Raw genomic sequence first — 57297 nt, forward strand, 5'->3', positions numbered from 1 at the left:
CGGATGCCGGGGGCCTTCTGCATTTTCACCATGTTCGCGTGCGCACGCACGACCTCACGGCCCTCGTGCAGGCGACCTCACGCTTGTGAAGGCATGCACAAGCGTGAGGTGAATGCCGGTTTCCACGCCCGTAACTGCGCGAAACACAGCCGTCACGAAAGTCCAGTGAAGCGGTGAGATTTTATTGACGCAGGGCCGTCCGGCGCGCGCGGCCCACCGCAATGTCCGCTTCCTACGTTTCTCCCAACCCGGTGGACAGCACCGGAGACCCACCCCCGGAAGAGCCGCAGCGCCAGAGCTGCCGCAGCGGATCCCGGCAAAGCGTCTGGAGCACGACGTGAGCACTACCGAATACACGGCCCCAGCGGCCGCCGTGACCGCCAAGGGCGGCACCTGGATCGAGGACTGGCGTCCCGAGGACGACGCGTTCTGGGAGAACGGTGGCAAGGCCATCGCCAAGCGGAACCTGCTGTGGTCCATCTTCGCCGAGCACCTCGGCTTCTCGGTCTGGCTTCTCTGGTCGGTCTCGGCCGCGCTCATGGTGGCGCAGCGCCCGGAGTTCCTGGACACCTTCAACGTCGACCCCACGGGCAAGTCGGTCAAGCTCTTCTACCTGATCGCCCTGCCCAACCTGGTCGGCTCCCTGGTCCGCATCCCCTACACGTTCGCGGTGCCGAAGTTCGGTGGCCGTAACTGGACGGTCATCAGCGCGCTGCTGCTGCTGATCCCGACCGTGCTCTTCACCGTCGCGGTGCAGAACGCGGGCACGCCGTACTGGGCGTTCATGGTGATCGCCGCGACCGCCGGCTTCGGTGGTGGCAACTTCGCCTCCTCGATGGCGAACATCAACTTCTTCTACCCGGCCAAGGCCAAGGGTGCTGCGCTCGGCCTCAACGCCGCCGGCGGCAACCTGGGTGTCGCGCTCATCCAGTTCTTCCTGCCGATCATCGTCGGTGCGGGCGGTGCCTTCGGCCTCGTCGTCGCCGCGAAGAAGACGAACGCGATGGGCAAGCTCGTCCCGGACGTCCACCTCGAGTACGTCGGCTACCTGTACGCCGGTCTCGCGATCGTCGCCGCGCTCGGTGCCTTCTTCTTCATGAACAACCTGCGTGAGGCGAAGTCCTCGCCGAAGGAGCAGCTCGCTGTCCTGAAGCAGAAGCACACCTGGGTGATGTCGTTCCTCTACATCGGCACCTTCGGGTCCTTCATCGGCTACTCGGCCGCGATGCCGCTGCTGCTCAAGATCAACTTCTTCCGCGCCCCGGTCCCGACCGCCCCGATCGGCATCAACTTCGTCTGGTACGCGTTCCTCGGTGCGCTCGTCGGCTCCATCGCCCGTCCCTTCGGCGGCTGGCTCGCTGACAAGTACGGCGGCGCCAAGGTCACCGTCGTCGCCTTCACCGGCATGATCCTCGGCACCCTCGGTGTCTGGTACACGCTCACCCAGATGAAGTCCGTCGCCCCGCCGGACCCGGAGAAGCTGAAGGCCTGGAAGGCCGACCCGACCACCTTCCCGGGCTGGGACGCGAACCCCTTCCTCATCGGTGTCCACGACGCCGTCACCTGGAACGCCAACCACATCTTCCCGGTGTTCCTGACGCTCTTCCTCCTGGTCTTCGCCTTCACCGGCATCGGTAACGGCTCGACCTACCGGATGATCCCGCTGATCCAGAAGCACAAGGCCACCGAGGCGACCGAGGAGGGCACGCAGGAGCGTCACCAGGCGCTGCTGGCCGCCACCAAGGAGTCGTCGGCAGTCATCGGCTTCGCCGGCTCCATCGGCGCCCTGGGCGGCTTCCTGATCCCGATCGTCTTCACCGCCCCGTGGGTGGCGAACCCGGTCGACTCGATCAAGTCGGCGTTCCTGATCTTCACCGCCTTCTACGTGATCTGCCTCGGCGTGACCTACTGGTTCTTCCTCAAGAAGTCCGGCAAGTCCCTCGGCCACGTCAAGATCTGACGGACGCCACCACGAACACGCCGTACGTCGCCGGGTCCAGCTCCCCGGCGGCGTACGGCGTCGTGTGCGTGGAGAAGAGGTTGTCACCTCCGCGAAACAAACGGGAACGGGCGCGAAATCCTCGGCACCTACCTTGGCGATGTATTCCGACTCGAGGAGCTGGCTCGATGACCCCCACCCTTGCTGCGCCGCCGCAGATCCCCTCCACGGCCCCTGCCGGTGGCACCTGGATCGACGAGTGGCACCCGGAGGATGACGGCTACTGGGAGGCCGTGGGCCGTGAGGTCGCCCGCCGCAACCTGGCCTGCTCGATCTTCGCCGAGCACGTCGGCTTCTCGGTCTGGCTGCTCTTCTCGGTCCTGGCGGCCTACCTGCCGTTCCAGGGCTTCGACTTCTCGGTCTCGCAGCTCTTCCTGCTGGTCGCGCTGCCGAACCTCGTCGGCGCGCTGCTCCGCCTGCCCTACACCTTCCTGCTGGGTCGGCTGGGTGGGCGCAACTGGGCGACGATCAAGACGTCGTTGCTGCTCCTGCCGACGCTCTCGTTCGCCTACTTCGTGCAGCACCCGGGCACGCCGTACGCCGTCTTCGTCGGCATCGCGCTGCTGGTCGGCCTCGGTGGCGGTGGCTTCGCCTCGTCGATGGCGAACATCAACTTCTTCTTCCCGGCGAGCGCCAAGGGCATCGCGCTGGGTCTCAACGCGGCCGGCGGCAACCTCGGCGGCGCCGTCATGCAGTTCGTCGTGCCGATGGTCGTCGGTGCCGGCGGCTGCTTCGGCTTGGTCAAGGGCGGCGTGCTGCACCTGCAGGTGGCGGCGTACCTCTACGCCGGCCTCGCGGCGGTCGCGGCGTTCCTGGCCTTCCGGAACATGAACAACCTGCGCGACGCGAAGTCCAGCCCCAAGGCGGTGCTGGCTCTCTTCGGCCACAAGCACACCTGGGTGATGTCGCTGCTCTACATCGGTACCTTCGGCTCCTTCATCGGGTACGCCGCTGCGATGCCGCTCCTGATCCGCCTCAACTTCGCGGTCATCGACCCGCAGACCGCGCAGATCACCGGCATCCACTTCGCCTGGTACGCCTTCATCGGCGCTCTCGTCGGTGCGCTCTTCCGTCCTGTCGGCGGCTGGCTGGCGGACCGTTTCGGCGGCGCGCGCGTCACGCTCTGGGCCTTCGTGGCGATGATCCTCGGCACGCTCGGCGTCCTCGCCACGCTCGCGCAGGTCACGCCGAACCCGGCCAAGGACCCGGCGATCGCGCTCGGCAACCAGCACCTGTTCGTCTGGTTCCTGCTCAGCTTCACGTTCATCTTCGCCGCGACCGGCGTGGGCAACGGGTCGACGTACCGGATGATCCCGCTGATCTGGCGTCACAAGCACACCGCTGACGCGGAGACCTCCGCGGAGCACGAGGCGGGCGTCGTCCGGGCGACCAAGGAGGCCTCCGCGGTCATCGGCATCGCCGGCGCGGTGGGTGCCCTCGGTGGCTTCCTGATCCCGATGGCCTTCGGTGCGCCGTGGGTGTCCGACCCGTTCGCCGCGGTCCGCACGGCGTTCATCGTCTTCGCGGGCTACTACGTCTTCTGCCTGGTGCTGACCTGGTTCGAGTTCACCCGCAAGCACCTCTTCACCGACCGCATCCCGAGCCTGGCGCACGCCCGCATCTGACCGGAGCAGACGGGTCCGTCCCGTCGGCTGCCAGACTCGCCCCACGATCCCGCCACCGCGAGGAGACCCCATGAGCACCACCACCCACTGCCCCTACTGCTCCCTGCAGTGCGGCATGCGGCTCTCGCGCCCTGAGGGGTCGCGCACTGTCGAGGTGTCGGAGTGGGCGGAGTTCCCGGTCAACAAGGGTGCGATGTGCCGCAAGGGCTTCACCTCCGCCCAGCTCCTCCGCAACCCCGAGCGCCTCACCACGCCGCTGATCAAGGACGAGGTCACGGGGGAGTACCGCGGTGTGTCGTGGGACGAGGCGCTTGACTTCGTCGGTGCCCGCCTCGCCGACATCCGCGAGGAGCACGGCGCGGACGCGATTGGCATCTTCGGTGGCGGTGGCCTGACCAACGAGAAGTCCTACCAGCTCGGCAAGTTCGCCCGGGTCGCCGTCGGCACGTCCCAGATCGACTACAACGGCCGCTGGTGCATGAGCTCGGCGGCCAACGCCGGCATCCGCGCCTTCGGCGTGGACCGTGGCCTGCCGTTCCCGCTCGCGGACATCGAGGAGACCGACGTCCTCGTGCTCGTCGGCTCGAACATGGCCGAGACGATGCCGCCGGCAGCGCGTCACCTCTCTGCGCTGCGGGAGAAGGGCGGCAAGGTCATCGTGATCGACCCGCGCAAGACCTCGACGGCCACCAACGCCGACGTCGTCCTGCAGCCGGTGCCGGGCTCGGACCTCGCCCTCGCCCAGTCTCTGCTCCACCTGATCATCGGCAACTGCCACGTCGACGAGGCCTACGTGGCCGAGCGGACGACGGGCTGGGACGCCGTGAAGGCCTCCGTCATGGCCTGGTGGCCGGAGCGCGGCGAGCGCGTCACCGGCATCACCGCGCCGGAGCTCCGTGAGGTCGCCGAGATCCTCGGCACCGCGGAGAAGGTCACCATCCTGACGGCCCGCGGTGCGGAGCAGCAGGCCCAGGGCGCCGACACCGTCGTGGCCTGGATCAACATCGCTCTCGCGCTCGGCATGCCCGGCAAGCAGTACGCCGGCTACGGCTGCCTCACCGGCCAGGGCAACGGCCAGGGCGGTCGCGAGCACGGCCAGAAGGCCGACCAGCTGCCCGGCTACCGGATGATCGACGACCCGGCCGCGCGCGAGCACGTCGCCGGCGTCTGGGGCATCGACCCGGCCACGATCCCGGGCAAGGGCCGGTCGGCGTACGAGCTGCTGGATGCGCTCGGCCAGGAGAACGGCCCCAAGGCCCTGCTGGTCTTCGGGTCCAACATCATCGTCAGCGCTCCCAACGCCAACCACGTGGGCTCGCGCCTGGATGCGCTCGACCTGCTCGTCGTCTGCGACATGGTGATGAGCGAGACCGCCGCGCGGGCCGACGTGATCCTGCCGATCACGCAGTGGGCGGAGGAGAGCGGCACGATGACCAACCTCGAGGGCCGGGTCATCCTGCGCCAGCGCGCGATCACGCCGCCTGCAGGCGTACGCAGCGACCTCGAGATCATCAGCGGCCTCGCGGAGCGGCTGAAGTCGCCGATCGCGTTCTCGACCGATGCCGAGGAGATCTTCGGTGAGCTCGGGCGGGCCAGTGCGGGTGGCAAGGCCGACTACTCCGGCATCACGTGGGACCTCGTCGCCGAGCAGAAGGGCGTCTTCTGGCCCGCGCCTGCTGGCCAGGTCAACGCCGACGGGACGGTCGGCACCGAGCGCCTCTTCGCGGACCGCTTCTTCACCCCCGACGGCCGCGCGAACTTCATCGCCGTGGAGCACGGCGGCCCGGCGGAGGAGCCGGATGCGGAGTTCCCGCTCTACCTGACGACGGGCCGCGTGCTCGCGCAGTACCAGTCCGGTGCCCAGACCCGACGCATCAAGGACCTGCCCGACGAGGGCGCCTTCGTCGAGCTGCACCCGATGCTCGCCCGGCGAATCGGCGTCGTTGACGGAATGTCGGTCACGCTCGAGACTCGGCGCGGTGCGATGGTTGCTCCCGTCAGGGTCACGGCGACCATCCGGCAGGACACGGTCTTCGTGCCGTTCCACTGGGTCGGCGCCAACAAGCTGACCAACGACGCGCTCGACCCGTACTCCCGGATGCCGGAGTTCAAGGTCTGCGCGGCGCGGATCTCGACGGCGGAGGGTGCGGCATGAGTGCAGACAAGATCGACCAGCGGAAGCGGCGCGAGCGGCTGGTCATCGTCGGCAACGGCATGGCGACGACCCGGCTCGTCGAGGAGCTCGTCGCGCGCCAGTACGACGGCGACATCATCGTGCTCGGCGACGAGGACCACCCGGCGTACAACCGGATCCTGCTGTCGGCGGTGCTCGAGGGCACCCACCCGATCGACGCGCTGACGCTGCGCCAGCCCGAGTGGTACGCCGGCCAGGGCGTCGACCTGCGCACGGGCGCCCGCGTGCTCGAGGTCGAGCGCGAGCTGCGCGACGTGATGCTGGTCGACGGCACCAAGATCGAGTTCGACAAGCTGGTGCTCGCCACCGGCGCGATCCCGACGCTGCCCCCGATCCGCGGCCTCGTGCAGCTCGACGGATCGCTGCACCCGAAGGTCCACGCCTTCCGGAGCCTGGCGGACTGCGAGCGCCTGATCGAAGCCGTCGAGGCGCTGCCGGAGGGTTCGCGGGCCGTCGTCGTCGGCGGCGGACTGCTCGGCCTCCAGGTGGCCCGTGCGCTCAGCGTCCGCGGCGTCGCGACCGAGGTCGTCGAGGGCACCGAGCACCTGCTGTCGCAGCAGGTCGACCGCCGTGGCGGCACGGTCCTCAAGCGTCACCTCAAGAAGCTCGGCACCGAGGTCTACACCGGTGCCCGCGCGGTGCGGCTGACCGATGAGGGTCTCAAGCTCGACAACGGCTTCTCGCTCGAGACCGACCTCGTCGTGCTCACCGCCGGCGGTCGTCCCTCGACCGCGCTGGCCCGCCGTGCCGGCCTGACCGTACGCCGCGGCGTCGTGGTCGGTGACCAGCTGCAGTCGATCGACGATGACGCGATCTTCGCGATCGGTGACTGCGCTGAGCACGACGGCAAGGTGACCGGCTTCGTGCCGCCGGCGTGGGAGCAGGCGTCCCTGCTCGCCGCCCACCTGACCGGCGAGGACGTGAAGTACGCGGGGTCCCGTGCCGTGGCCCGGCTGCGCGCCACCGGCCTGGACGTCGCCGTGCTCGGCGACCCGGAGCACACCGAGGGCGACGTCGTCGAGGTGACCAACCCGATCGTCGGCACGCACCGCAAGCTCGTCGTCGACGGCAACATCATCGTCGCGGGCACGCTGATCGGTGACCTGTCGCGCATCGGCCTGATCACCCAGCTCTTCGACCGCCGCACGATCCTCGCCGACTCCGAGCCGGGTGAGCTGCTGATGGCGGAGCGCCTCGAGGCCGACAGCTCGATCCTGCTGCCCGACGAGGCCGAGGTCTGCGCCTGTGCTGGCGTCAGCGCCGGCCGGATCCGCGCCTGCCGCACGTTCGAGGAGGCGCGCGAGAAGACGCGTGCCACCACGGGCTGTGGGGGATGCGCATCGGTCGTCAAGGAGCTCATTGAGTCGGCCAAGGCGCCGGTCTGAGCCCCGCCGCCGTGTGCGTGACGTCGGTCACGCCACGCGGGGGCGTGCGCGCAGATGCAACATTCGGGTCTGTGGGTGCGTGATCTGTTTCCTGCCCGAAACATTCGGAAACTCACCGGGCACACTGCGTCTTTAGCGTTGGGGACGAGCTGAAAGGCAGGTCCCCATGAGCACTCGCAAGACCCTGGTAGTCGCCGGTCACGGCATGGTCGGTCACCGTTTTGTCCAGGCCGCCATCGAGCGTGGCCTCACCGAGCGGTATGACGTCATCGTCTACGGCGAGGAGCCCCGCGAGGCGTACGACCGCGTCGCCCTCACCTCGTACTACGAGGTCGGCGCCGACGCGCTGTCGTTCCTGCCGGGCGGCAAGTACGAGGACCCGCGTGCGGTCGTCACCCTCAACACCGAGGTGACCGCCATCGACCGCGAGGCCAAGACGGTCGCGCTCTCCGACGGCACCACGCAGGCGTACGACGTCCTCGTGCTCGCCACGGGTGCTGCGCCGTTCGTGCCGCCGGTGCCGGGCAAGGACCTGAAGAACGTCTTCGTGTACCGCACGATCGAGGACCTGCAGGCGATCGAGGAGGCGGCCAAGACCGCCAAGGCCGGCGTCGTCATCGGTGGTGGTCTCCTCGGTCTCGAGGCGGCCAACGCACTGCACAAGCTCGAGGTCGAGACGCACGTCGTCGAGCTCGCCCCGCGCCTCATGGCCGTCCAGGTGGACGACGCCGGCGGCGCGACCCTGAAGCGCCACATCGAGAAGCTGGGCCTCACGGTCCACACCGGTGTGATGACCGAGTTCATCGACGCGGACAAGGACGGCGTCGAGGACGGCAAGGTCTCCGGCCTCAAGTTCAAGGACGTCGACGAGGTCCTCCCGGCCGACATCGTCATCTTCTCGGCCGGCATCCGCCCCCGCGACCAGCTGGCCCGCGACTGCGGCCTCGAGGTCGCCGAGCGTGGCGGCATCCTGGTCTCCCCGAACATGCAGACCTCCGACGAGTCGATCTACGCGATCGGCGAGTGCGCCGCCCCCGGTGGCCGGATGTACGGCCTGGTCGCCCCCGGCTACACGATGGCCGAGGTCGCGGTCGACGCGCTGCTCGAGGGCCCGGGCGAGTTCCTGGGCGCCGACATGTCCACCAAGCTCAAGCTCATGGGCGTCGACGTCGCGTCCTTCGGTGACGCGTTCGCGACGACCGAGGGTGCGCTCGAGCTCGTCTACTCGGACGCCGTCGCCGGTGTCTACAAGAAGCTCGTGATCTCCGAGGACTGCACCAAGCTCCTCGGCGGCATCCTGGTCGGCGACGCGTCGTCGTACGGCATCCTGCGGCCGATGGTCTCCAGCGGCATCGCGCTGCCGGAGAACCCCGAGGACCTGATCCTTCCGGCGTCGCGCGGCACCGCCCAGATCGGCATGCCCGACGAGGCGCAGGTCTGCTCCTGCATGAACGTCACCAAGGGCGAGATCTGCAAGGCGATCCACGACGAGGAGCTCACCGACGTTCCTGCGATCAAGCAGTGCACGAAGGCCGGCACCGTCTGCGGCTCCTGCACCAACATCCTGAAGAACCTCCTCACCGAGGAGATGGAGAAGTCCGGCAAGGCCGTCGACAAGTCCATCTGTGAGCACTTCGCCTACTCGCGCCAGGAGCTCTTCGACCTCATCAAGATCGGTCAGCTGAAGAGCTTCGACGCGGTCGTCGAGGCCCACGGCACGGGTCGCGGCTGCGACATCTGCAAGCCCGCGATCGCCTCGATCCTGGCCTCGCAGTTCAACGGCCACGTCCTCGACAACAAGACGACGGGTGCCCTCCAGGACACCAACGACGCCTACCTGGCCAACCTCCAGATCAACGGCACCTACTCGGTCGTCCCGCGCATCCCCGGTGGCGAGATCACCCCGGAGAAGCTGATCGTCATCGGTGAGGTCGCCCGCGACTTCAACCTGTACACGAAGATCACCGGTGGCCAGCGCATCGACATGTTCGGTGCCCGCATGGAGCAGCTCCCGGAGATCTGGAAGCGCCTCGTCGACGCCGGCTTCGAGTCGGGCCACGCCTACGGCAAGTCGCTGCGTACCGTGAAGTCCTGCGTCGGCTCCGAGTGGTGCCGCTACGGCGTCCAGGAGTCCGTCGCCATGGCGATCGAGCTCGAGCTGCGCTACCGCGGCCTGCGCTCGCCGCACAAGCTCAAGGGTGGAGTCTCCGGCTGCGCCCGTGAGTGCGCGGAGGCCCGCGGCAAGGACTTCGGCGTCATCGCGACGGAGAAGGGCTGGAACCTGTACGTCGGCGGCAACGGCGGCGCCGTTCCCGCGCACGCGCAGCTCCTGGCCGGCGACCTGTCCAAGGAAGACCTGCTCAAGTACCTCGACCGGTTCCTCATGTACTACGTGCGGACCGCCGACCGCCTGCAGCGCACGTCGACCTGGATCGACCAGCTCGACGGCGGCCTCGACCGGGTCAAGGAGATCGTGCTCCACGACTCCCTCGGCCTCGGCGAGGAGCTGGAGAACGAGATGGCCCGCCACGTCGACACCTACTTCGACGAGTGGAAGGCCACGATCGAGGACCCGGAGAAGGTCGCTCGCTTCGTCTCCTTCATCAATGCGCCCGGCACCCCGGACCCGAACATCTCGTTCACCGAGGACCGCGGTCAGATCCGCCCTGTCACGTTCGACGAGCCCGTCTCCCTCGGTTCGTCCATCCCGGTTGGAGCGCCCCAGTGACGAAGACTGCTGACTTCATCTCCATCTGCCGTCTCGAGCAGCTCGAGCGGGAGCGGGGAGCCACCGCGCTCGTCGCCGGTCACGCCGTCGCCATCTTCCGGACGTACGACGACCAGGTCTTCGCGCTGGGCAACTACGACCCGTTCTCGAAGTCGAGCGTGATCGCGCGCGGCATCGTGGGTACCCGTGGCGACATCCCGTTCGTCGCCTCGCCGGTCTACAAGCAGGCCTTCGACCTTCGCACCGGTGCGTGCCTCGACGACGCGGGCGTCAGTGTCCCGGCGTACGAGGTCCGGGTGGAGGATGGTCTCGTGCTGGTGGGTCCGAGGAAGCGATGAGCAGCCAGGTCGCCGAGGCGACCCTCGACGAGGGCGTGCGCGCGCTCGAGGGGTATCGCATCGGCGTCACCGCTGCGCGCAAGGTCGACGAGCAGGTCGCGCTGCTCGAACGCCGTGGCGCGGTTGTCGAGACAGCCCCGGTGCTCTCGATCGAGCCGTACCAGATCGACGAGGACGCGTTGCGTCAGCAGACGCTCGAGGTGCTCGGCGGTCCGGTGGACCTCTTCGTGGCCACCACCGGCATCGGCCTGCGGTCGTGGTTCACCGCTGCGGAGTCGTGGGGCCTGCTGGACCTGCTGCTCTCCGCACTCGGCTCCGCCGAGATCCTGGCGCGCGGTCCGAAGTCGGTGGGTGCGCTGCGTTCCCACGGGCTGCGCGAGCTGTGGTCGCCGCAGTCGGAGACGTTCGAGGACGTGCTGGCCCACCTGCGCGGCCGTGACCTGACCGGCAAGCGGATCGTCGTGCAGGAGCACGGCCAGTCGCTCAACAACGTCGCGCACGCGCTGCGTCGCCAGGGAGCCAACGTCCACGTCGTCACGATCTACCGGATCGAGGGCGTCGGGGACCCGGAGCCCGTCTTCCGCATGGTCGAGCACGTCGCGGACCGCAAGCTCGACGCGGTCACCTTCACCTCGGCCCCGGCCGTTGCCACCTTCATGGAGATGGCCGGCGTCGTCGGTCGCCGCGAGGACGTCGTCGCGGCCTTCCAGGCGGACGTCGTCGCGACCTGCGTCGGCCCGGTGACCGCTGCGGCGTTCGAGATGTGGGGCGTGCCGACGGTGCAGCCCGAGCGCAACCGCCTCGCCGCCATGGTCAAGCTGCTCGAGACCGAACTGCCGTCGCGCCGCGAGGGCACCGCCCTCGAGGTCGCGGGACACACCCTGCTCATGCACGGTGACGTGATCCTGGTCGACGGCGTCGAGGTGCGGCTCTCGCCCGCGCCGCTGTCGGTCCTCCACGCCCTCGTCGTGAACCCCGGTCACGTCGTCTCCCGCCGCGACCTCCTCGGCTGCCTGCCCACGGGCCAGGCGTCGTCGGAGCACGCGGTCGAGATGGCCGTCGCGCGTCTGCGCGCCGCGATCGGCACGCGCCTCGTGCAGACGGTCGTCAAGCGCGGCTATCGCCTGGTGGTCGAGTCATGAGCCGCCTTGTCACGGTCGCGCACGGCACCCGCGTGGTGGCGGGCAACCGGATCGCTGCCTCGCTGACGGCACAGGCAGCCGAGCTGCTCGGCGTCGAGGCCACCACGTCGTACGTCGAGCTGTGCGAGCCGCTCGTCGCCGACGTGCTGGCGTCGTCGGTGGCGCCGACTGTCGTCGTGCCGCTGCTGCTGTCGACCGGCTTCCACGTGAAGGTCGACATCCCTGCTGCCGTGCGAGGCTCGCGCGGACCGGCAGCGCTGACCCGACCGCTCGGGCCTGACCCGGTGCTCGCCGCTGTGCAGCGCGCCCGGCTGGTCGAGGCCGGCGCGAAGCCGGGCCAGCCGGTCGTCCTCGTCGCGGCCGGCTCCAACGACCCCGACGCCGTGCCGGACCTCGTGGCCGCCGCGCGTTACCTCGCCCGGGTCTGGGGCGGCCCGGTGCTCACCGCGACCGTCTCCGGCGCCGGTCGTTCGATCGAGAGCGCTGTGGCCGAGGCGTCGCTGTACGGCGACGTCGCCGTGTCGACGTACCTGCTCTCTCCGGGGTTCTTCTCCCGCAAGGTCGCGACGCTGGCGACCGAGGCCGGTGCTGCTGTCGTTGCCGACGTGCTCGGTGCCGACGCGGCGATCGCCGGTCTGATCGCGGACCGTTACCGCGAGGCGCTCGCAGCTCTCAGCATCGCCGCCTGACCCTCCCCGTCGCCGAGACGGGGCGTGTGCCGCGCTGAGACGAGGCGTGTGCCGCGCCGAGACGGGGCGTGTGCCGCGCCGAGACGAGGCCCGTGCCGGTGCGCCTGTGGAGAAGTGCCGCACAGGGCCCGTCTCGGCGCGGCACGAGCCCCGTCTCAGGGCAGGAAGACCAGCGCGGTGGCGATCGCGGCGATGCCTTCGCCCCGACCGGTGAGACCGAGTCCATCGGTCGTGGTCGCGGAGACCGACACGGGCGCGCCGACGACCTGGCTCAGCACCTGCTCGGCCTCGGCCTTGCGGGCGGCCATCCGCGGCCGGTTGCCGATGACCTGCACGGCGACGTTGCCGACCTCGAAGCCGGCGGCGCGCACGCGGCGTACGGTCTCGGCCAGAAGTGCGGTTCCAGCGGCTCCTGCCCACTCGGGCTCGGCCGTGCCGAAGTTGCTGCCGAGGTCGCCGAGACCCGCCGCGGACAGCAGCGCGTCGCACGCCGCGTGGCAGGCGACGTCCGCGTCGGAATGGCCCTCGAGGCCCGCTGGCTCGTCGGGCCAGTGCAGGCCCGCGAGGTACATCGGAACGCCGTCGGCGAAGCGGTGGACGTCGGTGCCGATGCCGATGCGGGGGATGCTCACCGGACGATCATGACGGATGGGAGCATGGGGGTGTGAGCAGAGTCCGTCTCTCCTGGGGCGCGGCCGGGCTGGTGGCCGGTCTCGCCGGCTTCGGTGTCTCCTACGGCGCGACGCAGTACCTCGGCCGGCGGCTGTCGCCGTTCGACGCTGTCGCCGAGCTGGTCATCTCGCTCACTCCGGGTCCCGTGTCGCACTGGTTCATCCAGCGCGTCGGCACCCACGACAAGGCGATCCTGGGCGTGATCATCGCGCTGGTCACGATCGTGGTGCTGCTCTCGGCCGGCCGACTCGCGGCTCGTGCGTGGTGGGCGCCGCTGCCGGCGTTCGGCTTCCTCGGCGCCGTCGCTGCGGTTGCCGCGCTCACCCGCGAGGACAGCAAGATCGACGACGCGCTGCCGGTGGCGCTGGGCGTGGTCACCTGGGTGCTGGCCCTGTCCTGGCTCACCGAGCCGATGCACAGGGAGCGTGCTGCGGAGCGCGCTCCGGAGCCGTCGGATGGACCTGCCGACGGCCCGTCGCGGGCGGCGCTCGTCGACGCCTCACGTCGTACGGTCCTGATCCGTGCCGGTGTGATCACGGTGATCGGCGCCGGCACGGCGCTGCTCGGTCCGATCGTCGGCCACGGGCGACGTCGTGTGGAGCAGGCCCGCCGCCTCCTCAACCTGCCGGTCAGTCGCCCCGTGGTGCCGAAGCGCGTGAGCGTCCACGTCCCGGGCGTGACGCGCTGGCAGACGCCGAACTCCGACTTCTACCTGATCGACACGGCGTTCACGAAGCCCGCGATCGACCCGGATACATGGCGGCTACGCATCCACGGGATGGTCGAGCGCGAGGTCGTGCTGACCTATCAGGACTTGCTCGACCGCGAGATCACCGAGGACTGGATCACGCTCAACTGCGTCTCGAACCCGGTCGGCGGTGACCTGATCGGCAACGCCTGGTGGAGCGGCGTACGGATCGCGCCGTTGCTGAAGGAGGCCGGGGTCAAGGCCGGGGCCGACGCGGTCCTGCAGACCTCGGAGGACGGCTGGACCTGCGGTACGCCGCTCGAGGCGCTTACCGACGACCGTCAGGCGATGATCGCCTTCGCGATGAACGGCGACCCGCTGCCGATCGAGCACGGCTTCCCGGCGCGGGTGATCGTCCCGGGTCTTTACGGCTACGTCTCCGCGTGCAAGTGGGTCGTGGACATCGAGGTGACCCGCTTCGACCGGATCTCGGCGTACTGGGTCGACCTCGGCTGGGCCGAGCGGGCGCCGCTGCAGATGAGCTCGCGCATCGACGTGCCTCGTGACGGCGCGGACCTGCCTCGCGGGCCGGTCCGGATCGGCGGGGTCGCGTGGGCGCAGCACACCGGCATCTCCCGTGTGGAGTACGCCGTCGACGGCGGCCCGTGGCTGCCGGCAGAGACCGGCGGGGCCGCGGTGCGCCCCGACGGCTCGCCCAACCGCGACACCTGGGTGCAGTGGTCGGCCACGGAGCACCTCGCCGACGGCGATCACGTCGTCCGGGTGCGCGCGATCGACGTGGACGGCACGGTGCAGACAGGCGTGGAACGCGATGTGGCCCCGGCCGGTGCGACCGGCTGGCACGCGCGGCGATTCACCGTCGGCTGAGGCCTGCGGCTCGATAAAGTCGAGGCGTGCAGCTGCGACGCCTGATCCTCGACCCGCGACTCGACGGTCTCCGGCTGCGCTTCGCCGTGGCGGTGACCGTGCTGATGGCCCTGCTCGCTTACGTCGCGCTGCTCGACAGTTCCGCCTCGCGGCAGGCTGCGGAGCGCGCGAAGGGCCCTGCCGTCGCGAGCAGTCCCCGGGCGCAGGCCGAGCTGGCGGCGTCGACCCCGGCGCGCAACAGCTACCGCGAGGTCACCAGCCAGCCCGACTGGGCGGCTGGCACCGCGCGCGGCACGGTCGCTGCGAGTGGCTCTGTCCGGCTGGCGCAGCGCGCCGGCAGCGTGACCGTCGGCGGCCGTTCCTTCGACTGGGCGGCATGGCAGTCGCCGTGGGTGACGCCGGGCCACGGCTTCACTGAGCTCGTTCCGTCGTGGCGTGCGACGACACCGACGGGCACGTTCGTCGCGCTCCAGGTCCGCGCGAAGACCGCCGCGGGCAAGACGACCAGTTGGCAGAGCTTCGGTCGCTGGAGCAGCGGCACCGACGAGGACCTGCGACGCAGCCTCGACGCGCAGGCCGACGGGCTCTCCACGGTCGCCACCGACACTCTCCGCGCCGACAGCGGCGTCGCGTTCACGGCGTACACGCTCAAGGTGCAGCTCTACCGCGCCACCGGCAGCACCGCGACGCCCGCGGTTCACTCGATCGGCGCCGTCGCGTCACAGCTCGCCTCGTCGGTGCCTCCGGTGTCCGCCCCGCTGCTGGGCGCCCGCGCGCTGGCCGTGCCGGCGTACTCGCAGATGATCCACCGCGGCCAGTACCCGAACTACGGCGGTGGCGGACAGGCGTGGTGCTCGCCGACCTCGCTCTCCATGGTCCTCGGCTACTACGGGGTCAAGCCGACGGCCAGCGAGTACGCCTGGGTCAACTCCTCGTACGCCGACCCGTGGGTCGACGAGGTCGCCCGTCGCGTCTTCGACTTCCAGTACGACGGCGCCGGCAACTGGCCCTTCAACACCGCCTACGCCGGCACCCGACTGACACACACGGCCGTCACCCGCTTCGCGTCGCTGCGCGATGTCGAGAAGTTCATCGCGGCGGGCATCCCGGTCGAGCTGTCGATCTCGTTCTCGTCCGGCCAGCTGTCGGGCGCGCCGATCAGCAGCACCGCCGGCCACCTCGTCGTCGTCACCGGTTTCACCTCGTCGGGCGACGTGCTGGTCAACGACCCGGCCGCATCCAGTGACGCAGCCGTGAAGCGGACCTACGACCGCGGTCAGTTCGAGGCAGCCTGGCTGCGGAAGTCCCACGGCGTCGCCTACGTCATGCGCGACGCCCAGCACGCCTTCCCGACCGGCTACGGGCTCAGCTGACGGGCGCCCGGAGCCCTTCCTCCAGGAAGGGGACCCCGGCCTACCATCCGGCCGCTCGTTCCTCGCGGCCTCCCGCCAGACCCAGCCACGGCTCGGGGTTCCCCTTCCTTACGGAAGGGCCCCGGGCGGACGGGTCAGGCGCGGAACTGAGCCACGGCGTACAGGACGACCGAGGCGGCGACACCCGCGTTGAGCGACTCGACCGAGTTGACCATCGGGATGGAGATGATCCGGTCGCAGTTCTCGGCGACCAGGCGCGACAGCCCGTCGCCCTCGGAGCCGACGACGACCACGAGCGGGCCGTCGGCCACCTCGTGGATGTCGGCGGTCGTGAGGTCGCCGTCCATGTCGAGGCCGATGACGGTGCAGCCGGCCTCCTGGTACTCCTTGATCTGACGGTTCAGGTTGACCGTCTGCGCGACCTTGAGGCGTGCGGCGGCACCGGCGGAGGTCTTCCAGGCAGCGGCGGTCATGCTGGCCGAGCGACGCTCCGGGATGACCACACCGTGGGCGCCGAACGCCGCGGCCGAGCGCACGATCGCGCCGAGGTTCCGCGGGTCGGTGATGTGGTCGAGGATGACGATGAGGGCGGGCTCCTGCGCGTCCTTCGCCACGTCGAGCAGGTCGTCCGGGTGCGCGTACTGGTACGCCGGCACGCGGGCCGCGAGGCCCTGGTTGCCGCCGAAGCCGCACATGCGGTCGAGCTCGGGCTTGGTGACCTCGAGCAGCGGGATACCCAGCTCGGCGGACAGCTGGAACGCCTCGCGGAGGCGGCCGTCGCGCTCGGCGCCCTCGGCGACGTACAGCGCGTTGACCGGGACGCCCTCGCGCAGTGCCTCGACGACGGGGTTGCGGCCGATGATCCACTCGGCGTCACCGGCAGCGCGCTTGCGGGGGCCCGGTCGGCGGGCCTCCGCCTTCTCCTTGGCCGCCTTGATCTTGTACTGCTTGTGGTACTCGCGGTCGGAGGCCTTCGGGGTCGGTCCCTTCGCCTCGAGGCCACGGCGCACGCGCCCGCCGGAGCCGGCGGTCGGGTTGCCCTTGCCGCTCTTCTTGATCGCGCCCTTGCGCTGTGAGTTGCCGGCCATCAGAGGCTCCACTTCGTGCCAGTAGGGGTGTCCTCGAGGACGATGCCGGCGGCCTTGATCCGGTCGCGGATCGCGTCGGCAGCGGCGAAGTCCTTCGCCGCACGGGCAGCGTTGCGCTGCTCGAGGAGGCCGGCGACGAGGGCGTCGACGGCCAGGGTGAGCTTGTCGTTGTCGCCGGAGGACGAGGTGCCCCAGGCAGGGTCGAGCGGGTCGAGACCGAGCACGTCGAGCATCGCCCGTACGTCGGAGGCGACGTCCGCCGCACCGGTGGTGTCGCCATCACCGAGCAGCTTGTTGCCGTCGCGCACCGCGTCGTAGATCGCGGCGACGGCGGAGGGGGTGCCGAGGTCGTCGTCCATCGCGTCGACGAACGCGGCCCGGAGCTCCGTCGAGGCGTCCGGCATCCCGGCGCGCTCGAGGAAGCCCTCGATCCGCTGGAAGCCGACGGCGGCCTCGTCGAGCGCCTCGAAGCTGAACTCGACGTTGGAGCGGTAGTGAGCGGCGACCATGTAGAACCGCAGCTCGATCGGCCGCACGCGCTCGAGGACCGACGGGACGACGAGCGAGTTGCCGAGCGACTTGCTCATCTTCTCGCCGGCGGTGGTGATCCAGGCGTTGTGCATCCAGTACGTCGCGAAGCCGTGACCGGCAGCGCGGGACTGGGCCTGCTCGTTCTCGTGGTGGGGGAAGCGCAGGTCGACGCCGCCGCCGTGGATGTCGAAGGCCTCGCCGAGGTACTTGCCGGCCATCGCCGAGCACTCGATGTGCCAGCCCGGGCGCCCGCGGCCCCACGGAGACGGCCAGGACGCCGTCTCCGGCTCGGACTCCTTGCGGCCCTTCCACAGGGCGAAGTCGCGCGGGTCGCGCTTGCCCCGCGGATCTGCATCCGCGGCGGCCTCCATGTCGTCGATCTTCTGGTGCGTCAGCGACCCGTAGTCCGCAAGGGAGCGGACGTCGAAGTAGACGTCACCGGAGCCGTCGGCCGCGGGGTAGGCGTGGCCGCGCTCGATGAGCAGCGCGATCATCTCGATCATCTCCGGCACGTGGCCGGTCGCCGCGGGCTCGTACGTCGGCGGCGCGACGTTGAGCGCGGCGTACGCCTTGGTGAGCTCGCGGTGCATGTCGTAGGCGAGGTTGAACCACGGACGGCCCTGCTCGGCGGCCTTGGTGAGGATCTTGTCGTCGATGTCGGTGGTGTTGCGGATGAACGTGACGTCGTAGCCCGAGGCGGCCAGCCAGCGGCGCAGGACATCGAAGTTGACGCCCGAACGGATGTGGCCGACGTGGGGCTCCGACTGGACGGTCAGGCCGCAGACGTAGATGCCGGCGCGACCCTCGACGAGGGGCACGAAGTCGACGACGTCTCGTCGGGCGGTGTCATAGATCCTGAGGGCCACCGGAGGAGTCTACGGGCGCAGGCGGTCTGGACCGGAAACGCGACGGTCGTGCGGGAGGGGGCCGGTCCGCTTACGCTTCGGCCCATGCTCCGATTGGTCCGTTTTGTGACGGCAACTGCCGCCGTCGTGGCAATTGCCGGTTTTGCGACACCTGCTGACGGTGCGATCGCGAACGACACCGACCAGACCAGCGACATGGTGCAGTGCGACGCGAACGGCGCCAACTGCGTCGCGGACAACGGAGCGCAGGGCGACATCTCCGCCATCACGATCAACGCCGGCGCCACGACGGTCACGGTGACGACGACCTTCCGTGGGCTCACCTCGTTCGACGACGGCATGCAGGGCGAGGCCGTGCGGATCCAGACGAAGGCCGGTGTGAACCGCACCGTGCGCCTGGTCCGTTCGGGTGGCCAGCTCCTCTTCGACCTCGTCGACGCCTCGGGTGGCGCGCTCACCTGTGCCGGGATGAGCCAGTCGATCGACTTCGGGGCGAAGACGATGCAGGTCTCCGTGCCGACGTCCTGCCTCGACAACACCACCCAGCTCTCGGTCGGCATCGCCTCGGTCTGGAGCAACGACCCCGAGGGCAGCGTCGTGCACGTCGACGACGCCTACGCCAACCGCACCACCTCGCTGCCGGCGACGCCCTCGCTCAGCCACAAGATCAACGTCGGCTGATCCGAGCCCGACGTCGAAGGGCCCGCGCACCGTCCGGTGCGCGGGCCCTTCGCATTGCATGATGGGCGGATGAAGACACGGGGAATCAGGGCCGCGCTGGCGACCTGGCTGGTGGCAGCGCTGACAGCGGGGCTGCTCGCCGGCTGCGGCGGCGCCGATGCCGCGGACAGGTTCCGGGACCTGCCCGGCGTGCGCGCCGCCAGTGTCGAGCGTCGCGCGCTCGACACCGACTACTACGCCTGGGACGCCGTGGTCGACATGCGCGGGGATGCGACGGCGGAACAGGTCGCCGCTGTGCTCGACCGGCTTGCCGCGTGGCGTGGCGCCGATGCCGGCGAGGAGCGCACCACCGCGGTCTACCTCGACGCCCACACCACGCGGTACGACGACGGGTGGCTGCCCGAGGGCGCCTCGATGGCCCGCTCCCGACGCTCGCATGCGGCCAACCTTGCGAATGCCCGCCTGCTCCTGGCTGCCCATGCTGCGCTCGGCGGGCGCGTGACGATCTTCGGCGACGACCTCATGAAGCAGTGGCGGGTGCAGTCCCCGGACATGCGGGCGACGCTGCGCGCGATCCGGGCGGACCCGGTGCTGTCCGCGGCGCCCCGGCTGGTGATCGAGGCGCCGCATGCGCGTCTGGGCACGCTGGGGCCGCTGACCGCCGACTGGGTCGCGGCGTACGAGCGCTCGGTCACGACGTTGCCGAAACCGAAGGGCGTGCGGACCTCGGTTGCCTACTTCGGCACCCCCATGGACGGTGAGGACTTCAACCCGGGTGCCCGGCCCGGGCAGCTCGAGATCCTGATGGCGCTCCAGATGAGGGAACGGCGCGCCCGGCAGCTGGTCAATGCCGATGCCGCAGCGGACCCGCGGTGGCCGGCGGTCCGCTCGCAGCTCGACGTGCTCGCGGGGCGACCTGCCGGGTCGAAGATGATCGTCTGGCTGCAGTACGACGCGATCGGCAGCGAGTACCGCCGGATCCACGACCTGGTCGACCTGACCCTCGGGCGGCCCGTGCAGGCAGGCAAGCAGCCCAGCTGGAACGACGAGGCCGCGGCGTACCTGACCGACTGACGGCCGATTTCGGCGAACCCCTTGCCACGCTGCTGGCGGACGGCCAACGATGCGGCATGGACCAGACGCGAACCGTCCCGGCGCTCGACGCCGCAAGCCTCTGTGAAGCCTTCCAGGTGACGGTTCGTCACCGTCCCGACCAGGTTGCGCTGCGCATCCCCGGCGGGGCTGTCGAGATCACGTGGTTCGAGTACGGCGAGCGGGTGCGCCGCCTCGCTGCGGGCCTCGCTGCGTGCGGTGTCCGGGCCGGCGACACCGTCGGGATCATGATGGTGAACCGGCCGGAGGCGGCCATGATCGATACCGCAGCCTTGCATCTGGGAGCGATCCCGTTCTCCGTCTACAACACCTCCTCGCCGGAGCAGCTGGCCTATCTGCTGGGCGACGCGGGCTGCAGGGTGGTGGCCACGCAGCAGGGGTTCCTCGCGGGAGTGCGGGGCTCCGGGGTCGATCTCTCGACGGTCATCAGCGTCGACGGCGGCGACGGGACGCTCTCGTTCGCCGACCTGGAGGCGAAGGGTGACGTCGACTTCGACTTCGAGGCGTCGTGGCGCGCGGTTGGCCCCGAGGACGTCCTCACGCTGATCTACACCTCGGGCACCACGGGTCCGCCCAAGGGTGTGGAGCTGACGCACGGCGGCATGCTGGCCCAGCTCCGCGGTGTTCAGCAGATCCTCCCGGCGACCCCGGACGACCGGGCGGCGTCGTACTTGCCGTTCGCGCACGTCGCGGACCGCTGGGCCTCGCAGTACAACCACCTCGTCTTCGGCATCCAGGTGACCTACGTCGACGACCCGAAGGCGATCGTGGGGGCGCTCGCCGACGCGAGGCCGACCTTGTGGGGCGCCGTTCCGCGGGTCTGGGAGAAGATCAAGGCGGCGCTCGAGGCCAAGGGGATCACCGACCCGGCGGCCCTGTCGGCCGAGATGCGCGCCGGTGTCCTGCAGCTGCTCGGTCTCGACCAGGTGACGTGGTCGGTCTCCGGTGCGGCGCCCATCGCGCCCGAGGTGCTGCAGTTCTTCCTCGACCTCGGCCTGCCCATCTGCGAGCTCTGGGGCATGTCCGAGATCTCCTGCGTCGGCACGGTCAACCGCACCGACGACATCCGGATCGGCACCGTCGGCCAGGTCCTGCCCGGCTGCGAGGTGACGCTCGCCGACGACGGCGAGCTGCTCTTCCGCGGGCCCACGCTGATGCATGGCTACCGCGGGCTGCCGGAGAAGACCGCCGAGGCCATCGACGCGGACGGCTGGCTGCACACGGGCGACATCGCGACCATCGACGACGAGGGCTTCGTGACCATCGTCGACCGCAAGAAGGAGCTGATCATCAGCGCAGGCGGCAAGAACATGTCGCCGGCCAACATCGAGCAGGTCATGAAGGCTGCCCACCCGCTGATCGGTCAGGCGGTGGTGATCGGTGACCGTCGGCCGTACAACGTTGCGCTGCTCGTGCTCGACCCCGACGCGTGCGCCGCGTACGCCGCGCAGGCGGGCCTCGCCGACGCCTCCGCCGCGGCCCTGTATGCCGATCCGGGCGTGGTGGCAGCCGTCGCCATGGCCGTCGAGGAGGCCAACGGCCGGCTCTCGCGGGTCGAGCAGATCAAGAGGTACCGGATCCTCGACGTCGACTGGCTGCCCGGCGGCGACGAGCTCACCCCGACGATGAAGCTGAAGCGCAAGCCGATCGACGCCAAGTACGCCGACGTGATCGAGGCGCTGTACGCCGACTGAGCGAGCGGCAGGTCGCTTGGCTACGATGGCGTGCGCTGTCCTCAGGGCAGCGCACGCCGCGTTAACTCAGTTGGTCAGAGTGCTGCTCTTGTAAAGCAGATGCCGTCGGTTCGATTCCGACACGCGGCTCCGATTTGGTTCGCCTGTGGCGCATCCATTGCGCCGTGGATGCACCGCAACGAAACCCCCGGCTCCTCAGGCGACCTGGAAGCTCCGCTTCGACAGGCCCACGTGGAAGCCGTCGATCCGCTGGTCCGGCGCAGCGGTCGGGTCGGTCGCTGCGCCGAGGGTCAGGAAGAGCGGCGTGTAGTGCTCGACGGTGGGGTGCGCGTAGGGCATGCCCGGGGCCTTCGACTGGTACGCCGCGAGCTCGTCGATGTCGCCGCGCTCCAGGGCCTCCTTGGCCCAAAGGTCGAAGTCGGAGGACCAGCCGGGGGCCGCGGCGTCGATCGACCAGTCCCGCAGGAACGGCAGGCCGTGGGTCATGAAGCCCGACCCGATGATCAGCACGCCCTCCTCGCGCAGCTCCCGCAGGCGCTGGCCGAGGCCGAGCAGCTGGTAGGGGTCGCGGGTCGGCATCGACATCTGCAGCACGGGGATGTCGGCGGCCGGGTACATGATCTTGAGCGGCACCCAGGCGCCGTGGTCGAGTCCGCGGGTGCGGTGCTGGTGCACTTCCATGCCGTCGGGCATCGCCTTGGTGATGCGCTGCGCGAGCCACGTGGAGTCCGGGGTCTCGTAGGTCATCCGGTAGTACTTCGGGTCGAAGCCGCCGAAGTCGTAGACGAGGGGCGCCTGGTTCGCGGTGAGCGACAGCGGCGCCTTCTCCCAGTGGGCGGAGATGATCAGGATCGCCTTCGGCCGCGGCAGGTCCTGCGCCCAGGACGTGAGCTGTGCCGACCACAGCGGGTCCTCGAACAGCATCGGGGAGCCGTGGCCGATGTACAGGGCTGGCATCGTCGTCATGTCCACTCCAATGGTTGACACTTCAACTTTATTCCACGGGTGGCACGAGCACCTAGGCCGGGAGCGACCAGTCGACAGCCGCGGCCCCCTGAGCGACCAGCAGGTCGTTGACCTGGCTGAACGGCTTCGACCCGAAGAACCCGCGGTACGCCGACAGCGGTGACGGGTGCGCGGACTCGATGGCCGGGACGTCGCCGAGCCACGGCCGCAGCCGCCGCGCGTCGTTGCCCCAGAGGATCGCCACGAGTGGTCCACCACGCTGCGCGAGGGCCCTGATGGCGTGCTCGGTCACGGCCTCCCACCCCTTGCCCTTGTGGCTGTTGGAGTTGCCGGGCTCGACCGTCAGCACCCGGTTGAGGAGCATGACGCCCCGATCTGCCCACGCCGACAGGTCGCCGTGAGTGGCAGGGGCGACACCGAGGTCGGTCTCCAGCTCGGCGTAGATGTTGGCCAGGCTCGGCGGCAGCGGCGCCACCTCACGCGGCACCGAGAACGACAACCCGACGGGATGGTCCGGGTTGGGATACGGGTCCTGCCCGACGACCAGCACGCGGACGTCGGCCAGAGGGCGCTGGAACGCCCGCAGCACGCGGTCGCCCGAGGGCTGGTAGCGACGCCCGGCAGCCAGCTCTGCCCGCAAGAAGTCGCCCATCGCGGCGATCTGCCCCTCCACCGGAGCGAGCGCCTCGGCCCAGTCACGAGCGACCAGCCCCTTCTCCACGAGTACGTCGAGTGTCACGCGCGCCAACCTAGGCGATCGGCGCGCAGTCGTCACGGAGCGGCGATGACCTCCGCTGCCGCCCGCTGCCCGGCCCGGACAGCGCCGTCCATGTAGCCGGTCCAGTACGTCGAGGTCTCGGTGCCGGCCCAGTGCACGCGGCCGTGCGGCGTACGGATCGAGGAGCCGACGGTCGACATCGTGCCCGGCCCCATGACCGCCACGGGTGCGCCCCGCGTCCAGCGCTCGTGGGTCCAGTCGTGCTCGGTGTAGTCGATCGGCGAGAGCGCCTGCTTGCCGAACATCTTCGCGAAGCCCGCGAGCACGGCCGCGCGACGGGCGTCGAGCGAGAGCGTGCCGAACTGCGCCCAGGTCGTGCCCCCGACGAACGCCAGCAGGATGCCGTGCCCCGTGGAGGGAACGCCGTTGTCGAACGCCACGCGCACCGCGCCGTTGTCGCTGACACCCATGCCGGACAGCCCCGCCTCGCGCCAGAACGGCGTCTCGTAGACCGCGTCGCACTTCATCAGGCGGCCCATCTTCATCTGCTGCAACAGCGTGCGTCGCGCGGCGGGGAGGCCGGGGTTCCAGACGATGTCGAGGACGAGCGGCGGGGGACAGGCCACGATCACGCGGCGGCACGCCACGGTGCCCCGTGCGGTGTGCACGACCGCCCCGCCGGCGACCTGGTCGACCTGCCGCACGGCCGCGTTGAGCGCCACGGTGTCACCGAGCTGGCTGGCCAACGCGAGCGGCAGGCGCTGCGATCCGCCGACGAAGCGCCGCTCCTGCGCGCCGCCTGCGGTGTCGGCGTTCAGGTTGAAGGTGCCCTTCGTCGTCTCGTTGCCGGAGCAGGCGATGTAGTGGATGACGAAGAGCAGGGAGAGCTGGTCCGGGTCGGCGCCGAAGCCCGGCTGCGTCCACGACTTCAGCAGGTTGATGATGCCGGCGCCGTTGACCGAGTGCCCACGGACGTACGCCGCGAGCGTCGTCGCGTCCCACTGCTTCGCCTTCGGGTGCGCCCACGGTGCGGCGACGTCGATCTCGGCGGCCCAGCCGTCGAGCTGCTTCAGCAGCAGCAGGGCGTCGAGCAGGATGGTCGGGTCCGGCGGGACGGTGCCGGAGTAGGTCTGCCGGCCGAGCAGCTTCGAGACGTAGACGTTCTTGCCGTCGACGTACTCGGGGAAGGTCGCGACGCCGAGCTCGGCGGCCAGCGCGGCGACGTGGTCCTGGGTGGGGCCGATGAACGCCCCGCCCGCCTCGATGGTGCCGCCGGTCGTGAGCCGATGGTTGAGCAGTCGGCCACCGACGCGTGACCGTGCCTCGACGACGAGGACCGATCGCCCGGACCGCGCGACCTCACGGGCTGCGACGAGTCCGGAGAGCCCGCCGCCGACGACCACCGTGTCGACGCGAGCGGGCAGGGAGCCCTGCAGCGTCGCGGCGGTGGCCTGCGTGCCGAGCCCGTCCATGGCCAGTACGCCGAGGGCGGCTGCCGTGCTGCCGAGGAGGTGCCGGCGGTTCAGGTCGAGAGACATTCCCCGATGCAACACCGGGCGCGCCGCCGCGGTCCACGGAATCGACCAACCGGATCTGTGTGAATCCGGTCCGGAAACCGGTGAGTCAGGCGGTGACCGCGTCGCGCGCGGAGACACAGAACGCTGCGAACCACACCGCGACGACCAGCGTTGCCGCCCGGAGCACGTCGACGACGGACCCCGTCCAGGACGGTCCGCTGCCCGAGGTCTCGAGAGCCAGCGCGAGCCCGAGGAGAGGGACGACCACGAACGCCGAGCGGGCGATGCGGACGGCGGCGGCGGAGCGCCACGCGTCGGCCAGCGCGGCGTGCAGACCGGTTGATCCGCTCCGGATGACGAGGAGCAGCGCGACCACCGCGAGCGAGCCGACGACGGTGGACGAACCGACACGGGCGAGGGCCATCGCACTGCCAGCCGCCCCGAGGAGCGCGCCCACGCGGGCCACGTTGAACGCGTCCGCCGCGACCACGCCGTCGGAGGTACGCCGACCGTCGGTGTCGCGGGCCAGGACCGTGCTGGCCACCACGCAGAGGGCTGCACCCGCGAGCGCGGTGGCCGGGACGGCGTACAGACCGGAGGCGGCGCCCAGCAGGGCGCCGACCGCGAGCAGGACGAGGGCGTTGCGCGCGTTCACGACTTCAGCTTCGACGTGAGGGCCCGCGAGCCGGCGGACGAGTGGCGGCGCCTGGGGTTCGCGCCGATGCCCATGCGGGAGGTGCCGGCCGAGGCCCACTGGTCGAGCCAGGCGTCGATCAGCGGCCAGGTCTTCGTCCGGGCTGCACGGCCGGTGACCATGCCGAGGTGGCCGCCCGGGACGGCCTCCCAGCGGACGGCTGGGGCTCCCTTCAGCATCGCGACGATCGGGCGTACGGCGCCAAGCGGGGCGATGCCGTCGGTCTCGCCACCCATGACCATCACCGGCACCTTCACGTCGCGGACATCGATGGTGCGCTCACCGAGCTCCAGGCGCCCGGTGCGCAGCTCGTTGTTGCGGATCACCCGGTGGTAGAGCTGCCCGAAGGTGCGGCCCGGGTAGGCCATCATGTCGCGCCCGAACGCCGAGACGGCCTCGAGCTGGGCGAGGTAGTCGGTGTCGTCGAGGTGCTGGACCGTGACCAGTGGCTTGGTGACCAGCTTGTCCACGGCCGAGAGCTGGAAGCCCCACCGGACCAGCGTGCTCGGTGCGCCCCCGAGGACCTGGTAGCCCTTGGTGATGACCCGGAGCGGCTCGGGCAGGTTCGCGTTGAGCAGCGGCCGGATCGGTGCGAGGAGCGGCACCTTCGCGATGTCCCACGGCGAGCCCATCGTGGTCAGCGAGGCGACCGGCAGGTCCTGGTGCGCGGCCAGCGTGAGGACCGAGAAGATCCCGCCCAGGCTCCACGCCACGAGGTGGACCGGACGACGACCGGTGTCACGGTGGACGGCGTCGATCGCCGAGGGCAGCACCTCGTCGATCCAGTGCTCGAACCCGAGCGCCCGGTCCTTGAACGCCACCTCGCCGTACTCCACGAGGTACGTCGGCCGGCCGGCGTTGACGAAGTGCTCGACCAGGGAGCAGGTGCGCCGCAGGTCGTAACAGCTCGACGGCGCCGCCAGCGGCATGACCAGCAGGACGGGGTCGCCGAACACGTCGACGCCCTCCGCGCGGTCGTAGCGGAAGACGAAGCGCAGCGGGCCCTCGTCGATGAGGGTGCGGGGCATCGGTCGCAGGTCGGCCACGCCGCCGTGGAGGACTTTGCTGGCAACGTTGCTCGCCGCGGAAGCAACCTGATCGGGCTTGGGGATCAGATCCATGTCCGAAACCTATCCGCAATCCCTCGACACGGGGCAGGTGTACCGCTAGACACGGTGCATGAACTGGAAAGCACTGGTAGCAGCCGGCGCAGCCGGAGTCGGAGTGGTCGCCGTCAAGGACCTGACCCAGAAGTCGCATGCCCTCCAGCGCAACTTCCCGGTGCTCGCGCATGCGCGCTACTGGATCGAGTCCATCGGTCCCGAGCTGCGCCAGTACATCATCAGCGGCGACGACGAGGAGCGCCCCTTCAGCCGCGACCAGCGCCGCTGGGTCTACTCCTCGGCCAAGTTGCAGAACAACTACTTCGGCTTCGGCACCGGCAACGACGTCGAGAACACCAACGGCTACACGATCATCAAGCACCGCACCTTCTCCCACGTCGCGCCGAGCACGGCGATCCACGCGGGAGAGGAGGTCCCGATCCCGTCGGCGAAGGTGCTCGGCGGTCCGCGCGACCGCAAGCACGCCTTCAGGCCCAACTCGATCGTCAACATCTCCGCCATGAGCTTCGGGTCGCTGTCGGGCGCCGCCATCGAAGCGCTCAACAAGGGTGCGAAGATCGCCGGCGTCCTGCACAACACCGGCGAGGGCGCGCTCTCGCCGCACCACCGCCAGGGCGGCGACATCACCTTCCAGATCGGTACGTCGTACTTCGGCTGCCGTGACGAGAAGGGGCGCTTCGACATCGAACGCCTCAAGGAGGTCATCCAGACCGCGCCGGTCAAGGCGATCGAGATCAAACTCAGCCAGGGTGCCAAGCCGGGCCTGGGCGGCATGCTGCCGGCCGCCAAGATCAGCGAGGAGATCTCGCAGATCCGCGGCATCCCGATGGGCCAGGACTGTTCGAGCCCGTCGCGCCACACGGCGTTCTCCGACGTCGACTCGATGCTCGACTTCGTCGAGATGGTCGCGCAGGAGACCGGCCTGCCGGTCGGCATCAAGTCGGCCGTCGGGCACATGGACTTCTGGCACCACCTGCTCGACAAGTCGGGCCCGGACCGCAACGTCGACTTCATCACGATCGACGGCGGCGAGGGCGGCACCGGCGCGGCGCCGCTCGTCTTCACCGACTCGGTCTCCCTGCCCTACCGGCTGGGCTTCACCAACGTCTACAAGCTGTACGCCGAGGCCGGCCGCACCGACGAGGTGACGTTCATCGGCTCGGCGAAGCTCGGCATCCCGGAGAACGCGATCGTCGCGTTCGCCCTCGGCGCCGACATGGTCAACACCGCCCGCGGCGCAATGCTCGCGCTCGGCTGCATCCAGGCCCAGAAGTGCCACACCGACCACTGCCCGACCGGTGTCGCGACGCAGAACCCGTGGCTGACCCGCGGCCTCGACCCGACAGACAAGTCGGTGCGCGTGGCCAACTACCTCAAGACGATGCGTCGCGACCTGCTGAAGGTCTCCGAGGCCTGCGGTGTCGCCCACCCCGGCCTGCTGAGCGTGCACGACATCGACATCGTCGACGGCGTCCACACCAAGCGTCCGCTCGATGACGTCTACGGCTACCAGCCGGGCTGGGGCGTCCCGTCGGAGATGATCCGCAACGAGATCACGGAGATCATGAAGCCGCGGCTGCCCGCGGCCACCTGACCGTCAGGCCGAGGGCCGGCGCACCCGGCGCCGGCCGGACGGCCGGACGGCATCGAGCTCGTCGAGGAAACCGGTCGCCCAGCGGTCGACGTCGTGCTCGGCCACGGTCTTGCGCATCGCCTTCATCCGCCGGGTCAGCTCCTTCGGGTCGGCGTTGGCGGCCTCGACGATGGCGGCCTTCATGCCGTTGATGTCATAGGGGTTGACCAGCCACGCCTGGCTGAGCTCGTGTGCGGCGCCGGCGAACTCCGACAGCACCAGGGCGCCGTCGTTGTCGTAGCGGCAGGCGACGTACTCCTTGCAGACGAGGTTCATGCCGTCGCGGTACGGCGTGACGACCATGATGTCGGCGGCCCGGTAGAGCGCCGCCATCTCCTCGCGCGGGTAGGAGGAGTGCAGGTAGGAGATCGCCGGACGCCCGATCTGCCCGAGGTCGCCGTTGACCCGGCCCACGAGCATGTCGATCTCGTCGCGCATCTTGCGGTACTCGTCGACGCGCTCGCGCGAGGGCGTGGCGACCTGGACGAAGACGGTGTCCTCGACGTCGAAGGTGCCGTCGGCGACCAGCTCGGCGTACGCGCGAAGGCGGGGGTAGATGCCCTTGGTGTAGTCGAGGCGGTCGACGCCCAGCAGGACCCGCTTGGGGTTGCCGAGCGCCGCGCGGATCGCTTCCGCACGGCGGGTGACGTCGGGGGAGCGGGCCAGGTCCTCGAAGTCGGCGGCGTCGATCGAGATCGGGTACGCCGCGGCGCGTACCTGGCGGCCGTCGGGCAGGGTCACGAGGTCGCGGTGTGTCTTGTGGCCGACGCGCTGGCGGACGAGGCGCACGAAGTTCTGCGCGCCGCCGGGGAGGTGGAAGCCGACGATGTCGGCGCCGAGCAGGCCCTCGAGCACCGCCCGCCGCCACGGCAGCTGGGAGAAGAGCTCGGCCGGCGGGAACGGGATGTGCAGGAAGAAGCCGATCCGCAGGTCCGGCCGGAGCTCGCGGAGCAGCTGCGGCACGAGCTGGAGCTGGTAGTCGTGGACCCAGACCATGGCGCCGGGCGCGGCCACCTCGGCGGCGCGCTCGGCGAAGCGCTGGTTGACCCGCTTGTAGGACTCCCACCACTCACGCTTGAACAGCGGCTTGGCCACGACGTCGTGGTAGAGCGGCCAGAGCGTGGCGTTGGAGAAGCCTTCGTAGAACTCCTCGACCTCCCGCGCGCTGAGCGGCACCGGTACGAGCTGCATGCCGTCCTCGACGAACGGAGCGAGGTCGTCGCTCTCCTCGGAGGTGCCGCCGGTCCAGCCGATCCAGGCACCGTCGTGGACCCGCATGACGGGCTCGAGCGCAGAGACGAGGCCTCCGGGCGAACGACGCCAGCTGGACGTCCCGTCGGGCTCGACGACACGGTCGACAGGGAGCCGGTTGGCGACGATGACCAGGTCGGCGGATCCGGAGGCGGTCATGTCCACGACCCTAGGCCATGCTCAGTCCGGGGAACGGCGGGCCGGCATCGGCCGCACCACCCAGGCCTCCAGCCGGCTGTAGCCGCGCACGGACTCCGGCGGGATGCGGCGCACGGTCCACCGGTCGCCGATGACCTCGGCGAGCGCGGCGTTCGCGAGGACGGTCCCCGGCCTGGCCAGCGAGGTCAGGCGGGAGGCGATGTTGACGGTCTCGCCGAAGACGTCGCCCATGCGCGGCAGCACCGGCCCCCAGGTGATCCCCGCGCGGACCTGGGGGAACGTCGGGTCCTCCACGTGCAGCTGGGCGAGCGTCGTGGCGATCTCGGCCGTTGCGTGCGGGTCGTCGGCGACGAAGAGGATCTCGTCGCCGATCGTCTTGACGACCTGGCCGCCGCACGCGGCGACGAGCGCGCTGGCCTGGCTGTCGAAGCGTTCGAGCAGAGCGGCGAGCTGGCCCATCGAGAGCTCGCGGCTGGTGCGGGTGAAGGCGACCATGTCGACGAAGCCGACACCGCGCTCCACCTCGCCGGGCTCGCGCACGAGGACGGCACGGCCGGCCGCCCGTGCGAGGTGGCGGCGCCACACGTAGTCCTGCAGCTGCTGCAGGACCGGCAGGATCTCGGTCACCGCCCCGCCGAGCTCGTCCTGGGGGACGTCGGCCAGGGCACGGGTCATCAGCCGCACCTCCCAGTCGGCGAGCCGGCTGAACGTGCGCCCCATCGAGCGGGCCGCGGTGAGCTCCTCACCCTCCTCGAGGCCCATGGGGGCGAGGAAGTGGGGCAGCAGCTCCAGGACGGCGATGTCGGCATCGGTGAACATCGCGGTGTCGTCATCGGCGGACGGAAAACCGAGCGCGCGCCACAGGCTGGTCAGGCGCTCCAGCTCGATGCCGGTCGCCGCGGCCACGTCGGAGCGCGTGTAGCGCGCGTCCTCGCCGAGGATCGCCCGCACGACGTCGTCGTACGGACTGCTGGAAAGGGCGGAGGCCGGGGACCCCTGGTCCCCGGCCTCCTCGAGCTCTTCGTCCAAGGGTCAGCTGTCCCCGAGGCGCTCGGAGGTCGTGGTCTCGAGCGCGGTCTTGAACGTCGACGACTTCGCCATGAGGTCGGCGACGGCCTCGTTGGTGAAGTGGAGGACCTCGAGGTCCGTCACGGAGACGACGCTCGCCGTGCGGAGGCGGTGGCCGACGATTGCGGACTCGCCGACCGTGTCACCCGGGCCCAGGCGCGCGATCTCGTCGCGACCCTTCCGGACCGAGACCTCGCCGGACAGGATGATGTACGCCTTGTCCGCGGGGGTCTTCTCCCAGATCAGGCCCCAGTGGGCGGGGATGTGGACGGCGGTGCCGTGGTCGGCGATGAGCTTGAGCTCAGCGTCGGTCAGGCCGGAGAAACGGTCGAGTGCGCGCAGGGCAGCAACCGTGTTCATGTCGGTCACGGGCAGGGTCCTCTCAGAAATGTGACGTACCTCCCAGCAGGATCTTCGCTTGGATGACCGGTCCTGTCCAGCGATCGCGCCTCATTGGTCACAACTGTTCACAGGCGTTTCCCGGCGTCTCCAGGCACGCCGTCGGGGCGAATGACATGCCTGTGATTACGTGTCAGGATGGGTCCGTCCGGTCAGTCGGACGCAGTTCTGGGTTCAGCGCGAAGGGGTCGAAACGCATGGACGCCGCCGAGACGGTCAACCAGGGTGAGGGCGCCGATGGTGCCTCGCTCACCGAGCGCGATCGCGCCATCCTCGAGTTCGAGCGCCAGTGGTGGAAGTTCGCCGGCGCCAAGGAGCAGGCGGTCCGCGAGAAGTTCGACATGTCCTCGACGCGCTACTACCAGGTGCTCAACGCGCTGATCGACAAGCCCGAGGCCCTCGAGGCCGACCCGCTGCTGGTCCGCCGCCTCCGTCGCCTCCGCGCCGCGCGTCAGCGCCAGCGCTCCGCGCGCCGACTCGGTTTCGAGCTGTGAGCACCGCTCGTCGTCGCCGCGACGAGCAGGGCGCTGCGGCCCCGTCGTTCGTCGTTGTCCTGAGCGTCGTTGCCGTCGCCATGGCCGGCATCGCCCTGATCGCCAAGCACGACTCCGGCGACGGCCTCGAGCCGGTCGCGCAGCCGACGTCGACGACCACTGTCGTCGACTCGGGCAGCCCGTCGGTCGCGCCCACCTCGTCCGTTGCCCCGAAGCCGGTCAAGCGCAACGAGGTCAACGTCGAGGTCTACAACACCTCCAGCATCAAGAAGCTCGCCGCGCGCACCGCGGAGCGGGCCTCGACGCTGGGCTGGCAGGTCCTCGGCACCGACAACTGGCCGGGCAGCGTGCCCGCGCCGACGGTCTACTACGGACCCCGCCTCGAGGCAGCCGCCAAGCTCCTCGGCCAGGACCTCGGCATCCGCCGGATCCGCCCGTCGGTCGACCCGATGAAGCCGGACCGGATCACCGTCATCCTCGACCGCACGTACACCGAGTAGGTCCCGCGGCCGGCCGCGGCGGCGAGGCCCCGTGGTTGAGTAGAGGCATGCGCTTCACCTCACCCGACGCCATGCAGCGCTACGCCGCGCTGGCCCGGGTTGCTGCGCAGTCGGTCGTCGGGCTGGACTTCGACGGCACGCTCGCGCCGATCGTGGACGACCCCGAGAAGGCCCGGATCCATCCGCGCGGCCCGGGCGTCCTGCTCGACCTTGCCGCCCAGGTGCGGGGGATCGCGATCGTCACCGGCAGGCCGGCACGTCAGGTGGTCGCGCTCGGAGCACTGGACGACCTCGGCACGTCCTTCTCGGACCAGGGGCGCGAGCTCCAGGTCTTCGGCCAGTACGGCAACGAACGATGGAGCTCGGCGGACCGACGGGTCCTCGGGCCGCGTCCGCCGCACGGCCTGGCGTCGTTCCTCGGCGACCTGCCGCGGATCCTTCGGCGCTGCGACGCCGCCGACGCGTACGTCGAGGACAAGGGTCTCGCGGTGGCCGTCCACACCCGACGCCTCGCGGCGCCCGACGCGGCGTTCCAGCGGCTGCTGCCGGAGCTGGCCATCGCCGCCGAACGACACGGCATGAAGGTCGAGCCGGGTCGCCAGGTGATCGAGGTCCGCGCGCCCGGTGCCGACAAGGGCGACGTCGTCCAGAAGCTCGCACACGACCTCGGTGCGACGGGCTTCTGCTTCGTGGGCGACGACCTCGGCGACCTGGATGCCTTCCACGCCGTCGCGGAGCTGCGGGAGGACGGTCTGGCGACGCTGCTGGTCTGCTCGGCCTCCGACGAGGAGAGCGCCCTCGTGCCGCTCAGCGACGTCGTGGTGGCCGGCCCGGGCGGCGTACTGGACTTCCTGTCGCGGCTCGCGACCGATGCTGCCGCGAGTGCCTGATCCGCCGCGTCGATCCGCAGCCTCGATCCGCAGAGTGAAACGAATTCGCGCGAGCCTTCGCGGTGCCCGTAGTCTGGAGCCTGCTCATCGAGAGGGACTGAGGGAACGGCCCGACGAAGTCCCGGCAACCGCCACGAACCCCCTGCTTCGGCAGTCGTGGAAACGGTGCTAATTCCGGCCCGCGGCGAAAGACGGCGTGGGGAAGATGAGAGGGAGGTTCCTCATGAGCGTTGTAGAGACTGCCGGTCAGGTCCTGCGAGACGGCGCGTTCGGTCACGCCACCGCCCTGTCCTGCCGTGAGTGCGGCCACCAGGTCGCCCTCGGCCCGTTCTACGCCTGTCCGGAGTGCTTCGGTCCGCTGGAGATCTCGTACGACTTCCCCGCGGTCACGCGCGAGGAGATCGAGGCCGGTCCGGCCAACATCTGGCGCTACAAGGCGCTGCTCCCGGTGCCCTCCGACATCGAGCTGAGCCCCAACATGGAGCCCGGCTTCACCCGTCTGCTGAAGGCGCACAACCTCGGTCGTGAGCTCGGCATCGACAACCTCTGGGTGAAGGACGACTCGACCAACCCCACCAACTCCTTCAAGGACCGCGTCGTCGCCTGCGCCCTCTCGGCCGCGACGGAGCTGCACGCGAAGGTCTTCGCCTGCCCCTCGACGGGCAACCTGGCGAACGCCGTCGCTGCCGCCGGCGCCCGCGCGGGCATCAAGACGATGGTCTTCATCCCGGCCAACCTGGAGAAGCCCAAGCAGGTCAACTCCGCGATCTACACGGACTCGCTGGTGGCCGTCAACGGCAACTACGACGACGTCAACAAGCTGGCTTCCGAGATCGCGGGCGAGGAGGAGGGCTGGGCGTTCGTCAACGTCAACGTCCGTCCCTACTACGCCGAGGGATCCAAGACGCTCGGCTACGAGATCGCCGAGCAGCTCGGCTGGCGCCTGCCCGACCAGGTCGTCATCCCGGTGGCGTCCGGCTCGCAGCTGACCAAGGTCCACAAGGCGTTCCAGGAGCTGATCAAGCTCGGCCTCGTCGAGGACAAGAAGTACAAGATCTACGGTGCCCAGGCCACGGGCTGCGGCCCGGTCGCCACGGCGTTCAAGGCCGGCGTCGACGCGATCCGCCCGGTCAAGCCGGACACGATTGCCAAGTCGCTTGCCATCGGCAACCCCGCCGACGGCATCTACGTCCTCGACATCTGCCGCGAGACCGGCGGTGCGGTCGAGGAGGTCACGGACGACGAGATCCGTGACGGCATCGTCCTGCTGGCGCGCACCGAGGGCATCTTCACGGAGACGGCCGGTGGCACCACCACCGCCGTCCTGAAGAAGCTCGTCGAGACCGGCCAGCTCGACACCTCGCTCGAGACCGTCTTCATCAACACCGGTCACGGCCTCAAGACCCTCGACGCCATTGCCGACAAGGTGGGCGCCGCGGCGACCATCGACCCGTCGTACGACGCCTTCAAGGCCTCCGGCCTCATCTGATCCAGTCTGATCCAGGAGCAACTGCTGTGAGCGTTTCCGTCCGTATCCCCACCATCCTGCGCACCTACACGGGCGGCGCGTCCGAGGTCACGGCCGAGGGTGCGACCCTCGCCGAGGTGCTCGACAACCTCGAGGCCCAGTACACCGGCATCAAGGACCGCATCCTCGACAGCGCGGGCGAGCTGCGTCGCTTCGTCAACGTGTACGTCGGCAACGAGGACGTCCGCTTCCTCGAGAGCCTGGCCACGGCCACCCCGGCCGGCACCCAGATCTCGGTCATCCCTGCCGTCGCCGGCGGCTGCTGAACCCGTTCCACTGCTCCGCGTCACGCGGAGAAACCCAGGCCCGTTGTCCGCGGCATAGTCATGCCCCGGCCGACGGGCCTCGGTGTTTTCGCACGCTGTCGGTGATCGGCTGATCAGCAGATGCGATCGGACGGTGCTCCTTGTCATAGTGCCTCCCGAGCGCCTGCTGCGTAGCCTCGGGGTCGTGGCTCTCGACGCTCTCTCCTCTGTCCTGCACGACGCGATCGCCGCGACGGGTGACGCCCCGTCGGGCCTCCTCCCGGCGCGTGACCAGATGGCGCTGTCGCTGGGATCCCACATCGTGCTCGCCTGCTTCGGCGTCGCGTTCCCGTCGATGATCTTCGTCGTCCACATCCTCGGCCTGCGGGGCAACGCGACCGCGTTGACGCTGGCCAAGCGGTGGTCGAAGGCGTCGGCGGTGCTCTTCGCGATCGGGGCCGTCTCCGGCACGGTGCTCAGCTTCGAGATGGGCCTGCTCTGGCCCGGCCTCATGGGCAAATATGGCGATGTGCTCGGCCTGCCGTTCGCCTTCGAGGGCATGTCGTTCTTCATCGAGGCGATCTTCCTGGGCATCTACCTGTACGGCTGGGGGCGCATGTCGCCCAAGGTGCACCCGTTCATGCTGCTGCCGATGGCCGCTGCCGGCATCTTCGGCACCTTCTGCGTCCTGTCGGTCAATGCGTGGATGAACTGGCCCACCGGCTTCCGGCTGGTCAATGGCGAGGTGACCGACGTTCACCCCTGGCGGGCGATGTTCAACGAGCGGGTCTGGCTGCAGTTCGCCCACATGTGGGTCGGTGCGTTCATGGTCGTCGGCTTCACGGTGGCCGGGGTGTACGCCGTCGGCATGCTCAAGGGGCGTCGCGACGCACACCACCGGCTCGGGTTCCTCGTGCCCTTCGTCTTTGCCAGCTGTGCGGCGCTGGTGCAGCCCGTGATCGGCCACGTGCTCGGGTTCGGCATGGACGCCCACCAGCCCTCGAAGCTGGCGGCGTTCGAGTTCGCCGAGACGACGACCGACGGTGCCTCGCCGCTGCGGATCGGGGGCGTCTGGATCGACGGCAAGCCGCGCGGCACCATCGACATCCCCAAGGTCGGCTCGCTGGTCGCGGAGAACTCCTTCACCAAGCCGGTCACCGGCATGGACACGATCCCGGCTGCCGACCGTCCCGACGATTCCGCGATCAACATCGCTCACTGGACCTTCCAGTCGATGATCGGCCTCGGGAGTGCGCTGGCCGGCGGCGTCGTGCTGTTCTGGTTCGCGCGCTGGCGCAGACGCGACCTGCTCGCCAACCGCTGGTTCCTGCGGGGCGTCGCCCTCGCCGGGCCGGCGGCCATCCTCGCTCTCGAGTTCGGCTGGACGGCGACCGAGGTCGGCCGGCAACCCTGGGTGGTCTACGGCTACCTCCGCACCGCGGATGCGGCGACGGACAACCCCTGGCTGTGGTGGTCGCTCGGCGGCGTGACCGTCCTGTACGTCGCCATGGGCATCGCCGGCGCTGTGGTGCTGCGTTCGATGTCGCGCCGCTGGCGTGAGGGCGTGGCCGACCTGCCGTCGCCGTACGGCCCGGCCCGCATCCAGGAGACCGCCGACAAGGGAGCCCACGCATGAGCGCCGAGCTGATCGTTGCCGCCGCCCTCTTCACCGGTGTCCTCGCCTACGCGATCTTCGGTGGCGCCGACTTCGGATCCGGCTTCTTCGATGCCACGGCCGGCGGTGCCCGCCGCGGCGCAGAGCTGCGCACGCTGATCGACCACAGCATCGGCCCCGTCTGGGAGGCCAACCACGTCTGGCTGGTCTACATCCTGGTGACCTGGTGGACGGCGTTCCCCACGGCGTTCGCCGCGGCCATGACGACCCTGTGGCTGCCGCTCATGCTGGCCCTGCTCGGGATCGTGCTCCGCGGCGCCAGCTTCGCCTTCCGCAAGTACTCAGAGACGCTCGGCGAGGCGCGGCTCTTCGGCGGCATCTTCGCTCTCTCGTCGCTGATCACGCCGTTCTTCCTCGGCTGCACGGCCGGTGCGATCGCCTCGGGCCGCGTCCCGGCAGGGGGCCACGGTGACCTGATCACCTCCTGGCTCAACCCGACCGGTGTTGTCGGAGGACTGGTCGCCGGCGGCACGTGTGCGTTCCTGGCCGGGTCGTTCCTCGTCGCCGATGCGGCACGCGCGGGCCACGAACACCTCGCTGACCAGTTGCGGATCCGCATGCTCGGCGTGGGCGTGGCCACCGGCCTCGTGGTCTTCGCCGGTCTCTTCCTGCTGCGCTCGGATGCGCCGACGCTCTTTGACGGGCTGTCGGGACGTGCGCTCCCGCTCGTCCTGCTCTCGGCCGGGGCCGGCCTGGCCACCCTCGTGCTCGTCGCGCGGCGCCGCTATGCGGTGGCCCGGTTCACGGCGGTCGGTGCGGTCGGCACCGTCGTGCTCGGCTGGGGTGTCGCCCAGTACCCGTGGTTGCTCGTCGACCAGGTGAAGTTCGCCGATGCCGCCGGTGCTCCGGCGACGCTTCACGCCTTGATCTTCGCGACCGTGCTCGCCGCGGTGCTGGTGGTCCCGGCGCTGGCCTACCTCTACTACCTGACCCAGACGGAGCGCTGGACCAAGCACTGACCGACCCTTCTGCCTGCGTCCATGGCGGGTTGGGGATCGGTTCACGCGGGTGTGGTTCAACAGGACCCATGAGGCGGGAGAACTGGATCGGGGCCGGTGTGGCCCTGGGGGCGGTCGGTGCGGCCATCGGCGGTCTGACGTACGGCGGCCGGGAGCTGTTGCACCGGCAGGCCGACATCGCCCGGGGCATCATCGGCAAGCCGCTGGGGGAGAAGGCGCCGAAGGCCGACAAGGTCTATCGCAAGCGCTTCGGTGATCCGGTCGACCTGGTCATGCTCGGCGACTCGCTCGCGGCAGGGCTGGGTGCGGATCTCCCGGGGGAGACCCTCGGTGCCCGGCTCTCGAAGGGTGCGGCCAAGCGGATCCGGCGTTCCGTCCGGCTGCGGACCGTCGCCCGCGTCGGCAACCACACCAGTGAGCTGATGGAGCAGATCGGCCGGTTCCCGGCTGGTTACCGGCCTGCGGTCGCGGTCATCGTGGTCGGCGGCAACGACATCACGCACCGGCACCCGACGGCGGAGAGCATCGCGCACCTCGAGGAGGCGATCCGCACGCTCCAGGGGCTCGGCGCCGAGGTCGTGGTCGGCACCTGTCCCGACCTCGGCATGCTGCGTGCTGTGCCGCAGCCGCTGCGTACCCTCGGGTCGCTCGCGTCGCGCCAGCTCGCCTCCGCCCAGCGGGAGGCGGCGCTCGGGCTGGGCGCTCGCGTGGTCGATCTCGCCCAGGTCGCCGGCCCGTTCTTCATCAGCAACCCCGACGAGATGTTCAGCGTCGACCGGTTCCATCCGTCGTCGCTCGGCTATCGGCGTACGGCGAAGGCCATGCTGCCGAGCGTCGTGGCGGCGTTCGGGGGAGAGGTCGAGGTGCCGTTCGGGCACCACGTGCCGCTGGTGCACTGACCGGTCCGATTGTTTGCACTCGCTTGGGTCGAGTGCTAAACATGAGGCTGGCACTCTCGTCAGGAGAGTGACAACGCAGACCTGGCGCCAGCTGAGGTTCGCGAGGCCGTCGGGAAGGGTCCGGCTGCCTCGGGGATCGTCCGTCGCGGGCAGCCCGTCCAGGTCCCCACACACCAACTCATGGCGAAGGAATCGCAGAGTCATGGCGAAGCTGATTGCTTTCAACGAGGAGGCCCGCCGGGGCCTCGAGCGGGGTATGAACACCCTCGCCGACGCGGTCAAGGTCACCCTCGGTCCCAAGGGCCGCAATGTCGTCCTGGAGAAGAAGTGGGGCGCCCCCACGATCACCAACGACGGTGTCTCGATCGCCAAGGAGATCGAGCTCGAGGACCCGTACGAGAAGATCGGTGCCGAGCTCGTCAAGGAGGTCGCGAAGAAGACCGACGACGTCGCCGGTGACGGCACGACGACGGCCACCGTCCTCGCCCAGGCGCTCGTTCGCGAGGGTCTCCGCAACGTCGCCGCTGGCGCGAACCCGATGGGTCTCAAGCGCGGCATCGAGGCGGCTGTCGCCGCCATCACCGAGCAGCTGCTCGCCCAGGCCAAGGAGGTTGAGTCGCGCGAGCAGATCGCCGCGACCGCGACCATCTCCGCCGGTGGCGACGCCACTGTCGGTGAGGCCATCGCCGAGGCGATGGACAAGGTCGGCAAGGAGGGCGTCATCACGGTCGAGGAGTCGAACACGTTCGGCATCGACCTGGAGCTCACCGAGGGCATGCGCTTCGACAAGGGCTACATCTCGGCGTACTTCGTGACCGACCCGGAGCGCATGGAGACGGTCCTCGAGGACCCCTACGTCCTCATCGCCAACCAGAAGGTCTCCAACGTCAAGGACCTGCTGCCGATCCTCGAGAAGGTCATGCAGTCGGGCAAGCCGCTCCTCATCCTCGCCGAGGACGTGGACGGCGAGGCGCTGTCGACCCTGGTCGTCAACAAGATCCGTGGCACCTTCAAGTCCGTCGCCGTCAAGGCTCCGGGCTTCGGCGACCGTCGCAAGGCCATGCTCCAGGACATCGCGATCCTGACCGGCGGCCAGGTCATCTCCGAGGAGGTCGGCCTCAAGCTCGAGTCGACCGGCCTCGAGCTGCTCGGCCAGGCCCGCAAGGTCGTCATCACCAAGGACGAGACCACCATCGTCGAGGGCAACGGCGACGCTGCCCAGATCGAGGGCCGGGTCAACCAGATCCGCGCCGAGATCGAGAAGTCGGACTCCGACTACGACCGCGAGAAGCTCCAGGAGCGCCTCGCCAAGCTGGCCGGCGGCGTGGCCGTCATCAAGGTCGGCGCGGCCACCGAGGTCGAGCTCAAGGAGCGCAAGCACCGCATCGAGGACGCCGTCCGCAACGCCAAGGCTGCCGTCGAGGAGGGCATCCTCCCCGGCGGTGGTGTCGCGCTCGTCCAGGCCGGCGCGGTCGCGTTCGAGAAGCTCGAGCTCGAGGGCGACGAGGCCACGGGTGCCAACATCGTCAAGGTCGGCATCTCGGCTCCGCTGAAGCAGATCGCGATCAACGCCGGCCTCGAGGGCGGCGTCGTGGCGGAGAAGGTCGCCAACCTCCCGGCTGGCCAGGGCCTCAACGCGGCCACCGGCGAGTACGTCGACCTCATGGCCGCGGGCATCATCGACCCGGCCAAGGTCACGCGCTCCGCGCTGCAGAACGCCGCCTCCATCGCGGCGCTCTTCCTCACCACGGAGGCTGTCGTCGCTGACAAGCCCGAGAAGGGTGGCGCTCCCGCCGGCGGCGGCGACATGGGTGGCATGGACTTCTGATCCACTCGTCGAAACCCGGGTCTTGGCACGCCGAGACCCGGGTTTTGCCGTCTTCAGACCCGGGTTTTGGCGGCTGCCGCCGGCGCGTGGGAGACTGGACGCAGTCGACCGAACGGGGCTTCCACCCTGCAGGTCGAACAGAAGGGCCCCGGTGTCTTCCGGGGCCCTTTGCTTTTGCCGGGTATTCGCGTGCCCTGCGCGCCACTACCCGGGACTCGACACGTCAAAACCCGGGACTCGGCGGTCAGCTGACGCCGGCGGGGCGGAACTGCACCGAGACCCGTGGCCCGGCCGCGGCCACCTTCGGCACCGCGTGCTGCCAGGTCCGCTGGCAGGAGCCGCCCATGACCAGCAGGTCGCCGTGGCCCATCGTGAAGGCGATCGAGGCACCGCCGGACTCCGGGCGGAGCAGCAGGCGGCGCGGGTCGCCGAACGAGAGGATCGCGACCATCGTGTCCTCGTTGGCACCGCGGCCGATCCGGTCACCATGCCAGGCCACCGAGTCGCGGCCGTCGCGGTAGTAACAGCAGCCGGCGGTCACGAACGGTTCGCCCAGCTCCGGCAGGTAATGGTTGGTCAGCGCCTGACGCGCGCTCGTGAGCACGCGGTGTGGCAGGCGGTCGTCGCCGGCGTACGTGTGGACGAGACGGGGGACGTCGACGACGCGGTCGTACATCTCGCGCTGCTCGGCGCGCCACGGGACGTCGCGGACGAGCGCGCGGAAGACCTCGGAGGAGCCCTGCACCCACGAGCGTCGTACGTCGATCCAGGCGCCGTCGCCGAGGACGGTGCGCTCGACCGACCCGCGGAGCCGGCCGAGGGACACCTCGGGAGCGAGGTCGAACAGGTCGCCCTGGAACTCGACGGACATGGGACGAGGCTAGCAGTTGATCGAACACAGGTTCGATCGACCCGGGGTGTCCGTCTAGTCAGATCGGACTATTTGCCGGCAATGTGGACATGGATGGTTGCCATTTCATCCACACTCGGCCCGTGGCACGGACCGTGGGGGAACAGCGCGTGGAATCGCCGAAGTTGAAGTACGTCCAGGTCCGCGACCACCTGCGCGGGCTCCTCGCCGACGCGGACCCCGGCATGGCGGTCCCGTCCGAGCGTGAGCTGGTGCAGCAGTTCGGCGTTGCCCGTATGACCGTCCGTCAGGCCGTCGACGCGCTGGTGGCCGAGGGCCTGCTCGAGCGGAGCCCCGGCCGCGGCACGTTCGTCGCCGAGCCGACCCTGCCGGCCACCGGCATCCAGGGCTTCACCGAGGACATGCGTCGCCGTGGGCTCGACACGGACTCGACGACCGTCCTCGCCCGTGTCGAGAAGGCGAACGGCGGCATCGCCCGCGCCCTCGGCCTCACCGCGGGGGACCCGGTCATCCACTGGAAGCGCGTACGCCGTGCCGACGGCGCGGCGATCTGCATCGAGGACACCTACCTCAACGAGGTCATGCTCCCTGGCTTCCTGCAGGCCGCCATGCCGGCCAGCCTGTACGCCGTCCTCGACCGCCGCGCGCTCCGACCGACCTGGGCCGAGGACGTCTTCACGGCTGCCCTCGCCACGGCGGAGGAGGCCGCCCTGCTCGGGATCGAGGCCGGCGAACCAGTCCTGCAGATCAGCCGTCGTGCGCTGCACCGCAACCGGCCGATTGCGGTCTCGCGCAGCGTGTACGTCGCCGGACTCCACTCCGCGCACGTCCAGTACGCCGACCTCTGAGCGAGGCTGGTCGGCTCAGCCGGCGCAGCCGCGGGCGAGGCGCCGGAACTCCGCCATGGTGGCGGGCGAAGCGGTGTCCGCCTGGATCTGGGCCGGCGTGAAGTGCTCGACGAGTGCGGTGCCGTAGCAGCGGGCAGCGTCGTGCGGCCAGTGGTCCTTGATCAGGCTGCGCGTCACGTAGGTGCGCTCCAGGGCGAGGTTGAGCGCCGCGTCGGAGTGGCCGTCGTCGCCCTTGGCGGCGGTGCCGGGGTCGCAAGAGGAGAAGAGCAGACCCTTGTGTCCCTCGCGCGACACGGTCGCGACGCCCTTCGGCCCGCGACGGATCCACTCCGTCAGGGCGGTGTGCAGCTCGTCGGCGTCGCGCGCGGTGTCGCCGACGTACCGGATGTCGACGCAGGACTTCCCTGACGCGTTCGTGTAGGCGACGTACCGGTCACCGCCCCAGCCGTCGGTCGCGGTGAGTGCCTGACGCACGGGCAGTCGGGCCGCGAGCGTGAAGAGCCAGCCGGTCGACTCGAAGGTGTTGCTGTCGAACTCCTTCTCGCCCTTCGACAGCTCCGGCTTGTCCACCTTCACGGCCTTCTGGCCGTCCCAGGTCAGCGTGAACGGGTCGAGGAGGTTCTCCTCGGTGGTCGGCGGCCTGCGGAAGAGCTTGTCGACCTCGTCCTTGCCGTCGAGCGTGGCCACGTCGAGCAGGGCCTCGCCGAGCGTGTACGGGGCGCCCTGCATCGTGCGCAGCACCTCCGGCACGTCCTTGATCGACTTCTTCGCTCCGCGGTACTGGCGCGCCTCGTCGCGGTGCAGCGCTCGCCGCTGCTCCGGAGTCAGCTGCGCGGCGTACTTCGTCTGGATCCGGGAGGCGTCGCCCTCGACGAGGGCGTCGTAGGCGAGGCCCTCGCTGTCGTCCTTCTTGGCCAGCTGGTGGCTGCGCTTGGCGGAGTCGAAGTTCTGGTCCTGGAGGACGTGCACCAGCTCGTGGACGAGCGTCGACTTCATCGCAGGGGTGATCCGCGTGCCGCGCACCCGGATCAGCTTGTCGTCGAGCGAGTAGTACGCGAGCGTCCCGCCGGTGCTCAGCTTGTCCTGTTCGTCGAAGAGGTCGACGTCGCCGTGCACCAGTCCGAGCGCGCGCATCATGCCGGTCCAGTGCTCGAGGTCCTCGAGGTCGTCCTTGCTGAGGTCGCCCTTGTCGCTGCTCAGCTCCTTCTCGAACTCCTTCGGCGTCTGGAACTCCACCGTCACCGGATGCGTGAACTCGAGGTGTCGCAGCTTCGAGGCGAGGTGGACATACGGCAGGACGCGCTTGTCCCACGTCTTCGGGAACGTCGGGCCGGCGTCGGCCTTCGTGCTGTGCGGCAACGAGCAACCCGCCACGGGCAGGAGCAGGGCAGCGCAGGTGAGGGCGGCGGTACGCCGGAAAGCGGGCTTCACAGCCGGAGGCTAATCGCGTCGTGCCGCCCTCGTCCGGCGAATGGAGACGGCCGGCCAGCGGGGCCAGACCCTCAGAGGTCGCAAGGACGACCTCCGAGGGTCGCACGCCTGCTGCGCGGGACGCGGCACGCGTGCTGGCGGCGTTCTCGTCGGTCGCCGCGGCTCCGCCGCGTCTCCCTTCTCGGCCTTGCCAGCCCGGCGTCGCGTCCCGCTCGCAACGGCGCCCGGCCCTCAGAGGTCGTCCGCGTCGATGATCCGGTAGGCGTAGCCCTGCTCGGCGAGGAAGCGCTGCCGGTTCTGGGCGAAGTCGGCGTCGACGGTGTCGCGGCTGACGATCGTGTAGAAGTGCGCGACCTTGCCGTCCCGTCCCGGGCGCAGCAGCCGGCCGAGGCGCTGGGCCTCCTCCTGGCGTGAGCCATAGGACCCGGAGACCTGGATCGCGACCTCCGCGCTGGGCAGGTCGATCGAGAAGTTCGCGACCTTGCTGACGACGAGCAGCCCGATCTCGCCGGACCGGAACGCGTCGAAGAGCCTCTGGCGCTCCTTGACCGTGGTCTCGCCGGTGATGGTGGGCGCGGGCTCCTCGCCGGTGCCGAGGGACTGCGACAGCTCCTCGATCTGGTCGAGGTACTGCGCGATCACCAGCGTCGGCTGGTCCGCATGCTGCGCGACGAGCTTCCGCACGACGTCGATCTTGTGGTGCGTGCAGGCCGCGAGCCGGTAGCGCTCCTCCGGCTCGGCGGTCGCGTAGGCGATGCGCTCGCCCTGTGGCAGCGTCACGCGGACCTCGACGCAGTCGGCCGGCGCGATGTAGCCCTGCGCCTCGATGTCCTTCCACGGGGCGTCGTAGCGCTTCGGCCCGATCAGCGAGAAGACGTCGCCCTCGCGGCCGTCCTCGCGCACGAGGGTGGCGGTGAGGCCGATGCGCCGACGGGCCTGCAGGTCGGCGGTCATCCGGAAGATCGGCGCGGGCAGCAGGTGCACCTCGTCGTACACGATGAGGCCCCAGTCGCGCGCGTCGAGCAGCTCCAGGTGGGGATAGGCGCCCTTCCGGCGCAGCGTCAGCACCTGGTACGTCGCGATGGTGACGGGGCGGATCTCCTTGACCGAGCCGGAGTACTCGCCGATCTCGTCCTCGGTCAGGCTCGTGCGCTTGACCAGCTCGTCCTTCCACTGCCGCGCGCTGACGGTGTTGGTGACGAGGATCAGCGTGGTCGCCTTGGCGTGCGCCATCGCGGCGGCGCCGACGAGCGTCTTGCCGGCACCACAGGGGAGTACGACGACCCCGGAGCCGCCGTGCCAGAACGACTCGGCGGCCTCGGCCTGGTAGGGCCGCAGCTCCCATCCGGACTGGTCGAGCTCGATCGCGTGCGCCTCGCCGTCGACGTACCCGGCGAAGTCCTCGGCGGGCCAGCCGAGCTTGAGCAGCGCCTGCTTGAGGTTGCCGCGCTCGGAGCCGTGGACGACGACCATCTCGTCGGAGACCCGGGCGCCGAGCATGCCGGCCACCTTCTTGCTGCGCAGGACCTCCTCGAAGACGGGGCGGTCGCTGGAGACCAGGACGAGGCCGTGCTCGTCGTGCTTCTCGAGGCTGAGGCGGCCGTAGCGGGCCATCGTCTCGGCGACGTCGATCAGCAGGGCGTGGGGGACGGCGTAGCGGCTGTGGGCCAGCAGCGCATCGATGACCTGCTCGGCGTCGTGGCCGGCCGCGCGGGCGTTCCACAGGCCGAGGTTGGTCAGCCGGTAGGTGTGGATGTGCTCGGGGGAGCGCTCGAGCTCCGCGAACGGCGCGATCGCCCGCCGCGCCTCGGCCGCCTTCGGGTGGTCGACCTCGAGCAGGAGGGTCTTGTCCGACTGGACGATGAGGGGGCCGTCGTTCACCGCGCGAGTCTACGGGCTGGTGCTGGCCTGCCGGCCGCGCTCCGCGCTGCCCACCCGGCTTCGGGCTCGCTCGCTGCGCTCGCTACCACCCTCACGTGCCGGGCGGACGGCGCTGCGCGCGCCCGTCGGCCCCGATCAGTCCGTAGGACGCACGGAGCCGATCCGGTGGACGGCGAACGCCCGCTCGTCCTCGCTGCGGTGGTCGTACGCCGTCAGCTGACCGCCCTCGACGCGGCGCGGGTCGACGATCCGCTCGGAGCGGGTGCCGTGGTTGTCGAGGTACTCGATGACGACGCTCGAGCCACCCTCGATGGCTGCCCGCAGGGCCGCGAGGGCGCCGGCGGGCGTGTTGGCGATGACGTCGCGGCCGCGGGAGCTGGCCACCCGGTCGCCCGCGCGGACGGCGGCGACGGCGGCCGCGACCTGAGCCGCCTCACGGGCGGCGTCGCGGGCCGTGGGGGAGGAGCGGGGCGTGCGGGAGCGGAGCGTGTCCGGTCGCGCGACGTGGACGGTGCCGTCCGACGCCTCGACGACCGGCGCCAGCCCCAGCTCACGCAGGCGCGCGAGCAGGACGTCGATGGGAGCCGTGCTGATGACCACGGTCGGCGCGAGCAGACGCAGCCCGAGCGAGGCAGCCTTCGGGTCCGCGACGAGGTGCGCCAGCGCGGCCTCGTCGTCGGAGCGGAGGAACGCCTCGGCGTAGCCAACACGGACGGTGCCGTAGGTCCGCGCGGTGTCGTCGACGAGATACGACAACGGCTGCGGGACCGGGGTGCGCGACACCGACTCCAGGAAGGCGTGGATCTCCGCGGCCGTCCAGCCGGCGTCGAGGCCGCGACGGAGCGATCCCGAGGCGAACCGGTAGACCGTCGCCCCGCCGCGTGACTCGACATCGGCGACCTGCTGCAGGCGGGCGGCGAGCGCTGGCAGCAGCGGGCCGGGCGCGATCGCGGTCAGGTCGCCCTGGATCAGCACGTGGTCGAGCGGCTCGGGGAGCAGTGGCGCCAGGATCTCGGCGGCATCGTGGCCGGCGAGCAGGGCCCGACCCGCAGGGGTGAGGACACCCATGCCGACGAGCCCCAGGACGGTCGCCTCCTCGACGGCCGAGGCCACCAGCGCCGGCTGGTCGGAGGGACGGCGCGGACGCAGCCACCGGACACGCGCGACGAGCGACGGAAGGCCGGTGCCGGTCGCGAGGCCTTCCGTCGGAGACAGCTCGGCGAGCTGCTGGAGCGCCACGATGCGGGTGTCGACCTGATGCGGGTCGACCAGCGCGGGGGCCAGCGCGTTGACCGACTTGCCCGCGGCATCCTTGCCGCCGACCTTGGCCGGGGTGCGCGCCGACGTCAGCCACGCGCGGGCGACCCGCTGCCACCGTTCGGCGGCCTCGAGCCGGCACCACGCGTCGTACGCGTCGGTGGGGAGCCAGGCCTCCGCCTCGCCGACGGAGCCGGGGGCCAGGAGTGCGGCCGAGGTCGCGACGTCGACGAGGAGGGCTGCTTCGCGTTCGTCGACGTGCAGCAGGAGCGCCGCCGTCTTCAGGTCGCGCACCCCCAGACCACCCGTGCGCAGCACGGACGGCGGCTGGGTACCCCAGTGGTCCAGCAGCACCTCGATCCGGCGTACGACGTCGAACGCCGCTCCCGCAGCCGTGCGCGCGACGAGCGTCGGCGACTGCTCGGAGGTGACCAGCGCGGGCTCGGGGACCGGACCGGTCGGTGCGGTGGCGCGGGCGAGCAGCTCGGCCACGACCGTCACCGCGCGCAGGCCCTCGGTCCCGTCCCAGACGAGCGCGAGCTCCTCCAGCCGGTCGAGCGAGATCGCCCCCTCCTCGAGCGCCGCCCGGGGCGTGGCCCCGCGCGTCACGAGGTCGTGCAGGACGGCCAGGTCCGCGAGGGTGAGCCGGTCCAGTGCCCGCAGCGCGGAGGCGCGCGTCGCCGCCCGGGAGGCGAGCTGCGTCGAGTCCTGCGGCGGCGGGGTCGCGAGGTCAGGACGGAGCCGCATCAGGTGGGCGACGCGCTCCTCGGACCACTGGCGCAGCTGGTCGGCGAGCGAGCGCGGGGCGGGAAGGGCAGTCATTTGGAGCCAAAACTACTCGGCCACGGCGTTTCTCAGCGCCTGCTTGGGAACGCAGGCCACACTGCTCCGAGACCGCCGGTCGCCAGTGCGGCCGGAACAGCTGTCGAAAGGGGGCCCGCTGGTGGCCATGATCGAGGCCAGGGACCTGGCCAAGTCGTACGCCGGGAAGGCAGCCGTCTCCGGACTCTCCTTCGACGTCCGGCCGGGCACCGTCACCGGCTTCCTCGGCCCCAACGGTGCCGGCAAGTCCACCACCATGCGCCTGATGCTCGGCCTCGACACCGGCGCGGGCACGTGCACCTTCGACGGCAAGCCGTTCACGGCGTACGCCGAGCCGATGCGGGAGGTCGGTGCGCTGCTCGAGGCGAAGCCCTTCCACCCGACGCGCACGGCGCGCAACCACCTGCTCATGCTCGCGACGAGCAACCGGATCCCGGCGCAGCGCGTCGACGAGGTCCTGGGTCTCGTCGGGCTGGCCGACGTGGCGGGCAAGAAGCCGAGCACGTTCTCCCTCGGCATGGGCCAGCGCCTCGGCCTCGCGGCTGCGCTGCTCGGCAACCCGCACACCCTGATCCTCGACGAGCCGGCCAACGGCCTCGACCCGCAGGGCATCCACTGGCTGCGCGAGCTGCTCAAGGCACTCGCCAACGAGGGCCGCTCGGTCTTCGTCTCCAGCCACCTGCTCTCCGAGATGGCGCTGATGGCCGACGAGCTCGTGGTCATCGGCAAGGGCCGGATGATCGCCAACGGGCCGGTCGAGGACTTCACCAAGCTGAGCGTGCGCAACCACGTCCTGGTGCGTACGCCGCAGGCGGGCGAGCTCGCCTCCCTGATCGGCGCGAAGCTGGCCGGCGTCGGCTCCGTCCAGCGCACCGGCGACTCGGAGCTGACCGTCACCGGCCTCGAGGCGAACGCCGTCGGCGATCTCGCCTTCGACAACCGGATCCGGGTGCACGAGCTCTCCACCCACAACGCCACGCTCGAGGAGGCCTTCCTTGAGATCACCGGCAACGCCGCGGAGTACACCGCACACGCACCGGCCGCTGCTCCGACGACGCCGCAGGAGGGCGCCCGATGACCGCCGCGATCCGCTACGAGTGGACCCGTCTCCGCACCCTCCGCTCGACCTGGTGGCTGACCTTCGGCGTGCTGGCCGTCGGCGTCGGGTTCACCGCCATCGCGGCACTGATCGTCCGCGTCAACGTGCACGCCGACGAGCTCAGTGGCGGCCGGCTCGACGGTGACATGGCGCGCTTCTACGTCGAGGCGGCGATGACGCAGTTCTCGATCGTCGACCCGATGTTCTACCTGGTGGCGTTCGTCGCCGCGATCGTCGGCATCCTCGGCTGGGGCCACGAGTACCGCCACGGCATGATCCGCGCGACGCTCACCGCGGTCCCTCAGCGCTGGGCCGTCTTCAGTGCGAAGTACCTCATCGTCGGCCTCTGGGTGACGGCGCTGGTCGTCACCAGCTGCCTGCTCTCCCTGCTGGTCGCGGGCGTCTTCTTCATCGGCATCGACGTCACCTACGACGCCGGCGACATCCTCGGCACGATCCTGCGCCACGTCCTCTACAGCGTCCTGGTGACCTGGCTGGCGATGTCGCTGACCGTGCTGGTGCGCCACCAGACGTTCGCCCTCGTGATGCTTTTCCTGTGGCCGATGGGCATCGAGCTGCTGGTCCGCACCTTCGCGATCATGATCAGCGGCTTCAGCCACAACGACGTCTACGCCAACGCGATGCGCTTCCTCCCGTTCAACGCCGGCGGCCGGATCATGCAGACCTTCGGCGCGCAGAACGACACCTTCGGGCCGTATCACGACCTGACGACGTTCGGTGATCCGCTCAGCGCGCTCGGCGGCTTCATCGTCTTCGGTGGCCTGGTGGCCTGCCTGATCGCTGCAGCGTGCGCGGCGTTCTCCACACGCGATGCCTGACCCAGCCGCGCGGCGGCAGCTCGTGGTCGGCTTCGACCTCGACATGACGCTGATCGACACCGTCCCTGGCTTCGCGCGCACCCTCGAGGCGCTGGGCGACGAGCTCGGCATCGAGCTGCCGATCGAGGACCTGACCTCGAAGCTCGGCCCGCCGCTCGACCACACCCTGCGGCCGCACCTTGCGGAGGAAGCGATCCAGCCCGCGGTGGACCGGTTCCGCGCCCTCTACCCGGAGCACGCGGTCGCGCCGGTGCCCGCGCTGGGCGGTGCGCACGACGCGATCGAGGCCGTACGCCGCCATGGCGGGCGCGTGATCGTCGTGACCGGCAAGTTCACACCCAACGCGCAGCTGCACGTCGACCACGTCGGCTTCGACATCGACCACCTCGAGGGAGCGGTCTGGGGCGTCGGGAAGGCCGACGCGCTGCGCCGCGAGGGCGCCACGATCTACGTCGGCGACCACATCCACGACGTCGAGGGCGCGCTCGCCGCGGGCATCACCAGCGTCTCCGTACTCACCGGCGGATGCACGCGTGAGGAGCTCGAGGCAGCGGGCACCCACGTCGTACTGGAGGACCTGACGGCGTTCCCCGCCTGGCTGGACGGCCATCTGGACGGGCAAACCGGCTCGCTCGCCTGAGCGCTGCCCACTACCCTGTGGGCGTCGCGTTCGGCGTCAGGTCGCGCAGCAGCACACGGAAGAGGTCAGAGCAGTGCCCGTTGGCAAGGTGAAGTGGTACGACACCGAGAAGGGCTTCGGCTTCCTGTCGTACGACGGAGGGCCGGACGTCTACGTCCACGCCGAGGCGCTGCCCGAGGGCGTCACCTCGCTGAAGAACGGCACCCGCGTCGAGTTCGGCATCGCCCAGGGCCGTCGTGGCGACCAGGCGCTGCAGGTCAAGATCCTCGACGCACCGTCCTCGGTCTCGCGCAACCAGCGCGACGCGCAGCGCAAGAAGCCCGACGAGATGGCCACCATCATCGAGAACCTGATCGTCCTGCTGGATGGCATCGGCGAGGGCTACCGCCACGGTCGGCGTCCCGACCCCAAGGCCGCGCGCCCCGTCGCGAAGGCGCTCCGCGCGCTCGCCGACGAGCTCGAGCTCTGACGCCGAGACCCGGGTTTTCGCGCGTCGATACCCGGGTTTTGACGGGTTGAGACCCGGGTTCTGGTCACGCCAGCCAGGCGTCGATGTCCTTCATCGCGAGGTCGACGACGTCTGACGGGGCGCTCGAGCCGCGGAAGGACATCCGCGCCAGCTCCGCCAGCGTCTCGTCGGGGAGGTCGTGCGCCGCACGCATCGTGGCGTACTGACCTTCCAGGCGGGAGCCGAAGAGAAGCGGGTCGTCGGCTCCCAGCGCGACCTGTGCCCCGCCCGCGAGCAGCTGGGGGAGCGGCACCGAGGTGAGGTCGGAGTAGACGCCCAACGCCACGTTGGAGACCGGGCAGACCTCGAGCGTCACGCCCGAGGCAGCGATGCGCTCGAGCAGCGCCGGGTCCTCCACGCTGCGTACGCCGTGCCCGAGGCGGTGCGCTCCGAGGTCGTCGAGGCAGGCCCGGATGTTGTCAGCTCCCCGCAGCTCGCCGCCGTGCGGTGCGAGCAGGAGCCCGGCCCGGTCGGCGATCGCAAAGGCGTGCGCGAAGTCCGACGTGACCCCGCGGCGTTCGTCGTTGGAGAGGCCGAAGCCGACGACCCCGCGCCCGGCGTACTGGGCAGCGAGCCGCGCCAGCGTGCGCGCATCCATCGGGTGGCGCGTGCGGTTGGCCGCGATGACCACGGCCATGCCGAGCCCCGTCTCGCGGGACGCCGAGGCGACGGCGTCGAGCACGAGATCGGTGAACGCCGTGATCCCGCCGAAGCGCGCCGCATAGCCCGACGGGTCGACCTGGATCTCCAGCCAGCGTCCGCCTTCGCGGACGTCGTCCTCCGCGGCCTCGCGCACGAGCCGGCGTACGTCGGCCTCGGTACGCAGGACCGAGCGCGCGACGTCGTACAGGCGCTGGAAGCGGAACCAGCCCTTCTCGTCCGCCGCGGACAGCTGAGGCGGCCACTCCTCGACGAGGGCCTCGGGCAGCTGGATGCCGTCGCGCTCCGCGAGCTCGAGGAGCGTCGTGTGCCGCATCGACCCGGAGAAGTGCAGGTGGAGGTGCGCCTTCGGGAGTACGTCGATCGGCCGTGCCATGACGAGAACCTACGCCCGAGACGGGCCTTGTGCCGCGCTGAAACGGGCCTCGTGCCGCAGCGAGACGGGACTGATACCGAACCGAGACGGGGCTTGTGCCGGCATTCCTGTGGAAAACCGCGGCACGAGGCCCGTCTCGGCGCGGTCAGGCGCTGAGGTGCTCCGCTGCCGCGAGCAGGACGCAGGTCGCGACGGCCTCCATCGTGTCGCGGACGGCCTCCAGCGACGGGAACGACGGAGCCAGGCGGATGTTGCGGTCGCGCGGGTCGTTGCCGCCGGGGAACGACGCACCAGCGGGCGTGAGCGCGATGCCGGCGTCCTTCGCGAGCTGGACCACGCGGGCCGCGGTGCCGTCGACGACGTCGAGCGAGACGAAGTAGCCGCCCGTCGGATCGGTCCAGGTGGCGACGCCGAGGCCGCCGAGCTTCTCCTCGAGAACCGAGAGGACCGCGGCGAACTTCGGCGCGAGGATGTCGCGGTGCTTGGCCATGTGCTGGCGCACCCCGTCAGCCGAGCCGAAGAACTCGACGTGACGCAGCTGGTTGACCTTGTCCGGGCCGATCGCGCCGGCACCGAGGTGCTTCGTGTACCAGCCGACGTTCTCGACCGAGGCGGCGAGGAACGCGACGCCAGCGCCCGCGAAGGTGATCTTCGAGGTCGAGGCGAACTGGATCGGGCGGTGCGGGTGGCCGGCGGCCGAGCAGAGGCCGAGGATGTCGGCGGTCTTGGCCTCGTCCTGGGTCAGGTGGTGCAGCGCGTAGGCGTTGTCCCAGAGGATCTTGAAGTCCGGCGCGGCGGTCGGCATCGACGCGAGGCGCGCGGCGACCTCCTGCGTGACGACCGAGCCCGTCGGGTTGGCGTACGTCGGGACGATCCAGATGCCCTTGATGCTCGGGTCGGACGCCGCGAGGCGCTCGACCTCGTCCATGTCCGGGCCGTCGGCGTTCATCGGAACGGTCACGGTGTCGATGCCGAACCAGTCGAGCAGGGTGAAGTGACGGTCGTAGCCGGGCACCGGGCAGATGAAGGTGACCTTCTCCTCCTGGCCCCACGGGCGCTCGCCGTCGACGGCCCCGTGCAGCCAGAGGTCGGTCAGCACCTCGCGCATCATCACCAGCGAGGCGTTGCCGCCTGCCACGATCTGCGACGGCTCGACCCAGAGCAGCTCGGCGAACATCTCGCGGATCTCGCGGATGCCCTCGAGGCCGCCGTAGTTGCGGACGTCGACGCCGTCCGCGTCCTTGTACGACGTCGGCAGCGTCAGCAGCGCGTTGGAGAGGTCCAGCTGCTCCGGCGCCGGCTTGCCGCGCGTGAGGTCCAGCTTCAGGCCGCGGGCCTGCAGCGCGTCGTACGCCGTCTTCTGCGCGGCGAGGAACGCAGCGAGCTCGTCGGGGGAGCGGTCAGCAAGGGGGGTCTTCCCCTCGGTCAGGTCGGTCACGAAGCACATGTTTCCACGCGCGGGGTGACACCTCGACCCCCTGTCCGCGTACCCACCGGTAGTGAGTCCGTGAGGCGTGTGCGGGTGGTCCCGGTTCGACATCGGATCGGCCGACCCCGTAAGGTTCCGGTTTGGTGTTTCCCACCAAAACTTCGCCATGCCCTTCGGGGGTTTGGAGGAGTGGGGCAGCATCGGAGGGCACTAGCTCAATTGGCAGAGCACCGGTCTCCAAAACCGGGGGTTGGGGGTTCGAGTCCCTCGTGCCCTGCAAAGGCGCAATCGCACTCAGCGGAAGGTGAACGACGTGTCGGACAACGACGCCGTGCAGGACCAGGCCCAGGGCCGGGTCCGTACGGGCCCGGTCACCTTCTACCGACAGGTCCTGGCTGAGCTGCGCAAGGTCGTCTGGCCGACGCGCGAGCAGCTGGTCACGTACTTCTTCGTGGTCCTGGTGTTCGTCGTCGTGATGTGCGCGCTGGTGTCGGTTCTGGACCTCGCGTTCGGCAAGTTGGTCTTCTCGATCTTCAACGGGCCGTCCACCCAGTAAGCAACACCAGCACCACCCGGTGCGGGTCCTCCCGCCCCGGATCCAGGAACACGAAAGATGACGGAGCAGCACGTGTCGGACCAGTACGACGAGGCAGTTGGCGACGAGATCGTCGAGGCGCCGGAGTCTGTCGACGGCGAGCAGGCCGAGCAGGTCGACGTCGAGGGTGACCTCGGCGCCGAGGGCGACGCCCCCGAGGCCGACGCCGCCGATGAGGACGAGGCTGCTGCCGAGGAGTCGGACCCGCTCGAGCAGTTCCGTCGCGACCTGTGGGCCAAGCCCGGTGACTGGTACGTCATCCACACCTACTCCGGCATGGAGAACAGGGTGAAGGCGAACCTCGAGAACCGCATCATCTCCCTCAACATGGAGGACTACATCCACGAGATCGTGGTCCCCATCGAGGAGGTCGCGGAGATCAAGAACGGTCAGCGCAAGCTCGTCAAGCGCACCGTCCTCCCGGGTTACGTCCTGGTCCGCATGGACCTCACCGACGAGTCGTGGGCCGCGGTCCGCCACACGCCGTCCGTGACCGGCTTCGTCGGCCACTCGCACCAGCCGGTCCCGCTCTCGATGTCCGAGGTCGAGGACATGCTGGCCCCGGCCGTCGTGGCCGCCGCCGAGGCCGAGGCCGCCGCGTCCGGCGCGCCGGCTCCCGCGGGCTCCACCCCGGCCGCGCGCAAGCCGGTCGAGGTCGCCGACTTCGACGTGGCCGACTCGGTCATGGTCGTCGACGGCCCCTTCGCCACGCTGCACGCCACGATCACCGAGATCAACGCGGAGTCGCAGCGCGTCAAGGCGCTCGTCGAGATCTTCGGCCGGGAGACCCCGGTCGAGCTCAGCTTCAACCAGATCCAGAAGGTCTGACCTTCCGGACACGGTTGATTGCCCGCTCCGTCGTACGACGGGGCAGGCGCAACGCAGGTGGCAGAGGCGTGAGGCGCCTCGTCATGACCACGAGACAGAAAGAGAACTGAAATGCCTCCCAAGAAGAAGATCGCCGCGCTGGTCAAGGTCCAGCTCCAGGCTGGCGCTGCTACCCCGGCTCCGCCGGTCGGTACGGCCCTCGGTCCGCACGGCGTCAACATCATGGACTTCTGCAAGGCGTACAACGCCCAGACCGAGGCCATGCGCGGCAACGTGATCCCCGTCGAGATCACCATCTACGAAGACCGCACCTTCACCTTCATCACGAAGACCCCGCCGGCCGCGGAGCTCATCAAGAAGGCCGCCGGCATCGCCAAGGGCTCGTCGGTCCCGCACAAGGACAAGGTCGCCAAGCTGACCAAGGACCAGGTGCGCGAGATCGCCCAGACCAAGCTTCCTGACCTCAACGCCAACGACATTGAGGCCGCCATGAAGATCGTCGAGGGCACTGCGCGCTCGATGGGCGTCACGACCGACTGAATCCCCGTGGGAGGGCCGCGCTGGCCCGCTGACCACACCTCCTCTTAAGAACCGAAGGAAATATCATGCAGCGCAGCAAGACCTACCGCGCGGCGGCCGAGTCGTTCGACAAGAACGAGATCTTCGCCCCGCTCGCCGCGATCAAGATCGCCAAGGGTGCCTCCAAGAAGAAGTTCGACGAGACCGTCGACGTGTCGATGTCGCTCGGCGTGGACCCGCGCAAGGCGGACCAGATGGTCCGTGGCACCGTCTCCCTGCCGCACGGCACGGGCAAGACCGTCCGCGTCCTCGTGTTCGCGAACGCCGAGAAGGCTGACGCCGCCCGCGAGGCCGGCGCTGACTTCGTCGGTGGCGACGAGCTCATCGAGAAGGTGGCCGGCGGCTGGACCGACTTCGACGCCGCTGTCGCGACGCCGGACCTCATGGGCAAGGTCGGCCGTGTCGCCCGTGTCCTCGGTCCCCGTGGCCTCATGCCGAACCCGAAGACGGGCACCGTCACCCCCGATGTCGCGAAGGCTGTTGCCGACATCAAGGGCGGCAAGATCGAGTTCCGCGTGGACCGTCACGCGAACCTCCACTTCATCATCGGCAAGGCGTCGTTCTCCGAGCAGCAGCTCGCCGAGAACTACGCGGCTGCCCTCGAGGAGATCCTGCGTCTGAAGCCGGCCTCCTCCAAGGGTCGCTACATCAAGAAGGTCACCGTCTCCACGACGATGGGCCCCGGCGTCCAGGTCGACCCGAACCGCACCAAGAACGTCGCGGTCGAGGACGAGTCCTGATTTTCAGCGCTTTCTGAGAATTAGCCGCGAAGGCCCCACCCGCACCGCGGGTGGGGCCTTCGTCATGTTTGACTACCGCCCATGTCCAACGCCGTGAGCACCGCCAGCCGTACCCGCCGCAATGTCGTGATCGTCCTCAGTGCCGTCGCGGTGCTCGCCCTCCTCGTGGGAGGACTGCTGCTCCTCAACCGGGGCTCGGACAAGGATGACGCTGCCGTCGGCGACCTCCAGGAGCTGCGGCGCGACGACTTCGCCGCCGCGCTGATCAACGCGCGCGAGAAGGCCGGCTCCTGGAGCTACCTCGAGGCGCAGACGCTCAATGGCAAGCCCAACGGCGTCCTCAACGGCAAGGTCGCCTGGGACGGCAAGAAGGTCAAGCTCGCCTTCGCTCCCGCCGGCTCGACTGACGGTGAGGGTGAGTTCCGCTCGGTCGACGGCGATTGGTACTACTACAGCCCCAAGGACGACGCGAAGAAGCCCTGGCTCAAGCTCGACAGTGCCAAGTCGAAGGTCGTGGTCCAGGCCATGAGCAACGAGGCGGACCCGCGCCGTCAGCTGGCGATCTTCGAGGACCCGGCCGGCTTCCAGGTCGTCGGTGTGGAGAACATCGGCATCGCCCAGGCCGTGCACTACCGCGTGACCGTGTCGGTCGAGAAGGTCAAGGAAGTCACCAGCAACCCGGTCGTCGGCAACCCCGGTGACGTCCAGGTCTGGGACGTCTGGGTCAACGACAAGGACCAGGTCGTCAAGATGACGATCCCGACCGACATCGGCGCGGTCACCTCGGAGGAGATCATCACCTTCACGGGCTACGGCGACAAGGTCGACATCGAGGTCCCGCCGGCCGACCAGGTCCGCTCCGCGGCGCTCGTGGCGCAGCCCGAGCCGACCAAGACCGCCACCCCCGGCACCAACCACTGACGTACGCCGTCGTACCCCCGCGCCTGCCGATTTGGTGGCGCGGGGGAGCGGCGCGTAATGTCTCCACCTGAAACCCGAGACCGCCGGTCGTCTCCCTGCCCAGCAGGGTGACCGAAGGATCCGCGAAGCGGACGACCTGCGCAGGTGTCAGAGCCGGACTTCCGAGTCCATCAACGCCCTGAGCGCCTGCGCCGGGGCGTTTTTTGCATGATCCTCCGCGGTGGCCTCACCAATCGGAAGGAGACCCATGGCACGGGCAGACAAGGCAGCCGCTGTTGCCGAGGTCGTTGACACGTTCAACGCCTCGAACGGCGCCGTCCTGACCGAGTACCGCGGTCTCACCGTTGCGGAGCTGAAGCAGCTGCGACGCTCCCTCGGCGAGAACGCTGACTACGCCGTGGTCAAGAACACGCTGGCCCTCATTGCCGCCAAGGAGGCGGGCATCGAGGGTCTGGACGACCTGCTCACCGGTCCGACCGCCATCGCCTTCATCAAGGGCGACGTCGTCGAGACGGCCAAGGGTCTGCGTGACTTTGCCAAGGCGAACCCCGCCCTTGTCATCAAGGGTGGTTTCCTGGACGGCAACCTCCTCGACGCTGCCGATGTCGCCAAGCTGGCCGACCTCGAGTCGCGTGAGGTGCTGCTCGCCAAGGTTGCCGGTGCTCTCACCGCCACCATGGCCCAGGCGCTCTACGCGTTCAACGCCCTGCCGTCGAAGACCGCGCAGCTTGC

51 protein-coding genes, 2 tRNA genes and 1 riboswitch (1 of these 54 only partly in view) are annotated in these 57297 nt (G+C 69.9%); of the genes, 36 read left to right on the top strand and 17 right to left on the bottom strand.

Translation table 11 applies throughout. The annotated features are described in order from the left end of the window. Positions 1-337: 337 nt before the first annotated feature. From EPD65_RS03545 to EPD65_RS03580, 8 genes are all read left to right on the top strand, one after another. Positions 338-1960 (top strand): MFS transporter, encoded by a 1623-nt coding sequence (locus EPD65_RS03545; RefSeq protein ID WP_131581793.1) that lies wholly within the window; start codon positions 338-340, stop codon positions 1958-1960. A 167-nt stretch (positions 1961-2127) separates the two neighbouring features. Continuing rightward, positions 2128-3624, top strand: a complete 1497-nt coding sequence (locus tag EPD65_RS03550) for an MFS transporter (RefSeq protein ID WP_131581794.1) — start codon at positions 2128-2130, stop codon at positions 3622-3624. A gap of 70 nt (positions 3625-3694) precedes the next feature. After that, positions 3695-5779: a molybdopterin oxidoreductase family protein gene (locus EPD65_RS03555; RefSeq protein ID WP_131581795.1), complete on the top strand. Its 2085-nt coding sequence runs from the start codon at positions 3695-3697 to the stop codon at positions 5777-5779. Beyond that, a complete protein-coding gene (locus tag EPD65_RS03560) occupies positions 5776-7203 on the top strand; it encodes an FAD-dependent oxidoreductase (protein WP_131581796.1) in 1428 nt (475 codons plus the stop codon). The genes EPD65_RS03555 and EPD65_RS03560 overlap by 4 nt, the downstream gene beginning before the upstream one ends. A 166-nt stretch (positions 7204-7369) precedes the next feature. After that, positions 7370-9931 (top strand): nitrite reductase large subunit NirB, encoded by a 2562-nt coding sequence (gene nirB / locus EPD65_RS03565; RefSeq protein ID WP_131581797.1) that lies wholly within the window; start codon positions 7370-7372, stop codon positions 9929-9931. After that, positions 9928-10269 carry a nitrite reductase small subunit NirD gene (gene nirD / locus EPD65_RS03570; protein WP_131581798.1) on the top strand — a complete coding sequence of 114 codons (342 nt, stop codon included), beginning with the start codon at positions 9928-9930 and terminating at the stop codon, positions 10267-10269. The genes nirB and nirD overlap by 4 nt, the downstream gene beginning before the upstream one ends. Continuing rightward, entirely contained in the window at positions 10266-11411 is a 1146-nt protein-coding gene (locus EPD65_RS03575) for a uroporphyrinogen-III synthase (protein ID WP_131581799.1), read from the top strand. The genes nirD and EPD65_RS03575 overlap by 4 nt, the downstream gene beginning before the upstream one ends. After that, positions 11408-12100: a sirohydrochlorin chelatase gene (locus EPD65_RS03580; RefSeq protein ID WP_131581800.1), complete on the top strand. Its 693-nt coding sequence runs from the start codon at positions 11408-11410 to the stop codon at positions 12098-12100. Before EPD65_RS03575 ends, EPD65_RS03580 begins: the two co-directional genes overlap by 4 nt. 155 nt (positions 12101-12255) lie before the next feature. On the opposite strand, the gene ispF is transcribed toward EPD65_RS03580, so the two are convergent. Further along, a complete protein-coding gene (gene ispF, locus EPD65_RS03585; RefSeq protein ID WP_131581801.1) occupies positions 12256-12732 on the bottom strand; it encodes a 2-C-methyl-D-erythritol 2,4-cyclodiphosphate synthase in 477 nt (158 codons plus the stop codon). A gap of 32 nt (positions 12733-12764) precedes the next feature. On the opposite strand from ispF, the gene EPD65_RS03590 reads away from it, so the two are divergent. Both EPD65_RS03590 and EPD65_RS03595 read left to right on the top strand, forming a co-directional pair. Further along, entirely contained in the window at positions 12765-14348 is a 1584-nt protein-coding gene (locus EPD65_RS03590; RefSeq protein ID WP_131581802.1) for a molybdopterin-dependent oxidoreductase, read from the top strand. 26 nt (positions 14349-14374) lie between these two features. Next, positions 14375-15721, top strand: a complete 1347-nt coding sequence (locus EPD65_RS03595; protein ID WP_131581803.1) for a C39 family peptidase — start codon at positions 14375-14377, stop codon at positions 15719-15721. A 134-nt stretch (positions 15722-15855) separates the two neighbouring features. Here the strand turns inward: EPD65_RS03595 and rlmB are convergent, their stop codons facing one another. Beyond that, positions 15856-16809 carry a 23S rRNA (guanosine(2251)-2'-O)-methyltransferase RlmB gene (rlmB, locus tag EPD65_RS03600; protein ID WP_131581804.1) on the bottom strand — a complete coding sequence of 318 codons (954 nt, stop codon included), beginning with the start codon at positions 16807-16809 and terminating at the stop codon, positions 15856-15858. Beyond that, positions 16809-18206 (bottom strand): cysteine--tRNA ligase, encoded by a 1398-nt coding sequence (gene cysS, locus EPD65_RS03605; RefSeq protein WP_131581805.1) that lies wholly within the window; start codon positions 18204-18206, stop codon positions 16809-16811. The genes rlmB and cysS overlap by 1 nt, the downstream gene beginning before the upstream one ends. Positions 18207-18290: 84 nt before the next feature. On the opposite strand from cysS, the gene EPD65_RS03610 reads away from it, so the two are divergent. The 4 genes from EPD65_RS03610 to EPD65_RS03625 all read left to right on the top strand — a co-directional run bounded on the left by EPD65_RS03610 (position 18291) and on the right by EPD65_RS03625 (position 21823). After that, positions 18291-18887, top strand: coding sequence for a hypothetical protein (locus tag EPD65_RS03610; RefSeq protein WP_131581806.1), 597 nt, complete (start codon positions 18291-18293; stop codon positions 18885-18887). A gap of 69 nt (positions 18888-18956) precedes the next feature. Beyond that, positions 18957-19961, top strand: coding sequence for a hypothetical protein (locus EPD65_RS03615; protein WP_131581807.1), 1005 nt, complete (start codon positions 18957-18959; stop codon positions 19959-19961). Between the two features lie 56 nt (positions 19962-20017). Continuing rightward, positions 20018-21694 carry an AMP-binding protein gene (locus EPD65_RS03620; RefSeq protein ID WP_131581808.1) on the top strand — a complete coding sequence of 559 codons (1677 nt, stop codon included), beginning with the start codon at positions 20018-20020 and terminating at the stop codon, positions 21692-21694. Positions 21695-21749: 55 nt separating this feature from the next. Then, positions 21750-21823: transfer RNA gene (locus tag EPD65_RS03625), tRNA-Thr, on the top strand. A 66-nt stretch (positions 21824-21889) separates the two neighbouring features. On the opposite strand, the gene EPD65_RS03630 is transcribed toward EPD65_RS03625, so the two are convergent. From EPD65_RS03630 to EPD65_RS03650, 5 genes are all read right to left on the bottom strand, one after another. Then, entirely contained in the window at positions 21890-22660 is a 771-nt protein-coding gene (locus tag EPD65_RS03630) for a dioxygenase family protein (RefSeq protein WP_131581809.1), read from the bottom strand. Positions 22661-22712: 52 nt separating this feature from the next. Then, positions 22713-23399, bottom strand: a complete 687-nt coding sequence (locus tag EPD65_RS03635; RefSeq protein ID WP_279387550.1) for a uracil-DNA glycosylase — start codon at positions 23397-23399, stop codon at positions 22713-22715. Positions 23400-23431: 32 nt separating this feature from the next. Then, on the bottom strand, positions 23432-24916 hold the full coding sequence (locus tag EPD65_RS03640) for a flavin monoamine oxidase family protein (protein ID WP_131581811.1): 1485 nt from the start codon (positions 24914-24916) through the stop codon (positions 23432-23434). A gap of 85 nt (positions 24917-25001) precedes the next feature. Beyond that, positions 25002-25550 carry a hypothetical protein gene (locus EPD65_RS03645; RefSeq protein ID WP_131581812.1) on the bottom strand — a complete coding sequence of 183 codons (549 nt, stop codon included), beginning with the start codon at positions 25548-25550 and terminating at the stop codon, positions 25002-25004. Continuing rightward, positions 25547-26710, bottom strand: coding sequence for an alpha/beta fold hydrolase (locus tag EPD65_RS03650; protein WP_207891393.1), 1164 nt, complete (start codon positions 26708-26710; stop codon positions 25547-25549). Before EPD65_RS03650 ends, EPD65_RS03645 begins: the two co-directional genes overlap by 4 nt. A 58-nt stretch (positions 26711-26768) precedes the next feature. Here EPD65_RS03650 and EPD65_RS03655 point away from each other — a divergent pair, with 58 nt between their 5' ends. Continuing rightward, a complete protein-coding gene (locus EPD65_RS03655; RefSeq protein ID WP_131581813.1) occupies positions 26769-28307 on the top strand; it encodes an FMN-binding glutamate synthase family protein in 1539 nt (512 codons plus the stop codon). A gap of 3 nt (positions 28308-28310) precedes the next feature. Here EPD65_RS03655 and EPD65_RS03660 read toward each other — a convergent pair whose 3' ends face one another. Genes EPD65_RS03660 through EPD65_RS03670 form a run of 3 tightly spaced genes read right to left on the bottom strand, consistent with a single transcriptional unit; the run spans position 28311 to position 31184 of the window. Continuing rightward, positions 28311-29762 (bottom strand): alpha,alpha-trehalose-phosphate synthase (UDP-forming), encoded by a 1452-nt coding sequence (locus EPD65_RS03660; protein ID WP_481354322.1) that lies wholly within the window; start codon positions 29760-29762, stop codon positions 28311-28313. 15 nt (positions 29763-29777) lie between these two features. After that, positions 29778-30785, bottom strand: coding sequence for an adenylate/guanylate cyclase domain-containing protein (locus EPD65_RS03665; protein ID WP_131581815.1), 1008 nt, complete (start codon positions 30783-30785; stop codon positions 29778-29780). Positions 30786-30788: 3 nt separating this feature from the next. Next, on the bottom strand, positions 30789-31184 hold the full coding sequence (locus EPD65_RS03670; RefSeq protein ID WP_131581951.1) for a Crp/Fnr family transcriptional regulator: 396 nt from the start codon (positions 31182-31184) through the stop codon (positions 30789-30791). 236 nt (positions 31185-31420) lie between these two features. Between EPD65_RS03670 and EPD65_RS03675 the strand changes: the two genes are divergently transcribed. The 9 genes from EPD65_RS03675 to groL all read left to right on the top strand — a co-directional run bounded on the left by EPD65_RS03675 (position 31421) and on the right by groL (position 40241). Continuing rightward, the gene (locus EPD65_RS03675; RefSeq protein ID WP_131581816.1) at positions 31421-31717 is read left to right on the top strand and encodes a DUF3263 domain-containing protein; all 297 of its coding nucleotides are present in this window, start codon (positions 31421-31423) and stop codon (positions 31715-31717) included. Further along, entirely contained in the window at positions 31714-32217 is a 504-nt protein-coding gene (locus EPD65_RS03680; RefSeq protein WP_243640433.1) for a LytR C-terminal domain-containing protein, read from the top strand. The genes EPD65_RS03675 and EPD65_RS03680 overlap by 4 nt, the downstream gene beginning before the upstream one ends. 47 nt (positions 32218-32264) lie before the next feature. After that, positions 32265-33107: a trehalose-phosphatase gene (gene otsB / locus EPD65_RS03685; protein ID WP_131581817.1), complete on the top strand. Its 843-nt coding sequence runs from the start codon at positions 32265-32267 to the stop codon at positions 33105-33107. A gap of 81 nt (positions 33108-33188) precedes the next feature. Next, positions 33189-33319, top strand: a riboswitch (SAM riboswitch). 11 nt (positions 33320-33330) lie between these two features. Further along, positions 33331-34596, top strand: coding sequence for a threonine synthase (gene thrC / locus EPD65_RS03690; protein ID WP_131581818.1), 1266 nt, complete (start codon positions 33331-33333; stop codon positions 34594-34596). Positions 34597-34622: 26 nt separating this feature from the next. After that, positions 34623-34901 carry a MoaD/ThiS family protein gene (locus EPD65_RS03695; RefSeq protein WP_131581819.1) on the top strand — a complete coding sequence of 93 codons (279 nt, stop codon included), beginning with the start codon at positions 34623-34625 and terminating at the stop codon, positions 34899-34901. 184 nt (positions 34902-35085) lie between these two features. Further along, positions 35086-36516 carry a cytochrome ubiquinol oxidase subunit I gene (locus EPD65_RS03700; RefSeq protein WP_243640434.1) on the top strand — a complete coding sequence of 477 codons (1431 nt, stop codon included), beginning with the start codon at positions 35086-35088 and terminating at the stop codon, positions 36514-36516. Continuing rightward, a complete protein-coding gene (locus EPD65_RS03705; protein WP_131581820.1) occupies positions 36513-37514 on the top strand; it encodes a cytochrome d ubiquinol oxidase subunit II in 1002 nt (333 codons plus the stop codon). The genes EPD65_RS03700 and EPD65_RS03705 overlap by 4 nt, the downstream gene beginning before the upstream one ends. Before the next feature lie 68 nt (positions 37515-37582). After that, the gene (locus EPD65_RS03710; protein WP_131581821.1) at positions 37583-38413 is read left to right on the top strand and encodes an SGNH/GDSL hydrolase family protein; all 831 of its coding nucleotides are present in this window, start codon (positions 37583-37585) and stop codon (positions 38411-38413) included. Positions 38414-38615: 202 nt separating this feature from the next. Then, positions 38616-40241, top strand: coding sequence for a chaperonin GroEL (groL, locus tag EPD65_RS03715; protein ID WP_131581822.1), 1626 nt, complete (start codon positions 38616-38618; stop codon positions 40239-40241). 244 nt (positions 40242-40485) lie between these two features. On the opposite strand, the gene EPD65_RS03720 is transcribed toward groL, so the two are convergent. After that, the gene (locus EPD65_RS03720) at positions 40486-41112 is read right to left on the bottom strand and encodes an alpha-ketoglutarate-dependent dioxygenase AlkB (protein WP_131581823.1); all 627 of its coding nucleotides are present in this window, start codon (positions 41110-41112) and stop codon (positions 40486-40488) included. A gap of 149 nt (positions 41113-41261) precedes the next feature. Between EPD65_RS03720 and EPD65_RS03725 the strand changes: the two genes are divergently transcribed. Next, positions 41262-41960: a GntR family transcriptional regulator gene (locus EPD65_RS03725; protein ID WP_243640435.1), complete on the top strand. Its 699-nt coding sequence runs from the start codon at positions 41262-41264 to the stop codon at positions 41958-41960. A gap of 15 nt (positions 41961-41975) precedes the next feature. Here EPD65_RS03725 and EPD65_RS03730 read toward each other — a convergent pair whose 3' ends face one another. The 3 genes from EPD65_RS03730 to EPD65_RS03740 all read right to left on the bottom strand — a co-directional run bounded on the left by EPD65_RS03730 (position 41976) and on the right by EPD65_RS03740 (position 47351). After that, positions 41976-43391 carry a hypothetical protein gene (locus tag EPD65_RS03730; protein WP_131581825.1) on the bottom strand — a complete coding sequence of 472 codons (1416 nt, stop codon included), beginning with the start codon at positions 43389-43391 and terminating at the stop codon, positions 41976-41978. A 231-nt stretch (positions 43392-43622) separates the two neighbouring features. Beyond that, a complete protein-coding gene (locus tag EPD65_RS03735) occupies positions 43623-45272 on the bottom strand; it encodes a DNA repair helicase XPB (RefSeq protein WP_131581826.1) in 1650 nt (549 codons plus the stop codon). Positions 45273-45407: 135 nt separating this feature from the next. Further along, positions 45408-47351 carry a helicase-associated domain-containing protein gene (locus EPD65_RS03740; protein ID WP_131581827.1) on the bottom strand — a complete coding sequence of 648 codons (1944 nt, stop codon included), beginning with the start codon at positions 47349-47351 and terminating at the stop codon, positions 45408-45410. A gap of 127 nt (positions 47352-47478) precedes the next feature. On the opposite strand from EPD65_RS03740, the gene EPD65_RS03745 reads away from it, so the two are divergent. The 4 genes from EPD65_RS03745 to EPD65_RS03760 all read left to right on the top strand — a co-directional run bounded on the left by EPD65_RS03745 (position 47479) and on the right by EPD65_RS03760 (position 50398). Further along, positions 47479-48429: an ATP-binding cassette domain-containing protein gene (locus EPD65_RS03745; RefSeq protein WP_131581954.1), complete on the top strand. Its 951-nt coding sequence runs from the start codon at positions 47479-47481 to the stop codon at positions 48427-48429. Next, on the top strand, positions 48426-49289 hold the full coding sequence (locus tag EPD65_RS03750; RefSeq protein ID WP_131581828.1) for an ABC transporter permease subunit: 864 nt from the start codon (positions 48426-48428) through the stop codon (positions 49287-49289). Before EPD65_RS03745 ends, EPD65_RS03750 begins: the two co-directional genes overlap by 4 nt. After that, positions 49282-49929: an HAD family hydrolase gene (locus EPD65_RS03755; RefSeq protein WP_131581829.1), complete on the top strand. Its 648-nt coding sequence runs from the start codon at positions 49282-49284 to the stop codon at positions 49927-49929. The genes EPD65_RS03750 and EPD65_RS03755 overlap by 8 nt, the downstream gene beginning before the upstream one ends. A gap of 73 nt (positions 49930-50002) precedes the next feature. Next, entirely contained in the window at positions 50003-50398 is a 396-nt protein-coding gene (locus EPD65_RS03760; RefSeq protein WP_131581830.1) for a cold-shock protein, read from the top strand. 64 nt (positions 50399-50462) lie between these two features. Here EPD65_RS03760 and EPD65_RS03765 read toward each other — a convergent pair whose 3' ends face one another. Both EPD65_RS03765 and EPD65_RS03770 read right to left on the bottom strand, forming a co-directional pair. Further along, positions 50463-51473 (bottom strand): adenosine deaminase, encoded by a 1011-nt coding sequence (locus tag EPD65_RS03765; RefSeq protein ID WP_131581831.1) that lies wholly within the window; start codon positions 51471-51473, stop codon positions 50463-50465. 145 nt (positions 51474-51618) lie between these two features. Further along, the gene (locus EPD65_RS03770) at positions 51619-52902 is read right to left on the bottom strand and encodes an aspartate aminotransferase type Ic (RefSeq protein ID WP_243640443.1); all 1284 of its coding nucleotides are present in this window, start codon (positions 52900-52902) and stop codon (positions 51619-51621) included. 204 nt (positions 52903-53106) lie between these two features. Between EPD65_RS03770 and EPD65_RS03775 the strand changes: the two genes are divergently transcribed. The 7 genes from EPD65_RS03775 to rplJ form a co-directional block, all read left to right on the top strand. Beyond that, a tRNA-Trp gene (locus tag EPD65_RS03775) sits at positions 53107-53179 on the top strand. 36 nt (positions 53180-53215) lie between these two features. Next, positions 53216-53458 carry a preprotein translocase subunit SecE gene (secE, locus tag EPD65_RS03780; protein WP_243640436.1) on the top strand — a complete coding sequence of 81 codons (243 nt, stop codon included), beginning with the start codon at positions 53216-53218 and terminating at the stop codon, positions 53456-53458. A 57-nt stretch (positions 53459-53515) separates the two neighbouring features. Continuing rightward, the gene (nusG, locus tag EPD65_RS03785; RefSeq protein WP_131581834.1) at positions 53516-54325 is read left to right on the top strand and encodes a transcription termination/antitermination protein NusG; all 810 of its coding nucleotides are present in this window, start codon (positions 53516-53518) and stop codon (positions 54323-54325) included. Between the two features lie 111 nt (positions 54326-54436). Continuing rightward, on the top strand, positions 54437-54865 hold the full coding sequence (gene rplK, locus EPD65_RS03790; RefSeq protein WP_131581835.1) for a 50S ribosomal protein L11: 429 nt from the start codon (positions 54437-54439) through the stop codon (positions 54863-54865). A 65-nt stretch (positions 54866-54930) separates the two neighbouring features. Continuing rightward, entirely contained in the window at positions 54931-55644 is a 714-nt protein-coding gene (gene rplA, locus EPD65_RS03795; RefSeq protein ID WP_131581836.1) for a 50S ribosomal protein L1, read from the top strand. An 81-nt stretch (positions 55645-55725) separates the two neighbouring features. Continuing rightward, entirely contained in the window at positions 55726-56565 is an 840-nt protein-coding gene (locus tag EPD65_RS03800; RefSeq protein WP_131581837.1) for an SCO4651 family lipoprotein, read from the top strand. 247 nt (positions 56566-56812) lie between these two features. Next, on the top strand, positions 56813-57297 hold the 5' portion of the coding sequence (rplJ, locus tag EPD65_RS03805) for a 50S ribosomal protein L10 (RefSeq protein ID WP_131581838.1). The gene runs 166 nt beyond the window's last position; the window shows 485 of its 651 coding nt (coding positions 1-485); it begins with the start codon at positions 56813-56815; its stop codon lies beyond the right edge, outside the window.

Source organism: Nocardioides jejuensis, assembly GCF_004337475.1.
Lineage (GTDB): Bacteria > Actinomycetota > Actinomycetes > Propionibacteriales > Nocardioidaceae > Nocardioides > Nocardioides jejuensis.

Bases quoted from the DNA above. Each gene is read 5' to 3' on its own strand.
- EPD65_RS03615 (WP_131581807.1), top strand. From the start codon at position 18,957: ATGAAGACACGGGGAATCAGGGCCGCGCTGGCGACCTGGCTGGTGGCA.
- EPD65_RS03670 (WP_131581951.1), bottom strand. From the start codon at position 31,184: ATGAACACGGTTGCTGCCCTGCGCGCACTCGACCGTTTCTCCGGCCTG.
- rplK (WP_131581835.1), top strand. From the start codon at position 54,437: ATGCCTCCCAAGAAGAAGATCGCCGCGCTGGTCAAGGTCCAGCTCCAG.
- EPD65_RS03675 (WP_131581816.1), top strand. From the start codon at position 31,421: ATGGACGCCGCCGAGACGGTCAACCAGGGTGAGGGCGCCGATGGTGCC.
- EPD65_RS03630 (WP_131581809.1), bottom strand. From the start codon at position 22,660: ATGACGACGATGCCAGCCCTGTACATCGGCCACGGCTCCCCGATGCTG.
- EPD65_RS03580 (WP_131581800.1), top strand. From the start codon at position 11,408: ATGAGCCGCCTTGTCACGGTCGCGCACGGCACCCGCGTGGTGGCGGGC.
- EPD65_RS03640 (WP_131581811.1), bottom strand. From the start codon at position 24,916: ATGTCTCTCGACCTGAACCGCCGGCACCTCCTCGGCAGCACGGCAGCC.
- EPD65_RS03575 (WP_131581799.1), top strand. From the start codon at position 10,266: ATGAGCAGCCAGGTCGCCGAGGCGACCCTCGACGAGGGCGTGCGCGCG.
- EPD65_RS03765 (WP_131581831.1), bottom strand. From the start codon at position 51,473: ATGGCACGGCCGATCGACGTACTCCCGAAGGCGCACCTCCACCTGCAC.
- EPD65_RS03550 (WP_131581794.1), top strand. From the start codon at position 2,128: ATGACCCCCACCCTTGCTGCGCCGCCGCAGATCCCCTCCACGGCCCCT.
- EPD65_RS03650 (WP_207891393.1), bottom strand. From the start codon at position 26,710: ATGGATCTGATCCCCAAGCCCGATCAGGTTGCTTCCGCGGCGAGCAAC.
- EPD65_RS03710 (WP_131581821.1), top strand. From the start codon at position 37,583: ATGAGGCGGGAGAACTGGATCGGGGCCGGTGTGGCCCTGGGGGCGGTC.
- rlmB (WP_131581804.1), bottom strand. From the start codon at position 16,809: ATGGCCGGCAACTCACAGCGCAAGGGCGCGATCAAGAAGAGCGGCAAG.
- EPD65_RS03560 (WP_131581796.1), top strand. From the start codon at position 5,776: ATGAGTGCAGACAAGATCGACCAGCGGAAGCGGCGCGAGCGGCTGGTC.
- EPD65_RS03755 (WP_131581829.1), top strand. From the start codon at position 49,282: ATGCCTGACCCAGCCGCGCGGCGGCAGCTCGTGGTCGGCTTCGACCTC.
- EPD65_RS03620 (WP_131581808.1), top strand. From the start codon at position 20,018: ATGGACCAGACGCGAACCGTCCCGGCGCTCGACGCCGCAAGCCTCTGT.
- EPD65_RS03655 (WP_131581813.1), top strand. From the start codon at position 26,769: ATGAACTGGAAAGCACTGGTAGCAGCCGGCGCAGCCGGAGTCGGAGTG.
- nusG (WP_131581834.1), top strand. From the start codon at position 53,516: ATGACGGAGCAGCACGTGTCGGACCAGTACGACGAGGCAGTTGGCGAC.
- EPD65_RS03800 (WP_131581837.1), top strand. From the start codon at position 55,726: ATGTCCAACGCCGTGAGCACCGCCAGCCGTACCCGCCGCAATGTCGTG.
- EPD65_RS03745 (WP_131581954.1), top strand. From the start codon at position 47,479: ATGATCGAGGCCAGGGACCTGGCCAAGTCGTACGCCGGGAAGGCAGCC.
- EPD65_RS03750 (WP_131581828.1), top strand. From the start codon at position 48,426: ATGACCGCCGCGATCCGCTACGAGTGGACCCGTCTCCGCACCCTCCGC.
- otsB (WP_131581817.1), top strand. From the start codon at position 32,265: ATGCGCTTCACCTCACCCGACGCCATGCAGCGCTACGCCGCGCTGGCC.
- EPD65_RS03720 (WP_131581823.1), bottom strand. From the start codon at position 41,112: ATGTCCGTCGAGTTCCAGGGCGACCTGTTCGACCTCGCTCCCGAGGTG.
- EPD65_RS03555 (WP_131581795.1), top strand. From the start codon at position 3,695: ATGAGCACCACCACCCACTGCCCCTACTGCTCCCTGCAGTGCGGCATG.
- EPD65_RS03740 (WP_131581827.1), bottom strand. From the start codon at position 47,351: ATGACTGCCCTTCCCGCCCCGCGCTCGCTCGCCGACCAGCTGCGCCAG.
- EPD65_RS03705 (WP_131581820.1), top strand. From the start codon at position 36,513: ATGAGCGCCGAGCTGATCGTTGCCGCCGCCCTCTTCACCGGTGTCCTC.
- nirB (WP_131581797.1), top strand. From the start codon at position 7,370: ATGAGCACTCGCAAGACCCTGGTAGTCGCCGGTCACGGCATGGTCGGT.
- thrC (WP_131581818.1), top strand. From the start codon at position 33,331: ATGAGCGTTGTAGAGACTGCCGGTCAGGTCCTGCGAGACGGCGCGTTC.
- rplA (WP_131581836.1), top strand. From the start codon at position 54,931: ATGCAGCGCAGCAAGACCTACCGCGCGGCGGCCGAGTCGTTCGACAAG.
- EPD65_RS03610 (WP_131581806.1), top strand. From the start codon at position 18,291: ATGCTCCGATTGGTCCGTTTTGTGACGGCAACTGCCGCCGTCGTGGCA.
- groL (WP_131581822.1), top strand. From the start codon at position 38,616: ATGGCGAAGCTGATTGCTTTCAACGAGGAGGCCCGCCGGGGCCTCGAG.